The sequence below is a fragment of the Actinomadura sp. ATCC 39365 genome (assembly GCF_054392275.1).
In genome coordinates this window covers 4425849-4483184 of the sequence record NZ_CP184335.1, presented here as the reverse complement: position 1 = coordinate 4483184, position 57336 = coordinate 4425849, and the positions used below count along the sequence as shown (strand labels likewise).

The following is a 57336-nucleotide window of genomic DNA, read 5'->3' as shown; positions in this document are numbered from 1 at the left end:
GCCTGGCTCGACGTCGTAGGTGGCCGGGAACAGGAAACCCTCGATCCCGGGCGCGTACGAGGGCAGCCCGAGCAGGCTCTTGTCCACGCTCTGCAGCTCCTTCAGCGGCAGCGCGGCCAGCTGCGCGACGCGCCGCAGCACCTCGCCCGCGCGCAGCCCCTCCGGCACCGTCACCCGCCTGACCAGCCGGGAGGCGGGCGCGAGCAGCAGGTCGAGCGCCGCGCCCGCGGCCATGCCCTTGCGCAGCCGATAGTGGCCGGGACGCAGCCGGTTGGCCACGGCCCGCTCCTGGGCCGCGTTCACGAACGAACGTGAGCTGGCCACCACGCCGGCGTCGGCCAGCGCCGTGCCGATGTCCTCGGCGTTCGCCCCTGGCGGGATGCGGACGGTGACCGTCCCGCTGCCCACGCCCTCGAAGTCCTCGGGGCTCAGGTACGGCCTGACCACCATGAGCACGCCCGCGCCCGCCGCGACCAGGGCGGCGACCAGCGCGGCGGAGATCAGCCCCGCCTTGCCCAGGGCCCGGCCACGGCGCGACGACCGGCTGCTCCCGGCAGACTCCTCGGCCATCGGGTGCGATCTGCCATCGGCGGAACCCTCGCCCACCGGATGCGGCGTGCTCCCGGCAGGGTCCTCACCTGCCATCCGCGGGCCGCTCCCAGCGGGGTTCTCACCCACCGGCCATGGGCTGCTCCCAGCGGGGTTCTCACCCACCGGCCATGGGCTGCTTCCGGCAGGGTTCTCACCCACCGGCCGCGGGCTGCTCCCGGCAGGGTCCTCGCCCACCGGCCACTGGCTGCTCCCGGCGTGCTCCTCGGCCGCCGGTCGCGGCGGTGTCTCCTGCTCGGAGTCCGTCCGCCGGAACGGGATGACCTCGTCGCCGTCGTCGTCGGGGGTGGTGTTCACGCGGCCACCTCGCCGGTCGTACGCCCGGCGGGCGGCATCGGAGCCTGCGCACGGGCCATGCCCTTGTGGCGGGCCCCGTCGCGGGCCTCGCGGTGCCGCCCGGTCATGAGGCAGGTCCGTCGGCCGCCGCGGGGGGCGGTTCGACGGGCCTGCCTGGTGGTCTGTCTGTGGCGCGTTCGGAGTCGAGGGCGTCCTGGAGAAGGACGACGGCGGCCGCCTGGTCGACGACCCCGCGCTGCTTCTTGGCGCTGACGCCGCTGGCCCGCAGCCCGTGCTGGGCCGCGACCGTGGTGAGCCGTTCGTCGAACAGCCGCACGGGCGTGGGAGCCAGCCGGCCGGCCAGCTCGGCGGCGAACGCGCGGGCCAGCCCGGCCGCCTGCCCCTCACGCCCGGACAGCGACGTGGGCAACCCCACGATCACCTCGATCGCCTCGTGCTCGGCGACGATCTCGGCGAGGCGGTCGAGGTCGCCCTTGCCCCGGCGCACGGTCTCGACCGGCGTGGCCAGCGTCCCGCTGGGATCGCTGCGCGCCACGCCGATGCGTACGGAACCGACGTCGACGCCGATCCGCGAACCGAACCTCATGTCATCCGATCTGCTCGCCGATGGCCTGTTCGACCAGGCCGAGCGCGTCGCCGATCGCCTCGGGCCGCGTACCGCCGCCCTGCGCGACATCGTCCTTGCCGCCACCGCCACCCCCAAGAGCCTTGGCGGCGACGCCGACCAGCCTTCCGGCCTTGAGCCCCCGCTCGCGCCCCGCCTCGTTGACCGCGGCGACCACCACGGGCCGGTCGGAGGGGGCGCCGGCGATCACCACGACCGCCGGCCGGTCGGCCGGGAATCTGCCACGCACATCAAGCGCGAGCTTACGCAGGTCGTCGGCGCCGGTGCCATCAGGCGCGCGGTGTGTCACCACGGAGACTCCGTGCAGGTCACGGGCCTGGGACGCCAGCTCGCCGGCCACCTGGAGCACCTGCGCCGAGCGGACCTTCTCCAGCTCCTTCTCGGCGGTGCGCAGGCGGGTGACGATGCCCTCGATGCGCTCGGGCAGCTCCTCGCGGCGCGCCTTGAGCTGCTCGGACAGCTGGGCCACCAGCACGCTCTCGCGGGCCAGGAAGCGGAAGGCGTCGATGCCGACCAGCGCCTCGACGCGGCGCACGCCCGCGCCGACCGACTGCTCGCCCAGCACCTTGACCAGGCCGAGCTGCCCGGAGCTGTGGACGTGGGTGCCGCCGCACAGCTCGCGCGAGTAGTCGCCGATCTCGACCACGCGGACCTCGTCGCCGTACTTCTCGCCGAACATCGCCAGCGCGCCCATCGCCCTGGCCTCGGCCTGGGAGGTGTAGAACGCGTTGACCTTGAGGTCGTTGATCAGCACCGCGTTGACCTCGTCCTCGACGTCGCGCAGCACGCTGGCCGGGACGGCGCCCGCCGCGGTGAAGTCGAAGCGGAAGCGGCCCGGGGAGTTCTCCGAGCCCGCCTGCGCGGCCGTCTCGCCCAGCGCGTTCTTGAAGCCGCGGTGGACCAGGTGGGTGGCGCTGTGGCTGCGCGAGATCGCCCGGCGGCGCTCGACGTCGATCTCGGCCTGCGCCTCGTCGCCGGCCTTCAGCTCACCGCTGCGGACCTTGCCGCGGTGGACGATCAGGCCCTTGAGCGGCGACTGCACGTCGATGATCTCGACCTCGGCGCCCGCCGTGCGGATGACGCCCTGGTCGGCGAGCTGGCCGCCGCCCTCGGCGTAGAACGGGGTGCGGCCGAGCACGATCTCGACGGTCGTGCCCGCGCCGGCCGCCGGCACGCTGACGCCGTCGACCAGGATGCCGACGACGGAGGTCTCGGCCTCGGTCTCGTCGTAGCCCAGGAAGTCGATCTTGCCGGCCTTCTCCAGCAGGTGGCCGAAGACGGAGATGTCGGCGTTGCCGGTCTTCTTGGCCGCCGCGTCGGCCTTGGCGTTCTGCCGCTGCTCCTTCATGAGGCGGCGGAAGCCCTCTTCGTCGACCTTGAGCCCCTGCTCGGCCGCCATCTCCAGGGTCAGGTCGATCGGGAAGCCGTAGGTGTCGTGCAGCTTGAACGCCTGGTCGCCCGAGAGCGTCGTGCCCGACTTGCGCTTGGTCTCCTCGACGGCCACGTCGAAGATCGCGGTGCCGGTGCGGAGCGTGCCCAGGAAGGACGCCTCCTCCGCGTCGATGATCCCGTGGATCTGCGGCGCGTCGACCTTGAGCTCGGGGTACTGCTCGCCCATCACGTTGATCGCGACGTCGGTCAGCTCGTGCATGTAGCGCTCGTCGCCGGAGCCGAGCAGGCGCAGGTTGCGCACCGAGCGGCGCAGGATGCGGCGCAGCACGTAGCCGCGGCCCTCGTTGCCGGGCATGACGCCGTCGGCGACCAGCATGGTGCCGGTGCGCACGTGGTCGGCGATCACGCGCAGGCTCACGTCGGCGCGGTGGTCGCGGCCGTAGCGGGTCTTGGTGAGCTCGGCCGCCTTGTCGAGGATCTTGTAGGTGGTGTCGATCTCGTAGAGGTTGTCGACGCCCTGCAGGATCGTCGCCATGCGCTCGAGGCCCATGCCGGTGTCGATGTTCTTGGCCGGCAGCTCGCCGGAGATGTCGAAGTCGACCTTGGTGCGGACCTGGCTGAGCTGGTACTGCATGAAGACGAGGTTCCAGACCTCGAGGTAGCGGTCCTCGTCGGCGACGGGGCCGCCCTCCTTGCCGTACTCGGGGCCGCGGTCGTAGTAGATCTCCGAGCAGGGGCCGCCGGGGCCGGGCACGCCCATGTGCCAGTAGTTGTCCTCCAGGCCGCGGCGCTGGATGCGGCTCTCGGGCACGCCGACCTTGTTGCGCCAGATGTCGTAGGCCTCGTCGTCCTCGAGGTAGACGGTGGCCCACAGCCGCTCCTCGGGGAAGCCGAAGCCGCCGTCGGACTCGGACCTGGTGAGCAGCTCCCACGCGAACGGGATCACTTCGGACTTGAAGTAGTCGCCGAAGGAGAAGTTGCCGAGCATCTGGAAGAAGGTGGCGTGCCGGGTGGTCTTGCCGACCTCTTCGATGTCGGGCGTGCGCACACACTTCTGCGCGGTGGCCAGCCGTGACGCCGGAGGCTTGCGCTGCCCCAGGAAGTACGGCTTGAACGGCACCATACCGGCAGGAACCAGGAGTAGCGTGGGGTCCTCAGCGATCAGGCTGGCCGAGGGCACGACCTTGTGCCCACGCTCCTCGAAGAAGCGCAGGAAGCGGCGGGCTATCTCTGCCGACTCCATTGTGGCCATCCTTTGCTGGTAGTCAGTTGTCGATTTCAGCGTTGTCGAGCCCGAAGCGCGCCCGCAACTGGGTTTCGCGCTCGGCGGCCTCGCCGAGCGCGTCAGAGGTAAAGTCTCTCACCCGCGCGAGCATCCCCGCCGCGCCGTCGGCGGTGCGCCGCACGACGTGGGTCGGGTGCAGCGCCTGCAGCCTGCGCATCACCCAGAAGGCGAGGAACGCGCCGAGCGAGAGGTAGAACAGCCGTCTGATCACCGGGACCGCCTCACCCGGGCGGGCCTGCGGGCCTCGATGGCGCGCCGCACGCCGTAGCCGAGCGACGACACCTTGATCAACGGGCCCGTGAAGATGGTCTGCGTCACCGCGCTGAGCTTGGCGGCGTGCGCGCTGACCTGCTTGACGTCCTGGGCGATGGCCTCGACGGCGACGAGTTGCCTGTTGGTCTCGTTGACCGTGACGCTCACGTCGTCGAGCAGCGGCACCAGGCGGTTGTTCAGGTCGGAGACCGCCTTGGTGGTCTCGGTGAGCAGCCTGGCGAGCTTGACGAGCACCATGGCGAGAACGCAGACCAGGACAATCCAGCCCGTGGCCGCGATCAGGCCGGCGACCTCTCCAGCGGTAAGCATCCGCTCATCTCCCTCGTACGCTGGGCCGGAACGGCAAGAACCCTATCGCGTCCCGGCGACAACGTTAGTGAGGAAAACGGGCCGGATCCGGCGGCGAGGCCACCTGCGGACACTTCGTTGACCGATCACATGCCGCTCCGACCAGGCATTCCGCCGCCCGGCCCGCCTCCTGTCACGCCTCGGGGACGCGGGCGAAGGCGCGTACGGGAACCCGCCCGACGCCCTCCAGGAACGGCGGCGCGGCCGTGAACAGGGCGCCGGTGGGCGGCAGCCGGTCGAGCCCGGCCAGCCGCTCCACGACCGGCACGCCCCCCGCCAGCAGCACGTCGAGAGCCGCTGAACCACCGACCGCGTCGGCGTCGGTGCCGACCAGGGACGCGCCCTGTTCGGCCAGCCACGCGGCGCCCTTGGGGGTGAGACTCCGCCCGTCACGCGCGCCGGTGTGCAGCAGCACCGCCCTGCCGCGCACGTCGAAGGCGGCCAGCGCCCCCACGCCGACCTCCCGCGCCTCCGCTCCCGCCACGCGCACCACCACGGCGGGCAGCTCGGCGGTGCGGGCCAGGGGCAGGCCGGTCAGGTCGCCGCCGGGCGCCACCAGGTACGTGCCGCCGTCGGCGGGCGGGCGGGCCAGCTCGACCAGCGCTCCCCCGGCCGCCGGCGCGGCCTGCACGGCACGGTCGGAAGGCCCTCCCCTGGTGCCCTTGTGCGGCTCGGCGAAGATCTCGACGTTGTCGAGCTCGACGCCGTCGGTCATCAGCAGGCCGAGCGAGGCCACGAACAGCGCGGCGATCTCGTCCTCGGTGGCGTCGGGGCCGGGCAGGTCGACGCGGAAGCCGTGGACGGCGAGGTCGCCGCCGTTGCCGAAGGTGATGCGGGCGTCGAAGCTCGCGCGGTGGTCGGTCATGATGGCGATCAATCTAGCGTGCGGGCAGGGCTCAGGAACCGCGCAGGAAGTCGCGGATCCGGGCCCAGCGGTCGGCCACCGGAGCCTCGGCGCCGTGCCTGGTGGGCTCGTAGTAGCGGCGGTCGCGCACCTGCTCGGGCGCGTAGTCCTGGCGCACCAGGCCGTGGTCGAAGTCGTGGGGGTACTTGTAGCCGTCGCCGTGGCCGAGCTTGGCCGCGCCCGGGTAGTGGGCGTCGCGCAGGTGGCCGGGGACCTGGCCGATCAGCCCCTTGCGGACGTCGCCGACCGCCGCGCCGATGGCCTTGACGACCGCGTTGGACTTGGGCGCCATCGCACAGTGGATGACGGCGTGGGCCAGGTTGATCTGCCCCTCGGGCAGCCCGATGAGCTGCACGGCCTGGGCCACGGCCACCGCCGTCTGCAGGCAGGTGGGGTCGGCCATGCCGACGTCCTCGGAGGCGAAGATGACGATGCGGCGGGCGATGAAGCGCGGGTCCTCGCCGGCCTCGATCATGCGGGCGAGGTAGTGGAGCGCGGCGTCGGCGTCGGAGCCGCGCATCGACTTGATGAACGCGCTGATCACGTCGTAGTGCTGGTCGCCCTGGCGGTCGTAGCGCACGGCCGCCTTGTCGGCGGCCTTCTCCACCACCTCGGCGGTGATGTCGTCGGCCAGCAGGGCGGCGGCCTCCAGGTAGGTCAGCGACCTGCGCGCGTCGCCGCCGGCCAGGCGCACCAGGTGGTCGAGGGCCTCGGGCGCGAGCCGGGGCCGCCCGCCCAGGCCGCGCGGCTCGGCCACCGCGCGCTCCAGGACCGCGCGCACGTCGTCGTCGGACAGCGACTCCAGCGTGAGCAGCAGCGAGCGCGACAACAGCGGCGAGATGACCGAGAAGGACGGGTTTTCAGTGGTGGCGCCGATGAAGGTGACCCAGCGGTTCTCCACCGCCGGCAGCAGCGCGTCCTGCTGGGCCTTGTTGAAGCGGTGGACCTCGTCGACGAACAGCACGGTCTGCCGGCCGCTCATGCCCAGCTCGCGGCGGGCGTTGTCGATGGCGGCGCGGACGTCCTTGATGCCGGCCGAGACGGCGGAGATCTCGACGAAGCGGCGCTTGGTGACGTTGGAGACGACGTAGGCCAGGGTCGTCTTGCCGGTGCCGGGCGGGCCCCACAGGAACAGCGACATGGGGGCCTCGCTCTCGACCAGCCGCCGCAGCGGGGTGCCGGGGCCCAGCAGATGCCGCTGGCCGATCACCTCGTCGAGGGTGCGCGGGCGCATCCGCACCGCGAGGGGTTGCGGGGTGGCCTCCTCAGCCGCCGAATCGAACAGGCTATCCACAACGCGAGATTACACGCCGGTCAGAACCGCCGCGGCCCACACGGCCCTGGCCCCGGTGTCGCCCGCCCGGAAGCAGAAGTAGCCCGCCACGGCGGCCAGGACGACCGTCAGCGCCGACAGGACCAGCGTGACGGGCCTGCCGAACCGGTCGGAGGTGAGCGAGCCGCGGGCGGGGGTGGTGGCGTACACCAGCGCCAGGCAGGCGGCGGCGAGCCCGGCGGCCGACAGCAGCAGCGGGGTCGCGTAGCCCTCGTGGACGGCGACGCGCGCGCCGAGCGGGCCGTCCACGTCGGCGAAGCGGGCCCGTTTGAGGCTCTCCCCGCTCTCCTTGGCCGCGAGGACCGCCGCGGGGGCGGCCACGGCCAGCAGCACCACCGCCCAGGCCGTCACGGCCCGTACGCGAGGCGCCAGCGCGTACGCCCCGCCCACGAGGACGAGCAGCGGCGTCAGCACCACGGCGAGGTGCACGATCAGCGGATGGGCCGGCAGGCCGAGGATCTGGTCGAACACGGTCACTCCTTGGAGGGGCTCACCTGAACTACGTATCCGTCCGCGAGAAGGTTCTCTCCTCACTTGCCCCACTCTGCGGCTTCCGCCACTTACGCCCGGCACATATCGGAGGCCGGTAGCATTCGCGGAGTTGTTTGGTCATGTGTCGGCAAAGATGAAGGAGACAACCGGTGAGCGGCGACGACCGCCAGAGCGAGCTGGCCCGGGAGCACAAGGAGCGGCAGGCGAGGCGCGCGGCCGAGCAGACCGCCAAAGCCAGGCGGAACACCTTCATCGGCGCGGGCGTGGCCGTCGTCGTGGTGGCGGGCGGCATCTTCGCCGCGACCAACCTGATGGGCGACGACAAGAAGACGGTCGCGGCGGAGAGCACGCCCTCGCCCTCGGCCAGCACCAGCTCTCCCGCGCCGACCGCGCTGCCGAGCACCACGCCGCCGAGGAAGGCGGGCAAGGTGTCGTGCACGTACAAGCGTGACGAATCCGCGCCCAACAAGTTCGTCGGCCTGCCGGGCAAGCGGCCCAACCTCAAGCTCAAGACGATGACCGTGAGCACCAACCACGGCGACATCGTGATCGACGTCGACGCGAACGCGACCCCGTGCTCGGTCAACTCGATGGCGTTCCTGGCCAAGAAGGGCTTCTACGACAACACCAAGTGCCACCGGCTGGTGACGCCGGAGACGGCCGGCCTGTACCTGCTGCAGTGCGGCGACCCGCAGGCCAAGGCCGACGGCAGGAACCCGACCGACGGGCAGGGCACGGCCGGTTACGTGTTCGGCGACGAGGCCGTCGGCATGTCCTACACCAAGGGCGTGGTCTTCCTGACCCAGCCCGACGGCGCTGCGGGGCAGAACAGCAGCCAGTTCGCCATCTCGCTGTCGGACGAGAACGGCCAGCTGGAGCCGCAGTACTCGGTGCTCGGCATGGTGCGCTCGGGCCTGGAGATCATCGAGAAGGTCGCCAAGGACGGCGTCATCGTCAACGGCGACGACATCGTGGGCGACGGCGGCTCGACCGCGCCGAAGAACCCGATCATCATCAAGCGCGTCACCGTGCGGTAGCACCCGCGACGACGACGGCGGGCGCCCCCTTCGAAGGGGGCGCCCGCCGTCGTCGTGTCAGGCCTCGGACTTGGGCTGGGCGTCGACGCCCGCCTCCTTGCGCTGGTCGGCCGTGATCGGCGTCGGCGCGCCGGTCAGCGGGTCGAAGCCGGAGGCCGTCTTCGGGAACGCGATCACGTCGCGGATCGAGTCCCCGCCGGACAGCAGCATGCAGATCCGGTCCCAGCCGTAGGCGATGCCGCCGTGCGGGGGCGGGCCGTACTTGAACGCCTCCAGCAGGAAGCCGAACTTGCTCTCGGCCTCCTCCTTGGAGATGCCGAGCACGTCGAAGACCCGCTGCTGCATCTCGGCCCGGTGGATACGGATCGAGCCGCCGCCGATCTCCATGCCGTTGCAGACCATGTCGTAGGCGTAGGCCAGGGCCTCGGCCGGGTGGTCCTGGAAGTTGTCGGCCCACTCGGGCTTGGGGCCGGTGAACGGGTGGTGGACGGCCGTCCAGCCGCCCTCGCCGTCCTCCTCGAACATGGGGGCGTCGACCACCCACAGGAACGACCACTGCGACTCGTCGATCAGGCCGCAGCGGCGGCCGATCTCCAGGCGGGCCGCGCCCAGCAGGTCGCGGGAGGCCGAGCGGGCGCCGGCGGCGAAGAAGATCGCGTCGCCGGGGACGGCGCCGACCTTGGCGGCCAGGCCGGACAGCTCCTGCTCCGACAGGTTCTTGGCGACCGGGCCGCCGAGCGTGCCGTCCTCCTGGACCAGCACGTAGGCCAGGCCCTTGGCGCCGCGGCTGCGCGCCCACTCCTGCCAGCCGTCGAGCTCCTTGCGGGTCTGCGAGGCGCCGCCCGGCATGACGACCGCGCCGACGTAGTCGGCCTGGAAGACGCGGAAGGAGGTGGCCGAGAAGTAGTCGGTCATCTCGACGAGCTCCTGGCCGAAGCGCAGGTCGGGCTTGTCGGAGCCGTAGCGGGCCATGGCGTCGGCGTAGGTCATGCGCGGCAGCGGCATGGGGATCTCGTAGCCGAGGATCTCCCGCCACAGGCGGCCGACCAGCTTCTCGCCGACCTCGATGACGTCCTCCTGGTCGACGAAGGACATCTCGACGTCGATCTGGGTGAACTCGGGCTGGCGGTCGGCCCGCAGGTCTTCGTCGCGGTAGCACTTGGCGAGCTGGTAGTAGCGCTCCAGGCCGGCGACCTGCAGCAGCTGCTTGAACAGCTGGGGCGACTGCGGCAGGGCGTACCAGTTGCCGGGCTGCAGGCGGACCGGCACCAGGAAGTCGCGCGCGCCCTCGGGGGTCGAGCGGGTCAGCGTCGGGGTCTCGACGTAGACGAAGCCGAGCTCGTGCATCACCTCGTTGGCCAGGTAGGTGGCCTTGGAGCGGGTGCGCATGGCGTTGGCGACCTGGTGGCGGCGGATGTCGAGGTAGCGGTACTTGAGCCGGGCCTCCTCCGACACGCCGACGTTGCCCTCGATCGGGAACGGCAGCGGCGCGGACTCGCTCAGCACCTCGACCCGCTCGGCCACGACCTCGATCGCGCCGGTGGGCAGCTCGGGGTTCTCGTTGCCCTCCGGGCGCACCCTGACCTGGCCGACCACCTGCACGCAGTATTCGGCGCGCAGGTCGTGGGCGTGGTCCTCCTCGCGGAAGACCACCTGCGCCGAGCCGGAGGCGTCGCGCAGGTCGATGAAGACCACGCCGCCGTGGTCACGGCGGCGGGCCACCCATCCTGCGAGCGTCACCTGCTGCCCGGCATGCTCCTCACGGAGCGACCCGGCCGTATGCGTGCGGATCACTGCACTTTCCCTTTCAAAACGTCGGCGACCTGGGCCAGCGGCACCTGGGTCTGTTCAGCGGTGGTCAGGTCCTTCAGTTGCACGGCCTCGGCCGCGAGGTCTCGCTCGCCCAGGATCAGCGCGAAGCGGGCGCCGGATCTGTCGGCGCCCTTCATCGCTCCCTTGAGCCCCTTGCCGCCGAAGGCCATGTCGGCGCTGACGCCCGCCTCGCGCAGCTCGGAGACGAGCAGGAACATGCGGCGGCGCGCGTCGTCGCCCAGCGGGACACCGTACACCTGGACGCGGCCCGGCGCGGCCTCGCCGAGCAGACCCTCGGACTCCATGGCCAGGTAGGTGCGGTCGGCGCCGAGCGCCCAGCCGACACTGGGCAACGGCGGCCCGCCCAGCATCTCGCTGAGCCCGTCGTAGCGGCCGCCGCCGCCGACGGCCGACTGGGAGCCGAGCCCGCCGTGCACGAACTCGAACGTGGTACGGGTGTAGTAGTCGAGCCCGCGCACCAGCCTGGGGTCGTCCTCGAAGGCCACGCCCGAGGCGGTCAGCAGCGAGCGGACCTCCTCGTGGTAGGCCTTGCAGGCGGCGCACAGGTGGTCGACGACCAGCGGCGCGCCGGTGAGCTGGGCCTGCACCTCGGGCCGCTTGTCGTCGAGCACCCGCAGCGGGTTGATGTCGATGCGGGCCCTGGTCTCCTCGTCGAGGTCGAGCCCGCGCAGGAAGTCCTGCAGCGCGGCCCGGTAGGCGGGCCGGCAGTTCTTGTCGCCGAGCGAGTTGACCAGCAGCCTGACCTGGCGCAGGCCGAGCGAGGCGAAGCCGCGCGCGCCGAGCACGATCAGCTCGGCGTCGAGCGCCGGGTCCTCCGAGCCGAGGGCCTCGGCCCCGACCTGCCAGAAGTGACGGTAGCGGCCCTTCTGGGCACGCTCGTAGCGGAACTGGCTGCCGGAGTACCACAGCTTGACCGGGAGCTGGCCGGTGTGCAGGTTGTGCTGGAGCACGGCGCGCACGACCGAGGCGGTGCCCTCGGGGCGCAGGGTCAGCGACCTGCCCGCCTTGTCGGGGAAGGTGTACATCTCCTTCGACACCACGTCGGTGGACTCGCCCACGCCCCGCTTGAACAGCTCGGTGTCCTCGAAGACCGGGGTCTCGACGTAGCCGTAGCCCGCCCGCCTCAGGGGCTCGGCCAGCGCCTCGCGCACGGCCAGGATGGCCTCGGAGCTGGGCGGCAGCCAGTCGAAGGTGCCTTTGGGTGCTTGGAAGCTCATTAGATCCCTCGTGTGGGACCGGCCTGCGGCGCCGCTTCCTTCAGGTAAGGGTTGGTGGCGCGCTCGCGGCCGATCGTGGTCTGTGGTCCGTGGCCCGGCAGGACGACCGTATCGTCAGGCAGCGGCAGGCACTTGGTGGCCAGGCTGCTCAGGATGGTCGCGTAGTCGCCGCCGGGAAGATCGGTGCGGCCGATGGAGCCGGCGAACAACAGGTCGCCCGAGAACATGATCTCGTCGCCGGGCAGCCGGAAGCTCACCGACCCCCTGGTATGGCCGGGGGTGTGGTCGACCACGAGATCGAGGCCCGCCAGGCTGAGCTCCGCGCCGTCGGACAGCTCGCGCACGTCGTCGGGCTCGCTCAGCCTGATGTCGCCGAACAGCGAGACGCCGCCGCCCCAGCCGGCCGAGGGGTCGCTCAGCAGGTGGCGGTCGTCGGGGTGGATCCACGCGGGGACGTCGCGCGCGCCGCAGACCGGGGCGACCGACCACACGTGGTCGAGGTGGCCGTGCGTGAGCAGCACCGCGACCGGCTTGAGCCGGTGCTCGCGCAGCAGCTCGTCGACGCCTTCGGCCGCGTCCTGGCCCGGATCGACGATCACGCACTCCTCGCCGGCCGCGGGCGCGACGACGTAACAATTGGTCTGGAGGGCCCCTGCGGGGAAGCCTGCGATGAGCATCTGCCTCAGGTGATCTCGTCGAAAAGCCAATGGGAATGTAACCGAAGGGTACCGGTGCGGGTCGCCGGGCTGCGAATCATTACCCATTGGCCGATACGATTCGCCCACCTCAGTTGATTGACTATGGGAGGCAAAGCGGTGGCCACGGGCAAGGACCGGCAGAAGCAGCTGGCACGTGAGCACTACGAGCGGCAGATGCAGCGCCGCATCGAGCGCGAGCAGAAGGCCAAGCGCACCGCGATCATCGGCTCCACGGTCGGCGTGGTGGTCGTGGTGGGCGGCATCGTGGCCGCGGTCGCGCTGCTCGGCGGCGGCGACTCGACGACCGAGGCGTCCGCCTCACCCTCGGCCTCGGCCCCGCAGGACACCGCGTCCGCCGCGGCCAGCACGGGGCCGAAGCCGTACAACGCGGCGACCGGCACCTGCGACTACGTCAAGGAGGCCGCCGGCGGCCAGGTCAAGGACGTCGGCATGCCGCCGGCCAAGGTCAAGACCGAGCCGGCCAAGAAGACGATGACGCTCGACACGAACCTGGGCGACATCGTGGTCGAACTCGACAACGCCAAGGCGCCGTGCACGACCAACTCGCTGGCCTTCCTGGCCGGCAAGAAGTTCTACGACGGCAGCAAGTGCCACCGGCTCGGCAGCGACAAGTTCCCCATGCTGCAGTGCGGCGACCCGACGGCCAAGGCCGACGGCAAGAGCCAGGACGGCGCGGGCGGCCCCGGCTACGTGATGGCCGAGGAGAACCTCCAGGGGGCCACGTACAAGCGCGGCACGGTGGCGATGGCGAAGACCTCGGCGCCGGGCAGCACGGGAAGCCAGTTCTTCCTCGTTTACGGCGATCTCGGACTCACCCCGGATTACACGCCGGTGGGTACGATCACCAAGGGGCTCGACATCCTGGACAAGGTGAACAAAGCGGGCGTCATCGCTGACATGGGAGATGGGACCGGAGCACCGAAGCAAACCCTCGAAATCAAAGACGTGACAATCGCCGGCAAGAGCTGACGTAATACAAACTAGGGACGAAGTAGTCCCGAAGGGTCTGATGGATAGTGCGGGAGGACACGGTGAGCACCGACCCGTGGGGCCGGGTAGACGACGACGGCACCGTCTACGTGCGTACGGCTGAGGGAGAGCGGGCCGTCGGCTCCTGGCAGGCCGGTGAACCCGAAGAGGCACTGGCCTACTTCCATCGCAAGTACGACGAGCTGTCCGGCCAGGTGCAGCTCCTCGAACAGCGGGTCAAGGGCACCGACCTGGCGCCCGCGCAGGCCGAGGCGAGCATCGCCAAGCTGCGCGAGGCCGTCGCCGACGCCCACGCCGTGGGCGACCTGGCGGCGCTGACGGCCCGCCTCGACGGCCTGACCGAGCTGGTCGGCCATCGCCGCGAGGAGGTCAAGGCCGCCCGCGACCAGGCGCGTGCCGAGGCCAGGGCGGTCAAGGAGCGCATCGTCGCCGAGGCCGAGCGCATCGCCGACGAGACCACCCACTGGAAGACGGGCGGCGAACGGCTGCGCCAGCTCGTGGAGGAGTGGAAGGCCGCCGACCGGATCGACCGGGTCACCGAGGCCGCGTTGTGGAAGCGGCTGTCGGCCGCCCGGACGGCCTTCGCCAAGCGCCGCAAGCAGTACTTCGCGGGCCTGGACGAGCAGCGCGAGGGCGTCCGCTCGGCCAAGGAGCGCATCGTCGCCGAGGCCGAGGCCATCGCCGGCTCCACCGACTGGGGCACGACCGCGGCGATCTACCGCGAGCTGATGCAGCAGTGGAAGACCGCCGGGCGCGCCTCGCGCGAGGCCGAGGACGAGCTGTGGGGCCGCTTCAAGGCCGCCCAGGACCAGTTCTTCCAGGCCCGTTCGGCGGTCTTCGCCGAGCGCGACGCCTCGCTGGCGGCCAACGCCGAGGTCAAGGAGGAGCTGCTGGCCGAGGCCGAGAAGATCCTCCCCGTCACCGACGCGCGCACGGCCAGGGCGGCGCTGCGGCACGTCCTGGAGCGCTGGGAGGCCGCCGGACCGGTGCCGCGCGAGCAGCGCGACCGGCTCGAAGGCGGGCTGCGCAAGATCGACGAGGCCGTGCGCAAGGCCGAGGACGCCGAGTGGAAGCGGTCCAACCCCGAGGCCAGGGCCCGCGCCCAGAGCACGGTCGACCAGCTGCGCGCCTCCATCGAGCAGCTGGAGAAGCGGCTGTCCAAGGCGCAGGCCGCCGGCCGGGCGAAGGACGTCAAGGAGGCCGAGGAGGCGCTGGTCGCCCGCCGTTCGTGGCTGGAGGAGGCCGAGCGCACGCTGACCGAGTTCAGCTGAACCGATCTTCGGAAGGCGGCCGGGGTCCTACGCTGACGGCATGGACCCCGTCAGCGTCGCGCGCGCCCTCGTCGACGAGCTGTTCCCCGGCGCCCTGTACGCCTTCGTCGGCGGCAGCGTGCTCACCGAGCGCCGCACCAGCACCTCCGACCTCGACGTCGTGGTGGTGCTCGACGGGCTGGCCGTGCCCTACCGCGAATCCCTGCGCTGGCACGGCTGGCCCGTCGAGCTGTACGTCCACAGCGAGACCAGCCTCGACGCCTACGTCGATCGCGACCTGGCCGAGCGCAAGCCGGGCGTGGCCCGCATGTGCGCCGACGGCGCGGTGCTGGTCGACCGCACCGGCGGCCGGGCCAGCGACCTGCAGACGGCGCTCGGCGACCGGCTGGCCGCCGGGCCCGGCGGCCTGGCCGCGGCCCGCGCCGAGCAGGCCCGGTACGGCCTGTCCGACCTGCTCGACGACCTGGCCGGCGCGACCGATCCCGGCGAGCAGCTCTTCATCCGCTGGCAGGTGGTCCAGGAGACCGCCAGGCTGGCCCTCGACGTGGGCGGCAGGTGGCGGGGCAACGGCAAGTGGCTGCTGCGCGAGCTGCGCGAGCACGACCCGGCGCTGGCCGACGAGCTGCTGGCGGCCCACTCCGACCCGGCACTGCTGACCTCGGTGGCCTCAGGCGTGCTTGAACGGGCCGGAGGGCGCCTGTGGGAGGGCTACCGGGCCGAGGGCGACCCCTTCCACCTCCCGCTGCGTCACATCGCCTCAGACGCGCTGTCGGGCGACACGGCGCAGAGCGCCGGGATGCGCAGGCTGGCCGCCGTCAGCGGGGCCACGGCCGGCTCGTCGGCCCTGTGGATGGGCCAGACGCACGTCGCGCCCGCCACCCGCTCCTCCGACCACCATCACGGCGCCTCCGAGACCGCCATCTACGTCGTCAGCGGCGCCCCGCGCTTCGTCTTCCTCCAGGACGGCCGCGAGCGGCGCATCGAGGCGGCCCCCGGCGACTACGTCTACGTGCCGCCCTACACCCCGCACCGCGAGGAGAACCCCGACCCCGAGCGGGAGGCCGTCGTGGTGATCGCGCGCAGCACGCAGGAGGCGATCGTGGTCGACCTGCCGGACCTGAAGGGCTGAACCGCGAACGGCCGGCCGCTCAGCTGCCGGCGCCGCTCACCCGGTAGACGTCGAAGACGCCCTGGATGCTGCGCACGGCCTTGAGCACGTGGCCCAGGTGTTTCGGGTCGCCCATCTCGAAGGTGAACTTGCTGATCGCCACCCGGTCGCGCGAGGTCGTCACGGACGCGCTGAGGATGTTGACGTGCTGGTCGGACAGCGTGCGCGTGACGTCGGACAGCAGGCGCGGCCGGTCGAGCGCCTCGACCTGGATGGCCACCAGGAACACGCTGTCGTCGCCGGGCGACCAGCTCACCTCGACCAGCCGGTCGGGCTGCTCCCTGAGCTGCTGGACGTTGGTGCAGTCGGCGCGGTGCACGGACACGCCGTGGCCGCGGGTGACGAAGCCGACGATCTCGTCGCCGGGCACCGGCGTGCAGCACTTGGACAGGCGCACCCACACGTCGGCGTCGCCCGCCACGACCACGCCCGCGCCGCCGCCGCGCGGACGGCCGCGCAGCCGGGTCGGCAGGGACGTCTCGGCGATGTCCTCCTCGGCGCTCTCCACGCCGCCGATCGAGGCCACGAGCTTCTGCACGACCGCCTGCGCGGCGATGTGCCCCTCCCCCACGGCCGCGTAGAGCGCCGAGACGTCGGGGTAGCGCAGGTCGCGGGCGAGCGCCAGCAGCGCCTCGCCGGACATCAGGCGCTGCAGCGGCAGGCCCTGCTTGCGCATGGCGCGGCCGATGGCCTCCTTGCCCGCCTCGATCGCGGTCTCGCGGCGCTCCTTGGAGAACCACTGCCGGATCTTGTTGCGGGCCCGGCCGGACTTGACGAACTTCAGCCAGTCGCGCGACGGCCCGGCGTCGGGCGACTTGGAGGTGAAGATCTCGACCGTGTCGCCGTTGCCGAGCCGCGACTCCAGCGGCACCAGCCGCCCGTTGACGCGCGCGCCGATGCAGCGATGCCCGACCTCGGTGTGGACGGCGTAGGCGAAGTCGACCGGCGTGCCGCCCTCGGGCAGGGCGATGACCTGGCCCTTCGGGGTGAACACGTAGACCTCGGAGACCGACAGGTCGAAGCGCAGCGACTCCAGGAACTCGCCCGGGTCGGAGGTCTCCTTCTGCCAGTCGAGCAGCTGGCGCAGCCAGGCCATGTCGCTGCCCGGCTTGACCTTGCCGGTCGGCCCCGGCGCGCCGACCTCCTCCTTGTACTTCCAGTGGGCGGCCACGCCGTACTCGGCCCTGTGGTGCATCGCGTGGGTGCGGATCTGCAGCTCGACCGGCTTGCCCTCAGGACCGATCACCGTGGTGTGCAGCGACTGGTACATGTTGAACTTGGGCATCGCGATGTAGTCCTTGAACCGGCCGGGGACCGGGTTCCAGCGCGCGTGGATCGTGCCCAGCGCCGCGTAGCAGTCGCGCACGCTGTCGACCAGGACCCGGATGCCCACCAGGTCGTAGATGTCGTCGAAGGCGACGTCGCGGGCGATCATCTTCTGGTAGACGGAGTAGTAGTGCTTGGGCCGGCCCTTGACCACCGCGCGGATCTTGGCCTCGCGCAGGTCGCCGGAGACCTTCTCGATGACCTCCTGCAGGAACAGGTCGCGCCGCGGCGCGCGCTCGGACACCATGCGCGCGATCTCGTCGTAGCGCTTGGGGTAGAGCATGGCGAACGCGAGGTCCTCCAGCTCCCACTTGATCGTGTTCATGCCGAGCCGGTGGGCCAGCGGCGCGAAGATCTCCAGCGTCTCGCGGGACTTCTGGTGGCGCTTGTGCTCGGGCAGGTAGCGCATGGTGCGCATGTTGTGGAGCCGGTCGGCGAGCTTGATGATGAGCACGCGGATGTCGCGCGACATCGCCACGACCATCTTGCGCACGGTCTCGGCCTGCGCCGCGTCGCCGAACTTGACCTTGTCCAGCTTGGTGACGCCGTCGACCAGCGAGCCGATCGTGTCGCCGAAGTCGCCGCGCAGCTCGTCGAGGCTGTAGGCGGTGTCCTCGACGGTGTCGTGCAGCAGCGCGGCGCACAACGTCTCGTCGTCGGTGCCCAGCTCGGCCAGGATCGTCGCCACGGCGAGCGGGTGGGTGATGTACGGGTCGCCCGACTTCCGCTTCTGGTCGCGGTGGTGGTAGGCGGCCATGTCGTAGGCGCGTTCGATCAGGCGCAGATCGGCCTTGGGATGGGTGGCCCGGACCGTGCGGAACAGCGGCTCCAGCACCGGATTCATGGCCCCACCCCCAAACCGCCGTCGACGCACCGCAGGAACGCCGGGCGCGTCGGCATTACCAGCGTCGGTTACGTCGGGCGCGACCACATCACGGGGCACTCAGACTCCTCACGATCGAGTCCAGATCCCCCCAGTGTATCCAGGCTGTGAACCCCGACTCGCTCGGGCCGTCTCAGACGATCACCAGGGAGTGCAGGTCGACGGCCGGCAGGCGCTCGCGCCCCTTGAGAAACGCCAGCTCCATCAGCACCGCGATGCCGACGACGTGCGCGCCGGCCCGCTCGACGAGCTCGATGGTGGCCTTGGCCGTGCCTCCGGTCGCCAGCACGTCGTCGACGATGAGCACCCGGTCGCCGGGCGCGAAGGCGTCGCGGTGCACCTCGATGGTGGCCGAGCCGTACTCCAGGTCGTAGGACTCCTCCAGCGTCGCGGCCGGCAGCTTGCCCTTCTTGCGCACCGGGACGAACCCGGCCGCCGCCCGGTAGGCCACCGGCGCCGCCAGGATGAAGCCCCTGGCCTCGATGCCGACGATCTTGTCCACCTCGGCGAGGCCGGCCAGCTCGTCCACCACGGCCGCCATCGCGATCGGGTCGCCGAGCAGCGGGGTGATGTCCTTGAACAGCACGCCGGGCTTGGGATAGTCGGGGACGTCCCTGATCCGGTCCAGGATCAACTGGCTGAGCTCGCTCATCGTGCTTCCATCGCCTTCCTCGTGGGTGCCGCGCTCCATGATGGCCTACTCCGGACCCTCCTCGGACCGTCCACCGTCCCGGACGGCCTGTGACGGCCTCAGGCGCCCGCCGGGGCCAGGTCCTGCCCCGGGTGCCCCACGACCCCCTCCGGCGCCGCACGGCCCCCTGAACGCGACGACGCCCCCGCCCTGACGGACGGGGGCGCCGGGACGAACCCGAAGCGGGCTCAGCCCTTCGCTACGGCTGCGCTTTTGGAACCCTTCGCCCCCTTGCCGGAGGTGGAGGCGAGCCGGCGCGCGATGGCCTGGTACTTCGGCTCCCGCTCCTTGAGCGTCACCAGCATCGGCGTGGCCACGCACAGGGACGAGTAGGTGCCGACGAGCATGCCGACGAACAGGGCCAGCGACAGGTCCTTCAGCGTGCCCGCGCCGAGCAGCGTGGTGCCGATGAACAGGATGGCCGCCACCGGCAGGATCGCGACCAGCGAGGTGTTCAGCGACCGGATCAGCGTGTGGTTGAGCGCGTTGTTGGCCGCCATGGAGTACGTCATCTTGGAGGTCGTGCCCAGCTTGGCCGTGACCTCCTTGATCATGTCGAACACCACGACCGCGTCGTAGAGCGAGTAACCGAGGATGGTCAGGAAGCCCAGCAGCGTCGCCGGCGTGACCTCGAAGCCCGACCAGGCGTAGACGCCGGCGGTGATGACGAGGTCGTGGATGAGCGCGACGATCGCCGACAACGCCATCTTCGGCTCGAACGCCATCGACAGGTACAGGATGATCGCGAGCATGAAGACGCCCAGGCCGATCCAGGCCTTCTGGGAGACCTCACCGCCCCAGGAGGCGCCGATCGACTGGACGCTGACGTCCTTGACCGGGACCTTGTAGTCCTTGGCGATCGTGGTCTGCATCTGGTTGAGCGTCGACTCCGACAGGGTCTCGGTGGTGACCCGCCAGTTGTCGCGGGCCCGCTGCACGATCACCTGGTGGGCGCCCTGCGCGCGGAAGTCCTCGCGGACCTCCTCGACGGTGCCGCTGCTGGCCGGGAACGTGAAGACCGTTCCGCCCTTGAACTCGACGCCCAGATTGAGCCCGTTGAACAGGATGCCGGCCAGGGAGACGACCAGCAGCAGGCCGGACAGGCTGTACCAGAGCTTCCACTGGCCGACGAAGTCGACATCGATCTCGCCGCGGTAGAGGCGACGCCCCAGTCCCATCTCAGGCCTCCTGCGGAGTGGTCGTGGCGGCCGGCTCGGTGCTCATGCGCTCTGCGTCGAGGCCGGACAGCGGGTGCCCCTTGGCGAAGAACTTCAGCCTCGCCAGCAGGGCGATGAACGGCTTGGTGAACATGAACACCACCACGATGTCGATCAGCGTGGTCAGGCCCATCGCGAAGGCGAACCCGGCCACACCGCCCACCGCCAGGAAGTACAGCACGATGGCGGCGATGAACATGACGGCGTCGGCGATCAGGATCGTGCGCCGGGCACGGACCCAGGCCACCTCGACGGCCGCGCGAAGCGTCCGCCGACCTTCCTTCATCTCATCACGTATGCGTTCGAAATACACGATGAAGGAGTCGGCGGTGATGCCGATCGAGACCACCAGGCCGATGATGTGCGGCAGCGAGAGCCGGAAACCGGCGTTGTGGCCGAGCACGACCACCGCCGTGTACGTCAGGATCGAGGCCACGACGAGGCTCAGCACGGCCACGATGCCGAGGCCGCGGTAGTACAGCAGCGAGTAGACGACGACCAGGGCGAGGCCGATGATGCCGGCGATCAGGCCGCCTTCGAGCTGGTCGGCGCCGAGCGTCGAGGACACGGTGTCGATCGAGCTGCGCTGGAACTTCAGCGGGAGGGCGCCGTACTTGAGCTGGTCGGCCAGGTTGGTGGCGCTGACCTGGTCGAAGCCGCCGGTGATCTCGGCGCGGCCGCCGGGGATCGGGCTGATGATGTTCGGGGCCGTGATGACCACGCCGTCGAGGACGACCGCCACCTTGTTGCGCGGCTCCTGGGCGTTGTAGGCGGTGGTGGTGAGCTTGCTCCACTCGCCCGCGCCCTTGCTCTTGAAGTCGAGCTGGACGATCCACTCCACGGTGCCCTGGCGCACGCCCGCCGAGGCGGTGTCGATGTCGGTGCCGACGACCTTGGCGACGTCGAGGACGTACTTGAAGCTGCCGTCGGTCTCGCAGGCCGCGTACTGCTTGTTCGGGTCGTCCTGGACGCCCTGGCCGCGGTTCTTGGGGTCGGCGCAGTCGAGCTTGTGGAACTGCTGCAGCACCGCCGGGTCGATGCCCTGGGTGTTGATGCCCGCGTTGGGGTCCTGGTTCGGCTGCGTGGGCGGCGTGCTCGGCGACGGCGTCGGCGTGGCGTTCCGGCCCTTGGTGTTCTGCTTCTGGCCCGTCTGGTCCTGGGCCGTCCGGTCGCGCCCGGTCTGCGTGGCCTCGGGCGTGGCGCCCGGCGTCGGCGCGGTCAGCGCGGACGACAGCGCCTTGCCGGTCGGGGACGCGCTCGGCGTGGTCGCCGACTGCGTGCCGGACGGCTTGCCCGACGGCCTGGCGGTCGAGGACGGCTTGGCAGAGGGCGAGGCGCCCGGCGTGGGCGCCTCGGTGGTCAGGTTCTGCGGGACCTGCGTGGCCTCCATGGCGAGCACCTGGCGGAAGCGCAGCTCCGCCGTGGTGGCGACCAGCTTGATGGCCTCGCTCTGTCCGACGCCCGGGATGGAGATGATGATGTTGTCGCCGGACTTGGCGACCTCCGCGTCGGAGATGCCGGTGCCGTTGACCCGGTCGCGGATGATGTTGACCGCGCGGTCGAGGATCTCTTCAGGCGGAGACTGACCGGACTGGGTCACGGGTGACAACGTCACCGTCGTTCCGCCGGCGAGGTCGAGTCCCAGCTTCGGCGTGAACGCCTTCTGCAGGAACATCGTCCCGCCCAGGGCGAGGATGAGCGCCAGCAGCACCAAGAGCGTGCGCCCTGGTCGGCTGTGGCGGCTGGTCGGTCGGGCCACTGGTCGTCGATTCTCTCAGATAGGGGTTTGTCGCAGAGCTTAGTCAGGACTGCTTGCTGCTGGAGCCCTGATCGCCGTTGGGCTCGACGGTCGCGTCGGACTCCTTGGCCTCACCGTCGGCGAGGTCGGTCGCGACCGGCTCGTCGGCCACCACCGGAGCGTCACCGGGCTGGACCACACGGCCGATGGCCGCCTTGACCCAGCGCGTCTCGATGCCGGGCGCGACCTCCAGCACGACGTCCTCGTTGTCCACCGCGACGACCGTGGCGAACAGGCCGGTCGTGGTCATGACGCGGGCGCCCGGGGTCAAGGAGTTCTGCATCTGCTGCGCTTCCTGCTGGCGCTTGCGCTGCGGACGGATCAGCAGGAAGTAGAACACCACCACCAGAAGGATCAGCGGCAGGATACTTCCGAGTTGTCCCATGTCCATAGGGGCGACCTTCCATAGTCGTTCAAGAATTTGACACCGGCCTCGCGCCGGAAATTCCGTTGCGTAGCTCTCGGGCCGCGCCGCTCAGCCCGTCAGCCTACACAGCCAGCCAAGCCACGGAGTGTAGGCGCTTGTTATGAAACGCGGCAACGAGGCAGCGATTCGGCGCGCGGGGAAGTTCCCGATTTGAAATGGTTGCAACCGTTTCGTGATCACGGTGAAACGGCGGCCCCGAACGCGTCCGGCGGTGGTGTCATACCCATGTGTGTCCAGGCGGAAGCGGTCGCGACCCGGCCTCGCGGGGTCCTGGCCAGCAGCCCCTGCCGGACGAGGAACGGCTCGGCCACCACTTCGACGGTCTCGGGCTCCTCCCCCACGGCCACGGCGAGCGTGGACAGGCCGACGGGACCGCCGCCGAACTTGCGCAGCAGCACCCCGAGCACCGCCCGGTCGAGCCGGTCGAGCCCTTCGGCGTCGACTTCGTAAAGGTTGAGCGCCGCCGAGGCGATGTCCCGATCGATCACGCCGTCGGCGCGCACGTCGGCGAAGTCGCGGACGCGGCGCAGCAGCCGGTTGGCGATGCGGGGCGTGCCGCGCGACCGCCGGGCGATCTCGTGGGCGGCCTCCTCGGGCAGGACGACGCCGAGCAGCCGCGCCGACCGGTGGAGCACCTGCTCCAGCTCGCCGACCTCGTAGAAGTCCATGTGGGCGGTGAACCCGAACCGGTCGCGCAGCGGCGCCGGCAGCAGCCCGGCCCGCGTGGTGGCGCCGACCAGCGTGAACGGTGCGATGTCGAGCGGGATCGCGGTCGCGCCCGGCCCCTTGCCCACGACGATGTCGACCCGGAAGTCCTCCATGGCCAGGTAGAGCATCTCCTCGGCGGGCCTGGCCATGCGATGGATCTCGTCGATGAACAGCACCTCGCCCTCCGTCAGCGTGGACAGGATGGCGGCGAGGTCGCCGGCCCGCTCGAGGGCGGGGCCGGAGGTGATGCGGAGCGGCATGTTGAGCTCGGCCGCGATGATCATGGCCAGCGTGGTCTTGCCCAGGCCCGGCGACCCGCTCATCAGCACGTGGTCGGGCGGACGCTGCCGGCGCATGGCGCTCTCCAGCACCAGGGACAACTGCTCGCGCACCCGGCCCTGGCCGATGAACTCGCCCAGCCGCTTGGGCCGCAGCGCCGCCTCGATCTGCAGCTCGTCGCCGCCGGCGTCGGCGGAGACCAGCTCGCGCTCATAGTCCATGGCCACCGCTCCTTCCCGCGCGCCGGGACGTCGTCTCGGACTTCATGATCATCTTACGCTGAGGGACCGGAGCGCGGCCTTCAGCAGCGCGGCCACCTGCGGCTGACGCCCGGCGGCGAGGTCGGCCTCGGCCTCGGGCGCGACCCCGGCCACGGCCTCGTCGGCGTCTTTGCCCGAATAGCCCAGGCCCACCAGGCCGGAGTGCACCTGCTCGCGCCACAGGGCGGCGCGCCGCTCACCGCCGATCGCCGCGTTGACGGCCTCCTCGGGGGTGCCGAGCCGGTCCTTCAGCTCCAGCACGATGCGCTGGGCGCCCTTCTGCCCGATGCCCGGCACCCGCGTGAGCGCCTTGAGGTCGGCGGCGGCCACGGCCACCCGCAGCGCGTTGGGCGTGTGGACGGCGAGCATCGCCAGCGCCAGCTTGGGGCCGACGCCGCTGGCCGTCTGCAGCATCTCGAAGACGGCCCGCTCGTCGTCACCGGCGAAGCCGTAGAGGGTCAGCGACTCCTCGCGCACCACCAGCGAGGTGGCCAGCCTGGCCTGCTCGCCCACGCGCAGCGTGGCCAGCGTGCCGGGGGTGCAGTGGGCGAGGATGCCGACGCCCCCGACCTCGATCACGGCTCCGTCGGGCGCGACCGACGCCACCCTGCCCGCCACCGACGCGATCACGACTCGATCTCCTTCTCCACGAAACGGTCAGCCCGCGATCTCCGCACGGGTCAGCGCCCCTTGCCGGCGCGGGCCATGGCCTCGGCCAGCCGGTGCTGGGCGCCGCCGCGCCAGATGTGGCAGATGGCCAGGGCCAGCGCGTCGGCGGCGTCGGCCGGCTTGGGCATCTCGGCCAGCCGCAGCAGCCGGGTGATCATCGTGCCGACCTGCTTCTTGTCGGCCGTGCCACTGCCGGTGACGGCGGCCTTGACCTCCGAGGGCGTGTGCAGGGCGACGGGCAGCCCGCGCCGGGCCGCGCACAGCACGGCGATCCCGGCGGCCTGCGCGGTGCCCATGACCGTGCGGACGTTGTGCTGGGCGAAGACGCGCTCCACGGCCACGGCGTCGGGACGGACCTCGTCGAGCCAACGCTCGATGCCGGCCTCGATGCCGACCAGCCGGGCGCCGAGCTCCTCGTCGGCGCCCGTGCGCACCACACCGACGGCCACCAGCGACAGCGGCGCGCCCGGCCGCCCCTCGACCGCGCCCAGGCCGCACCGGGTCAGCCCCGGATCGACGCCCATCACCCGCACCGGCTTGCCTCCCGCGCCGCCGAACATCTGTTCGGCACGAGACTCTACCCCGGCTGAGCTGGCCGCGCATCGTGAATCGCCCGCCGCGAACGGCGGGCGGGCCCGTCAGAAGTAGTCGAGCATGTACGGCTTGGCGGCGAAGGCCGTGTCGAGCAGCTCGTCGTGACGGTCGTCGCCGGACATCAGGCCGGTCCTGCGCAGCGTCGCGGTGGGCACGCCCGCGTACAGGGCGGAGAAGCCGCCCACGCTCAGCGCCGCGCCCCCGCCGGCGGCCGGGGCGTCCGGGACGGCCGTGCCGGCGCCGCCGGAGAACTCCAGCCGGAAGGAGCCGCCGCCGCGCAGCGGGTCGTCCACGGAGACCACGGCCCCGCCCGTCACGGCGGCGGGAAAGCCCCTGCGTTCGACGGCCGCGGCCACGTCGAGCACCCGGAACATCCAGCGCACCTGCGTGACGTGGTCGGTGGAGCGCTCACCGAGCAGCCACAGCACCGGGTCGTCGGGGGCGACCGGCGCGGTGACCTTCCTGGCGATGGACGACGAGCTGCCGACCATCGACCAGAACGCCCTGGCCGTCTCCCCGGACCCGGCGACCAGGTTCTCGACGTGCATGTCGTCGCCGTTCCAGCGGTAGACGAGGTAGCCGTCGGGGGCCAGGTAGAGGAAGTCGTCCTCGTTGGACAGCCAGACGCGCCAGGCGTTCTCGTCCCAGGCGACGGGGCCGCTGGAACGTGCCGCCTCGTGCGTCCGGTGGAGCAGGGAGACGACCTCGGCGGCGTCGCCGGGGCCCATCCGGCGCAGCTTCACCTCGCCCGACGGCCTGATGCGGCGCAGCGACTCGGCGGGCAGCGTGATCATGTGCCTGGCTCCGGCGTGCTCGTAGCCGAGCGAGCGGTACAGGGGCGTGGTGGCCGGGTAGAGCGCCGAGACGGCGTCGCCGTGGGCGGCGGCGCGGTCGATGACGGCGCGCATGATCGCGGTGCCGACGCCGTGGCCGCGGTCCTCCGGGTTGACGGTGACCCCCGCGACGCCGGCCATGGGCTGCGGACGTCCGTACCACCATTGGGTGAAGCCACGCAGCCGGGCCGAGGCGGCGAGCCTGCCGCCCTCGAACGCGCCCAGGTAGCGGCCCTCGCCGAGCGTGGGCGTCACGGTGTGGCGCCACCGCTCGGCCTCCGCGCCGGAGATCGGGCCGAAGGAACGTTTACGCAGGTCGAGAACGTCGTCGAGGTCGTCGGGGGTGAGATCGCGAATTTCCACAACCCCTCAACCTACGGGCTGGTACGGGCGGGTCGCGAACCGTTTACGCTGATGGCGAGCCTGTCGAGGTACAGCAGCTGGGCGGCCACGACGGCGGCCAGCGCGACCGCGACGACGAGCAGCGGGGTGCTCGCGCCGACGTCGGGGACGCCGTGGTAGCCGCCGAGCAGGCCCATCTGCGTGACGGGCACGGTGAACAGCTCCGGGTTCTGGGCCACGAGCAGCGGCCAGAGCACGTCCTGGGCGTTGACCAGCGTGACGGCGCCGGCCAGCACGCCCGCCATGGGCAGGGACGGCAGCAGGACGCCGCCGAAGAAGTCCCTGTCGTTCCGCTCGGCCAGCCCCTTGCACAGCAGCGTCAGCACCAGCAGCGCCGGGACGCTGACCAGCAGCGGCGGGAAGAGGGCGAAGAAGGTGTCCACGAGGCGCAGATTGCGCATGTTCTGCCAGTCGGCCACGCCGAGGGGGCCGGTGCCGACGAACAGCCAGGGCGCGAACGGCAGCAGCAGCCACTCGCTGCGCGCGCCGAGGGGGCGCAGGCCACCGATGCCGAGGGCGGCCAGGTAGGCGACGCCGACCGACACCAGCGCGCCCACCACGGCGGGGACCCAGGTGTTGACCTGCGCGCGCAACCCGCCGGATGCGGCGCCGTCGCCGCCCGCGAGCACGCCGGAGATCCACGGCCAGGCGCAGACCAGCCCGACGGCCACCACCAGCACCAGCGCCACGGCCCCGGCGACGACGCCCCCTCCGGCCCGCACCTGCCCGGAATCCAAGACCCGCCCGGAATCCGCGGCGGGGAACGCTCCACGCCGATTCCGCTTCGGGAGCACGGTGACACGGAGGCGGGCGGCCACGGCGACGACCACGGCGACGATGCCGAGCACGCCGAGAAGTACGCCTGTCAGAGCCGCGACGGCCGCGCCAGGGCCGAACTGGGCCATTCTGAAGGCGAAGTCGTACTGGAGGCCCGCGAGGGTCTGTGTGGCGCGCTCAGGGCCTCCCCGGGTGAGCGCCATGCCGATCGAGAACGCCTGCGCCCCCACGGCGACGGTGGCCAGCGCCACCAGCACCGCCACCACGACCGTGGCGCGCCCGGCGGTGCCGCCGCGCAGCGCGGGCAGGAACGCCGTCAGCGCCAGCGCGCACACCACCCCGAAGGTGGCGGCCACGACGACGAGCCGCAACGTCCCCGGGGCCGTGGCGGGGTCGCGCAGGCCCTCGGCCAGCGTGGCGATGCCCGGACCGTCGGGCATCGTCCCCCGCAGCCAGGCCGCCGCCACGCCGATCGGCGAGAACGTGACGATCGCCAGCGACAACACGACCAGGCCCGCGCGCCGCAGCAGGGGGCCGCCCAGGTCGAGCGCCAGCGCCAGCAGCGGCCCCACGACGACGGCCACCAGCAGCGGCCCGGCGGTCAGCGAGAGCGTGAAGCCGAGCGCCCGCCAGAACTCCTCCCCGCCCAGCACCTTGCCGTAGTTGTCCAGGCCCACGAACCTGCTCGGCTGCAGCACGCCGCCGCTGTGCAGGCTGAGCACGAGCGTCTGGACCGTCGGCAGGACCAGCGTGATCAGGGTGCCGAGCAGCGCGGGCACGGCCAGCAGCCAGCCCAGCGCGCGGTAGGACGCCGGGGGCCGGGCGGCCGGGGGCACGGGGACGGGGGTCGGTGGGATGGGGGAATTCACGTCGCCCGACCCTAGCCGCGTCAGGGCGCGGGCGCACGCGTAACGGCCGGGTGGGCATTTGGTGTCGAACGCCCCCGAGCCCGGCAAGCGCCAGGTCAAGGACGGAAACCGGCCCCGGGAAAGGGTGAGGGCCCGGGGTCGCCCCCGGGCCCTCGGTGGCGCGGGGTCAGTCCAGGGCGGCCAGGACGTCGTCGGAGACGTCGAAGTTGGCCCAGACGTTCTGGACGTCGTCGCTGTCCTCGAGCGCGTCGATCAGGCGGAACACCTTCTTGGCGCCCTCCTCGTCGAGCGGCACGCTCATCGTCGGCAGGAAGCTCGACTCGGCGGAGTCGTAGTCGATGCCCGCCTCCTGGAGCGCCTTGCGGACCGGCACGAGGTCGCCGGCCTCGGAGACGACCTCGAAGGAGTCGCCCATGTCGTTGACCTCTTCGGCGCCCGCGTCGAGCACGGCCATCAGGACGGTGTCCTCGTCGAGGCCGTTCTTGGGCACGATCACGACGCCCTTGCGGTTGAACATGTAGGACACCGAGCCCGGGTCGGCCAGCGAGCCGCCGTTGCGGGTCAGGGCGACGCGGACCTCGGAGGCGGCGCGGTTGCGGTTGTCGGTGAGGCACTCGATGAGCACCGCGACGCCGCCGGGCGCGTAGCCCTCGTACGTGATGGTCTGCCAGTCGGCGCCGCCGGCCTCCAGGCCGCCGCCGCGCTTGCGCGCCCGCTCGATGTTGTCGTTGGGCACGGAGTTCTTCTTGGCCTTGAAGATGGCGTCGAAGAGTGTGGGGTTGGCGTCCGGGTCAGGGCCACCGGTCCGTGCCGCCACCTCGATGTTCTTGATGAGCTTCGCGAACAGCTTGCCGCGCTTGGCGTCGAGCGCGGCCTTCTTGTGCTTCGTCGTCGCCCATTTGGAGTGGCCGGACATTACCTAGAGCTCCCTCACCATGTCTACGAAGTAACGGTGCACGCGCGTGTCCCCGGTCAGCTCGGGGTGGAACGACGTCGCGAGCAACGGCCCTTGACGGACCGCGACGATCCTATCCCCAGGCTCGGCCGTGCCCAGCACCTGAACGTCGGTGCCGACCGATTCCACCCACGGAGCACGGATGAACACAGCGTGTACGCGTTCGCCGGCGAAGTCCAGGTCCGACTCGAACGAGTCCACCTGGCGGCCGAAGGCGTTGCGCCTGACCACCATGTCGATGCCGCCCAGGGTCTGCTGGCCCTCGATGCCGTCCTCGATGCGGTCGGCCAGCATGATCATGCCGGCGCACGAGCCGTAGGCGGGCAGGCCCTCCTTGATCCGCATCCGCAGCGGTTCCAGCATGTCGAAGGTGTCGGCGAGCTTCCACATGGTGGTCGACTCGCCGCCGGGGATCACCAGGCCGTCGACCGCGTCGAGCTCGGCCGGGCGGCGCACGGCGACGGCCGACGCGCCGGCCTCCTGGAGCATGCGCGCATGCTCGCGCACGTCTCCCTGGAGAGCGAGTACACCGATCGTGGGCACAGCGATCCTTCCGTTAAGGTCCGGTTTCCGACAATTCAACACCATGATGGCCCGGCATCTTCCTACCAGAGCACTCTGGCGTAAAAGCGGGGTCAGGCGGCGGCCTGCACGGCGTCCACGCGGGCCAGGGCGCTCAGGTGGTGGCGACGGGCGTACAGGAAGGTCATGCCGATCGCGCAACAGGCGGCGCCGACGACGTAGGGGACGGCGATGCCGATCTCCTCGCCGAGCTTGGTCGCGATGAACGGCGCCAGCGCGCCGCCCATCCAGCGCACGAAGTTGTACCCGGCCGAGGCGACGGGCCTCGGGGCGTCGGAGACCTCCATGGCCGACTCGGTGAAGACGGTGTTGTTCAGTCCGATCGGGATGCCGGACAGGACGGTGAACACGACGATCCCGGCGTGCGCCCCGGCCGTCCCCGACACGGCGATGCCGACCTGGAAGAGCGCGAGCAGGCCCAGGGCCAGGTGCAGCACGTTCACCGAGCCGATCCTGCGCTGCAGCGGCGGCGCGCCGAACACCGAGGCCAGCGCCACGCAGACGCCCCAGCCGAAGAACACCGCGCCGATGCCGTACGGCGACATGTGCAGGATGAACGGGGTGAAGGCGAGGATCGTGAAGAACGCGAAGTTGTAGAACAGGGCGGTGAAGGCGGTCGTGGACAGCCCGCCGTGGGCCAGGGCCCGGATGGGGGCGCTGAGCCTGGTCTTCACCGCGGGCCTCGGCCCCGTCCTGAGCAGGGTGGCGATCAGCACGAATCCGGCGGCCATCAGCGTGGCGGTGCCGAAGAACGGGGCTCGCCAGTTCCAGTCGCCGAGCAGCGCGCCGACCAGGGGGCCGGCGGAGATGCCGAGACCGAGCGCGGCCTCGTACAGGATGATGGCCGACTCCGCGCCGCCGCCGGCCGCGCCGACGATGACGGCCAGCGCGGTGGCCACGAACAAGGCGTTGCCGAGGCCCCAGCCGGCGCGGAAGCCGACGAGCTCGGCGACGCTGCCGGAGGTGCCGGCCAGCGCGGCGAACAGCACGACCAGCGCCAGCCCGGCCAGCAGCGTGCGCTTGCCGCCGATGCGGCTGGAGACCCAGCCGGTGATCAGCATGGCCACGGCGGTGACCAGGAAGTAGCTGGTGAACAGCAGGGACACCTGGCTGGGCGTGGCGTGCAGCCCTTGGGCGATGGAGGGCAGGATGGGGTCGACGAGGCCGATGCCCATGAAGGCCACGACCGCGGCGAACGCGGTGGCCCAGACGGACATCGGCTGGCGCAGGATTCCGCCGCCGGTTTGCATGGTGTCCCCTTACTGGGTGGTTCTGTCGATGCCGAGCTTGGCCAGGACGGGCAGGGCCGCCGCGAGCACGTCGCGCTCGTCGTCGGTGAGCGCGGCCAGGTCCTGGGCGAGGCGGGCGATCCTGGCCCGGCGCACGGCGTACAGCCGGTCGCGGCCCTCTCCGGTGAGCTCGACCGTCCTGACGCGGGCGTCGGCCGGGTCGGAGCCGCGCGCCACCAGGCCCGCGTACTCCAGCCGGTTGATCTGCACGGTCATGGTCGGCAGCTGGACGGCGTGCTCCTCGGCCAGCTCGGTCATCCGGCGCGGGCCGTGTTCGAGCGAGCCGAGCACGGCGTACTGCTGGGTGGTGACGGGCTGGCCGGCGCTGGAGCGCCGCAGCAGCAGGACCAGGTGGCGCAGCACCTTGGAGACCTGCTCGGCCATCTGGTTGGGATCGTCCCTCATGCTTAGCCCAACTAACTTAGCCTGGCTAATATTCCGGGCGAAGAAAAGGCGGCGTCCCATCCCCCGTGGACGCCGCCTGCCTCAGGGCTACGGGCGTTCGGTCTCCAGCCGGACGGTGTCCTCCACCGTCACCTGCTTCCTGGCGCCGATCGCCGGGTCCAGCGGCCGCAGGTACGTCTGCCGCACCCCCGGCACCCGGTCCTCCACCACGAACGTCGCCCGCGTGTACGCCTGCGCCCCAGGCTCGCGCACCTGCGGCACGACCTTGAAGTCGGCCGTGAGCAGGTCGCGCTCGATCTTCGTCAGCACGTAGCCGCGCTGGTTGTTGTAGAACTTCAGGTGCGGGTTGATCGTCAGGTACGGATGCGTCGCCGGATCGGAGTCCGCGCCGTCGCCGCCCGTGGTGATGGAGGTGGCCACGAGTTCGGAGCCCACGGTGGGCCCGGTCGGGTCGTCGTAGTCGAGCTTGAGGTCGCTGGCCCAGTGGGCGTGCACGTCGCCGGTCAGCACCACCGGGTTGCGGACCTCGGCGTCCACCCAGCCCTGGGTGATGCGCCGTCGGGAGGCGACGTAGCCGTCCCAGGCGTCCATCGAGGTGATCTTGGCGGGGCCGGCGTTGTTGTCGCGCTGGGCGAAGAACACCTGCTGGCCCAGGATGTCCCACTGGGCGCGCGAGCGGTGGAAGCCCTCGATCAGCCACTGCTCCTGCGCGGCGCCGGTGATCGAGCGCGCCGGGTCGATCGCGGCCGGGCAGTCGCGGTAGCCGTCGCCGCAGCCCTGGTCGTCGCGGTACTGGCGGGTGTCCATCATGTGGAAGGTGGCCATCCGGCCCCACTGGATCCGCCGGTAGAGCTGCATGTCGATGCCGCGCGGGATCGAGGTGCGGCGCAGCGGCATGTTCTCGTAGTAGGCGCGGAAGGCGGCGGCGCGGCGGGCCAGGAAGTCCGGCTGGGGCACCTCCGGCTTCTCCGGCACCTCGTCGGCCCAGTTGTTGTCCAGCTCGTGGTCGTCCCAGACGACCAGCCAGGGCGCGGCGGCGTGCGCGGCCTGCAGGTCGGGGTCGGCCTTGTACTGGGCGTGCCGCTGGCGGTAGCCGGCCAGGGTCTCGGTCTCGGGGCCCTCGTGGTCGCGGACGTTGCCGCCCGGGATGGTGTAGGTGTCCTTGGTGTACTCGTACTGGTAGTCGCCCAGGTGCAGGACCAGGTCCGGGTGCTCCTCGGCCAGCCTGCGGTAGGAGGTGAACCAGCCGTGCTCGTACTGGGCGCAGGAGACGAAGGCCATCGACAGCGCGCCGCCGTAGGACAGCGGGTGCGGGGCCGTGCGCGCCCGTCCCATGGGCGAGACGTACGGGCCGACGCGGAAGCGGTACCAGTAGTCCCGGTCCGAGCTCAGCCGGTCGACCTCGACGTGCACGCTGTGCCCCCACTCCGGCACGGCGACGGCCACCCCCGACCGGACGACGCGGCGCCCGCGCTCGTCGGCGTAGACCTGCCACTGCACCGGGAACGGGCGCTGCGGCATGCCGCCGAAACCGTCCTCGGCCAGCGGCCGCTGGGCCAGCCTGGTCCACAGCACGAATCCCTCATGATCGGGGTCGCCGCAGGCCACGCCGAGCGTGAACGGGTCGGTCGACAGCCCGCGCGAGGCCAGTGCCTGCGCGGTCTCTGCGGCGGGGTCGGGCTCGGCGCTCGCCGACGTGGCGGGGATCGCCGCGGCGGCGCCGGCCGCCAGGCCGGTGACCAGGAAATGCCGGCGGTTCAGCTTGGACACAGTGCGCTCCTCGGGACGATCAAGGGTGAGGGACGCCCGTAGCCTGACCGAGTCGCATGACAGGCCGGTGAACCGCGGACAACACGAAAGAGGCGACATCCTTCGCGAATGCCGCCTCTTACGAAGCTTTTCATCGTCACACGACGATCATGGACCTACGGCGGGCCGCCGACCTGCGGCGACGCGCCGGTTCACCAGCCGCGCTCGGCCAGCCGGTGCGGCTGCGGGATCTCGTCGACGTTGATGCCGACCATGGCCTCGCCGAGACCGCGCGAGACCTTGGCGACGACGTCGGCGTCGTCGTAGAACGTGGTGGCCTTGACGATGGCCGCGGCGCGCTTGGCCGGGTCGCCCGACTTGAAGATGCCCGAGCCGACGAACACGCCCTCGGCGCCGAGCTGCATCATCATGGCGGCGTCGGCCGGGGTGGCGATGCCGCCCGCGGTGAACAGCACGACCGGCAGCTTGCCGCTCCTGGCGACCTCGGCGACCAGCTCGTAGGGGGCCTGCAGCTCCTTGGCGGCCACGTAGAGCTCGTCCTCGGGCAGCGAGGTGAGGCGCTTGATCTCACCGCGGATCGTGCGCATGTGGGTGACGGCGTTGGAGACGTCGCCGGTGCCGGCCTCGCCCTTGGAGCGGATCATGGCCGCGCCCTCGGTGATGCGGCGCAGGGCCTCGCCCAGGTTGGTGGCGCCACAGACGAAGGGCACGGTGAACTGCCACTTGTCGATGTGGTTGGCGTAGTCGGCCGGGGTGAGCACCTCGGACTCGTCGACGTAGTCGACGCCGAGCGACTGCAGGACCTTGGCCTCGGCGAAGTGGCCGATGCGGGCCTTGGCCATGACGGGGATCGACACGGCGGCGATGATGCCGTCGATCATGTCGGGGTCGCTCATCCTGGACACGCCGCCCTGGGCGCGGATGTCGGCGGGCACACGCTCAAGGGCCATGACGGCGACGGCGCCGGCATCCTCAGCGATCTTGGCCTGCTCCGGGGTGACGACGTCCATGATGACGCCACCCTTGAGCATCTCGGCCATGCCGCGCTTGACGCGGGCCGTTCCGGTGACGGGGGTGCTTTCAGGCGTGCTGGACACGGTCTTCCTCACGGGCTCTCAGGGCGGACGGTAAGTTATCAAACCCATCGTAGGTCCTGATGGACCCCTCCCCCGACATGCCACGATGTCAGGATTTGCCGCTCAAGTTATACAGAACGGTCATCAAGGGGTGACGGGCTTGCGGCTGGCGAGCGCGACCCAGACCTGGCCGGGGGCGAAGTTCATCGGCTCGCCGCTCTCAGTGGTGAACGTCGTACCGGTCTCCTCCGATTCCCGTTCCCAGTTGGCCGCGTAGGCTTTGCCGTCGCGCAGCACGACGGCCTTGCCCTTGCCCGTGGTGTGCACGAGCGGGGTGTAGCTCTGGTGGAAGTCGTGGAACTGCGAGCGCTCGGTCTTGGTGTACTGCACGACGATCGTGGGCGCGCCGAGCTGGCCGCCCTCGGCCGCCATGTCCTTCTTGCCGTCCTGCCAGATCAGCCATTGCTTCTTGGCCTCCGACCAGGCGAAGGTGAAGCGCGCCGCGGGCCACCTGACGGTGTACGACTTCTTGTCCACGCCGCCCTCGGCGGGCGCGTCGCCGAAGGTGAAGCCGATGTCCTTGGCCTCGGTGGCCTTGGGGGCGCCAGACAGCAGCTTCTTGGTGTTGGCGAACAGGTTGTAGGGGGCGTAGCGGCCCGGCTGGCGGAAGTAGGCGCCGGGGTTGCGGGTGTCGCCCACGTCGTACAGCGGGGCCTTGGCGATGAACGGCAACATCTTGGTCTGCGCGCCGGAGTAGGCGAACGCCGGCTTGCCGAACTGCGGGACGATGTGCAGGTCGGAGATGCGGGCGCTGCGCACCGGGCCCACCTTGGCCGGGATCTTCGAGGAGAAGATCGCCATGAGCCGGGTCAGGCCGGCCTCGACCTGCTCGACGTAGACGACGTCCGCGCTCTTGAGCCCCATCTGGGGCTTGCCCGCGGCGGTGTTCTCGATCTTCACCGCGAGCACCGGCTTGAGCTCCTCGTAGGGCTGCCCGGTGAACGGGTGCCCCTCGGCCTGCTCGGTGGGCTCCTCGGAGGGGGCGGCGGTGGCCGCCTGCGGCGCCTTGCCGGACGCGGGGGGCTCGTCGGACGAGCAGGCCGCGACGGGCCCGAGCACGGCCGCCCCTGCCAGAGTCACCGAGATCATCCGGGATAGCCGCACCTTGCAACAACTCCTCGCCTTTGCCCAGAAATCGGGAGAAGCTTACCGGCCTCCCCACATTTGGTCATTCAGGCGACATAGTTGCGGGCGGATTGTCATCGATCTCGAAGAATTCCGGGAACTCGGTGTGCCCGGCCAGCCGCAGCATCCGGGCCAGCCAGCGCCGCTGCGCCGTACGGGTGACCCCGACCGCGTTGTTGTAGAAGCGGCGCGAGTAGACGACCTTGGCCACCGCCGCGTCGAGCTCCTCCAGCAGGTCGCCGCCGCCGGGCGCCTCGGACAGCTTCTCCCTGAAGCGCTCCTGGTCGGCCGCGGCCCGCAGGGCCCGCGACAGGTCGCTCTCGGCGTGCTCGCGCTCCTCGGGCCCGGCGATCCTGGCCTCGTGGGCGGCGGCGGCCAGCACCAGCGAGGTCGCGGGGTCGAGCAGCCGCGAGCCGGCCAGTTCGAGCACCACGGCCCGGCGCCGCATGAGCGCGGCGTCCAGTGCCTCGCGGGCCAGTTCGAGCCGGATGTGCAGGCGGTCGAGCCGGCCCGCACGCCAGGAGATGTAGACGGCCGTGAGCACGACGACGATGCCCACGATCAGCACGATCATGGTGGATGTCACAGCGGATCCCTACAGGAGCTCTCGGCAGACGGTCACAGGTCCTCCTCCACCCGGCCGGCGCCGCTGGTGGTCACCGTCTCGTAGACGCGCACCACGTCGCGGGCGACCGTGGACCAGTCGTACTTCCTGACCGCCACCAGCGCCTCGGCGGCCAGCTTGGCGCGCCGCTCGGGGGCGTCGAGCAGCGCGGCGGCCTCGCGGGCGAGGGAGGCGGCGTCGCCGTTGGCGAACAGCGCGCCGGCCTGCCCCTCGCCCAGCACCTTGCGGAAGGCCGGGATGTCACTGGCCAGCACCGTCGCCCCCGAGGCCATGGCCTCGGCCAGCACGATGCCGAAGCTCTCGCCCCGGGTGTTGGGGGCGCAGAACACGTCGACCGAGTGGTAGGCGCGGATCTTGTCGGCCTCGCTCACCATGCCGAGCACGGTCACCCGCTCGTGGAAGGGCTTGGGCACCTTGTCGTAGACGTCTTTGGCGTCGCCGGGCCCGGCGATGAGCAGCTTGAGGCCGGGACGCTCGGCGGCCAGCGCGTTGAAGGCGTCGAGCAGGATCGGCAGGCCCTTGCGCTCTTCGTCCATGCGGCCGAGGAAGCCGATCGTGGCGCCGTCGGGGCCCCAGCCGGGCAGCGGCTCGGCCTCGGTGTAGCGGGCCACGGTCACCCCGTTGGGGATCAGCACGGTGTCGCCGCCGAACTGCTCGACCAGGCTCTTGCGCGCCGCGTCGGAGACCGCGATGCGGCCGCTCAGCTTCTCCAACGCGCTGCGCAGCAGCGGCTCGGCCACCGCGATGGCGCGCGAGCGGGTGAAGGAGGCGTGGAAGGTGGCCACGATCGGCCCCTTGGCCGCCCAGCAGGCCAGCACGCCGAGGCTCGGGATCAGCGGCTCGTGGATGTGCAGCACGTCGAAGTCGCCCGTACGCACCCAGCGCCGCACCCGCGCGGCCGACAGGAACCCGAACGACATCCGGGCCACCGACCCGTTGTAGGGCACCGGCACCGCCCGGCCGGCGCCCGTCACGTACGGGGGCAGCTCGTCGTCGTCGGCGGCGGGCGCGATGACCGAGACCTCGTGCCCCTGCGCCATCAGCGCCTGGGCCAGGTCGTCGATGTGCTGTTTGACCCCGCCGGGCATGTCCCAGGAGTAGGGGCAGACGATGCCGACCTTCATCTCGGCAGGTCCTCCAGCCAGAGCCGCTGCAACATGTGCCAGTCCTCCGGGTGCTCGGCGATGCCCTTCTCGAAGACGTCCGTCATGGCCTGGGCGACGGCCGCCACCTTCTCCTGCCGGGTGCCCTCGGCGGGCACCGGGATCTCCTCGTGGATGTGGATGCCCCAGTCGTCGCCCACGAAGTAGACGGTGGCCGGCAGCAGCGCGGCACCGGTCTGGACGGCCAGCAGCGGCGGCCCGGCCGGCACCTTGGTGGTGGCGCCGAAGAAGCGCACCTCGATGCCGCTCTTGGTCAGGTCGCGCTCGGCGGGCAGGCAGACCACGCCGCCCTTGCGCACGCGGCCGGCCAGGGTGCCGAAGTTGTGGCCGTCGCCGCCGGTGAGCGGCAGCACCTCCATGCCGAGCCCCTCGCGGAAGGCGACGTAGCGGCGGAACAGCGACTCGGGCCGCAGCCGCTCGGCGACCGTGGTGAACGGGTGGCCGACGCCGACCAGCCAGGCGCCCGCCGCGTCCCAGTTGCCCATGTGCGGCAGGGCCAGCACCACGCCCCGGCCCGTGGCCAGGGTGTCGTGGATGTGCTCGGCCCCGATGACGTGGGTGCGCCGGACGATCTCCGGTCGCGGGATCGAGGGCAGGCGGAAGACCTCGTGGAAGTAGCGGAAGTAGGAGCGCATGCCGGCCCTGCTCAGCTCGCGCAGCTCCGCGCTGCCGGCGTCGATGCCGGTGACCCTGGCCAGGTTGGACTCCAGGCGGCGCACGGACTTGCCGCGCTTGCGCCACACCCGGTCGGCCAGGAGGCGGAAGACGGCCGCCGTGGGCCGCTCGGGCAGCAGCGGGACCAGCTTCCAGCCCGCCGCGAAGCCCGCCGCCACGATGCGGTCGCCGATGGAGGTCTTCTCGCTCATCGCTCCCTCGTCTGCCGGTGGACGTGCACGACCCGCTGCACGACGGTGATGGTGGAGGCCGCCGCCAGCAGCCACATCCCGAGCGGCAGCACGTACGGCACCCCGATCCCCGAGAAGAAGGTCGCGACCAGGGCCACGACCAGCCGCTCAGGACGCTCGGCCAGCCCTACGTCCGCCGTGAGCCCGAGGCCCTCGGCCCTGGCCTTGGCGTAGGAGACCAGGGACCCGGCGACGAGGCAGGCCAGCGTCACGCCGGCCATCAGCGTGTCGCCCGCGGCGACGAAGTAGAGGATCAGGCCGGCGAAGATGGCGGCGTCGGCCACCCGGTCGAGCGTGGAGTCGAGGAAGGCGCCCCAGACGGTGCCCCCCTTGCCGCCGAGCCGGGCCACGACGCCGTCGAGCAGGTCGAACAGCACGAAGACGGTGATGAGCAGCGCCCCCCAGGCCAGCTGGCCCAGCGGGAACAGGAGCAGGGCGGAGATCACCGTGCCGAGGGTGCCGATCGCCGTGACGGCGTTCGGGCCGATCCCGCGGCCGACGAGAGCCCTGCCCAGCGGGGTGAGTATCCGGGTCATGGCCGGTCGCAGGAGTTTGAGCATCGCGGTCCGATCGTAGGCCATCGCGTGAGCGGCCACTTTCTTTGCCCCGCACCCCTTGTGATATTCGCCACAGGGGTATTTGGTGAACACACCGCGTCCATGCGGTTCCTGACACCCTCCGCGCGGGCGCGGCGTTGGATGCACCGACGACGTGGGAGGCGAAGTGGCGGATAGGAACTCCGGCGGAGCCATGGGAGCCGCGGGCAGGGCACCCACGGCCGACAGGGCGGATGCGATACGCAATGTCGTGCTGGTCGGCCACTCGGGAGCGGGCAAGACCACCCTGGTCGAGCAGCTGCTCGCGGCGACGGGCATCGTCCAGCGGCCGGGCCGGGTGGAGGACGGCAACACGGTCAGCGACTTCGACGAGGTCGAGGTGCGCCAGCAGCGGTCGGTCAACCTGGCTCTGGCGCCGCTCGTGCACAACGGCATCAAGATCAACCTGCTCGACACCCCGGGTTACGCCGACTTCGTCGGCGACCTGCGCGCCGGGCTGCGCGCCGCAGACGCCGCCCTGTTCGTCGTGTCGGCCTCCGAGGGGATCGACGGGCTCACGCAGATGCTCTGGGAGGAGTGCGCCCAGGTCGCCATGCCCAGGGCGGTGGTGATCACCAAGATCGACCACCAGCGCGCCGACTTCGACGACGTGCTGGTCACCTGCCAGGACGTCTTCGGCGACGGCGTCGCGCCGCTCTACCTGCCGGTGATCACCAACGGGCACGTCAACGGCCTGATCGGGCTGCTGTCGCAGAAGTTCTACAACTACGCGACCGGCGCCCGCACCGAGAAGGAGCCGGGCGCCGAGTACGAGGCGCAGATCGAGGAGCGGCGCGGCGAGCTGATCGAGGGCATCATCCAGGAGAGCGAGGACGAGTCGCTCATGGAGCGCTACCTGGAGGGCGAGCCCATCGACACCAAGGTCCTGGTGGGCGACCTGGAGAAGGCGGTCGCGCGCGGCAGCTTCTTCCCGGTGTTGTGCAGCGGGCTGGGCAACGGCCACGCGGTGGGCATGACGGAGCTGCTGGAGCTGGTGACCCAGGGCTTCCCCTCGCCGCTGGAACACCCGATGCCCGAGATCACCGACCTGTCCGGCAAGCCGGTCGGCGGCATCGCGTGCGACCCCGACGGCCCGCTCGTGGCCGAGGTCGTCAAGACCACCAGCGACCCGTACGTGGGCCGCATCAGCCTCGTCCGGGTCTTCTCCGGCACGCTGCGCCCGGACATGACCGTGCACGTCTCCGGCCACGGTCTGGCCGACCGCGGGCACGAGGACCACGACGTCGACGAGCGCATCGGCACGCTGACCAGCCCGCTCGGCAAGACCCAGCGCCCGGCGGCCAAGGGCTCGGCCGGGGACATCGTGGCCGTGGCCAAGCTGTCGCGGGCCGAGACCGGCGACACGTTGTCGGAGGTCGACCGTCCGCTGCTGATGACGTCCTGGCAGATGCCCGATCCGCTGCTGCCGGTGGCGATCAGGGCGAAGTCGAAGGCCGACGAGGACAAACTGGCCCAGGCGCTCGGCCGGCTGGTGGCCGAGGACCCGACGCTGCGCCTGGAGAACAACGCCGAGACCAGGCAGCTCGTGCTGTGGTGCATGGGCGAGGCGCACACCGACGTGCTGCTCGACCGCCTGGCCAACCGGCACGGCGTCGAGGTCGAGCGGATCGAGCTGCGGGTGCCGCTGCGCGAGACGTTCGGCGGCAGGTGCCAGGCGATGGGCCGCAACGTCAAGCAGACCGGCGGCCACGGCCAGTACGCGATCTGCCACCTGGAGGTCGAGCCCCTGCCCTCGGGCGGCGGGTTCGAGTTCGTGGACAAGATCGTGGGCGGGGTGGTGCCCCGGCAGTTCATCCCGTCGGTGGAGAAGGGCGTGCGGGCCCAGATGGAGCGCGGCGTGGTGGCCGGCTACCCCATGGTGGACGTGCGCGTGACGCTCTACGACGGCAAGGCCCACTCGGTCGACTCCTCCGACATGGCCTTCCAGATCGCGGGGCAGCTCGCGCTGAAGGAGGCGGCCTCGAAGGTCCCGACCCTGCTGCTGGAGCCGGTGGACGAGCTGTCGGTGCTGGTGGCCGACGACTACGTGGGCTCGGTGATGTCCGACCTGTCCTCGCGGCGCGGGCGCGTGCTCGGCACCGAGCCGGTGGGCACCGGGCGCACGCTGGTCAAGGCCGAGGTGCCCGAGCTGGAGATCACCCGCTACGCCATCGACCTGCGCTCGATGTCGCACGGCACCGGCACGTTCACGCGCACGTTCCTGCGCTACGAGCCGCTGCCGCCGAACCTGGCGAGCAAGGTGGCGGCCACGGAGTGAGCGGCGCAGAGCCGGGAGGGCACCATGTCCCTCCCGGCCCGCACGTTTCATCACCACACCTACCGTTTCGTAACAGAAGCATCACGACTGCATTTCTTTTTTCAGGTCCGATCACGCGGGAGCAGCTGCCAGACTGGGTTGCACTATGCGAACTGGACGCCCACTCCTAGCCGCTGCAGCCCTCGCGGTCGTGACCACCAGCGCCGCCTACGTGTTCGGCCCCGGTGCGACCGAGAGCCCCGCAGCGACCAAGAAGACGACGACCACCGCCCCCGCCACCGCCGAGGCGACGGCGGCCTGCAAGCCCGACCCCCGCTACCCCAAGCGCCAGCTGCGCGGGGTGTGGATCGCGACGGTCAAGAACATCGACTGGCCCTCGCGCGCGGGCCTCGGCCAGGCCCGCCAGAAGGCCGAGTACGTCAAGATCCTCGACAGCGCGGTCAAGCGCAATCTCAACGCCGTCTTCGTCCAGGTCCGGCCCGCCTCCGACGCGCTCTACCGCTCCTCGCTGGAGCCCTGGTCGCAGTACCTGACGGGCACCGCGGGCAAGGACCCGGGCTGGGACCCGCTCCCGTTCCTCATCGAGGAGGCGCACAAGCGCAACCTGGAGTTCCACGCCTGGTTCAACCCCTACCGCGCGGCCGAGAGCGCCGACCTGTCCAAGCTCCCGGCCAACCACCCGGCCCGGCAGCACCGCGACTGGACGGTCAAGTACGGCGGCGGCCTCTACTACAACCCCGGCCTGCCGCAGGTGCGCGAGCACGTCACCAAGGTCATCACCGACGTGGTCAGCCGCTACGACGTCGACGGCGTGCACTTCGACGACTACTTCTACCCCTATCCGGGGGGCGGCGGCACGTTCGACGACAAGGCGGCCTTCGCCAAGTACGGCAAGGACCAGAAACTGGCCGACTGGCGCCGCCACAACGTGAACAAGCTGGTGGCCAAGGTCGACGCGGCCGTCCACGACACGAAGAACCACGTGAAGTTCGGCATCAGCCCGTTCGGCATCTGGCGCAACAAGTCCAACGACCCCGACGGGTCGGCCACGGCCGGCATGTCCGCCTACGACTCGATCTACGCCGACGCCCGCTCCTGGATCGAGGACGGCACGGTCGACTACGTCGCGCCGCAGCTCTACTGGCCGCGCGGCTTCAAGGCGGCCGACTACAAGACGCTGACGGCCTGGTGGGCGGGCGCGGTCGAGGGCACCGACGTCCAGCTCTACATCGGCCAGGCGCTCTACCAGGTCGGCACCAGGACCAACGCCGCCTGGGCCAACCCGGGCGAGCTGTCGGCGCACCTGACGGTGAACCGGCGCTACGAGCAGGTCGACGGCGACATCTACTTCAGCGCCAAGCAGCTCCTGACCAACCCGCTCGGCGCGATCGACCGGGTGGCCAAGGAGCACTACAGCCGTCCGGCGCTGCTGCCGATCATGGAGGACCGCGGCGGCGAGGCCCCGGCAAGCCGGCCGACGTCAAGGTGAGCGGCTCCACCGTCTCCTGGACGCCGTCCGCGGGGGCGCGGGCCTACGCGGTGTACCGGGTGCCGGAGTCGGGCAAGGACTGCCACACCAGCGACGCCCGCAACCTGGCGGCCGTGGTGACGGCGGCGTCGTACCCGGCCAAGCCGGGCACGTACCTGATCACCTCGCTCGACCGGCAGCACCACGAGAGCAAGCCGGTGAAGGTGAAGGTGGGCAAGGGCTGAGGCCCGTCCCGCCACGCTCCTCCGTCGACGCCACGCCCGGGATCCGGGCGTGGCGTCGCCGTGTTCGCGGCGGGCAGCTCAGCGGCCGGTCCGCTCCCACGCGCGGGCCAGGGCGGCGACCGCCTGGTCGAGGAGGGCGGGCGGCAGGGCGAAGCTGAGGCGCAGGCGGTCGCGGTGGCGGCCGTCCGGGGAGAACAGTGAGCCAGGGGCGACGGCCACGCCCTGCTCGCGGGCGGTGGCGGCGAACCTGTCGGTGTCGGCGCCCGGCAGGCGGGCCCACACCGACAGGCCGCCCTGGGGGCGTGACCAGGTCCACGACGGCAGGCGCGCGGACAGCGCGGCGGTGAAGTGGTCGCGGCGGCGGGCCAGCTCGGCCAGCCAGACCGGCACGGGGTCGCCGTCGAGGAGGTCGGCGGCCAGCCGCTGGGAGACGGCGCTGGTGGCCAGGTCGGCGTCGAGCTTGGCCTCCAGCAGCCGGGCCAGCAGCGGCTCGGGGGCGGTGAGCCAGCCCACCCGCAGGCCGCCCCACAACACCTTCGACAACGAGCCCACCGTCACCGTGCCGTGCGGATGGGCCAGGGCCAGCGGCCCGGGCGGCGTCCGGCCGTCGAACACCACGGGCGCGAGGGTCCGGTCCTCCACCAGCGGGACGTCCGCCGCGGCGGCCAGCTCGGCCACGTGCCGCAGATCGGCCACGCGGCCGGTCGGGTTGTCCACGGGCAGCGCGTACACGGCGGCCGGACGGTGGCGGGCCAGCGCGTCGCGCACGGCGTCGGGGTCGGTGAGGTCCACGGGCACGGCGTGGGCCCCGGCGCGCCGGAACACGCTGAGCGCGCCACCGTAGGCCGGGTCGCCGACCAGCACGCGGTCGCCGGGCCGCAGCAGCACCCGGGCCGCCAGGTCGATGCCCTGCTGGGCGCCCGAGGTCACCAGGATCTCGCGGTGCGGCCCGGCGTCCAGGGCGGCCAGCACGGCGCGCAGCCGCGAGTCGCCCATGGCGTCGTAGCCGTGGCCGCTCGGCGCGCGCATCAGGGCCGCGGCGTCCAGCGGGGGCACCGCCAGGTGCGAGGGGTCGGGGACGACCGAGGTCGACAGGTCGGCCAGCACCGCGCCGCCCTGGAGCAGGCCGCCGAACGTCGGGACGCCCAGCACGTACGTGCCGCTGCCGTGCCGGCGTTCGCACAGGCCCTCCTCGCACAGGGTGTTGAAGGCGGCGGCGACCGTCCCGCGGCTGAGCCCGACCGCCTGGGCCAGGTCGCGCTCGGAGGGCAGGCGGGTGCCCGGGGCGATGGCGCCGGTCTGGGCCAGGTCGGTCAGCGCGCCCGCGAGCCGCCGGCTGGCCGTGCCCTCGTGGAGCCGGAGCCGGTCGCGGACCAGGGTGACAAGGTTTTCTTCTCTTCCCACGCCACTATTATCCGGTTACTGTGCCACTTATCAATGAATTGGCCTACATCTTGCGATTGTTGGCGGCCATTTACGGAGAGGAGCGGCACGATGCGCGAAGCCGAGCACATCTGGATGGACGGCGAGCTGGTGCCCTGGGGCGAGGCCCGCGTGCACGTCCTGACGCACGCCCTGCACTACGGCACCGCCGTGCTGGAGGGCACCAGGGCCTTCGACACGCCCGAGGGCCCGGCGGTGTTCCGGCTGGACGAGCATCTGCGGCGGCTGGCGCGCAGCGCGCGGATCATCGGGATGCCGCTGCCGTACACGCTGGACGAGCTGCGCGCGGCCACGCTGGCCACGGTCGCGGCCAACGGCCAGTCCTCGTGCTACATCCGCCACCTGGCCCACCGCGGCTACGGAGAGATGGGCGTGGCGGCGCGCGGCTGCCCGACGGTGGTCTCGATCGCGTCGTGGGAGTGGGGCGCGCTGCTGGAGGCGGGCGTGCGGCTGATGACCAGCTCGTGGCAGCGCAACGACCACCGCGTGACGCCGACCGCGGCCAAGGCCACCGGCCCCTACCTGAACTCGGTGATGGCCAAGTCCGAGGCCATGCAGGCGGGCTTCGACGAGGCGGTGCTGCTGAACGCGGCCGGCAACGTCAGCGAGTGCACCGGCGCCAACGTCTTCGTCGTGCGCGACGGCGTCCTGACCACGCCTCCGCCGCACGCCGGCGCGCTGGAGGGCATCACGCAGGACACCGTCGCGCGGCTGGCCGTCGACCTCGGGCTGACGGTCACCAGGGAGGATCTGCTGCGCACCGACCTGTACACGGCCGACGAGATCTTCGTCTGCGGCACGGCGGCCGGGATCGTGCACGTCAGCGCGGTCGACCACTGCGAGTTCGGCGGCCCCGGGCCGGTCACCGGCAAGCTGGCCGACGCCTACGAGGCGGCCGTGCACGGGCGCGACGACCGTTACCGCCACTGGCTGACCCCCGTGCGCGGCTGACGGACCGCGCCCGCCGCCGCCCGTGAGAAGGTAGGGGAACCGGTGGCGCCGGATCGCGACGTGCTCTAGCGTGCCACGGACGTCATCGAACGCGGGAGGTCGTCGGGGTGAGGCGCGCGCTCGTGGTGCTGGCCGTTCTGGCCGGTTCCGTACTGCTCGGCCTGCAGGGCACGGCCACGGCCGGCGGCTCGGCTCCCGGCGCGGGCAGGGTGGCGCTCATCGGCGTCTCCGGTCTCGCCTGGGACGACGTCAACCAGGCCGACGCGCCCAACCTGTGGGAGCTGACGCGCGGCAGCGCGATCGGCTCGCTGTCGGTGCGCACGGTCAGCAACGTCACCTGCCCCTACGACGGCTGGCTCACGGTGTCGGCTGGCACCAGATCAGCCGCCGGATACGCCTGCGGCGCCCCTCCCGCCCCCGAGACCCGGGGCGCGGGCGCGGCCATCCCCGACTACCGCTACCTCATCGACGTGGCCGGGCAGCGCAACGCCGGCACGCTGGGCGAGGCGCTGAAGGCGGCGGGCCGGTGCTCGATCGCGATCGGCCCCGGCGCCGCCCTCGGGCTGGCCGACCGGCAGGGCGCGGTGCAGCGCTACCACGCCTCCCCCTCCAGGTCCGCACGGCCGACCTGGAGCAGTGCCCGCTGATCGCCATGGACGTCGACGACCTCGTCCACCCCTACCTGGCCAGCGGCAAGCTGCCCAAGGTGCCCGAGCAGCTCGGCCCCAAGGAGCGCCGCGACGCGCTGCGCCTGGCCGACGCCAAGGCCGGCGCGCTGCTGTCGATCCTGCCGCCCGGCACCACCGTGCTGCTCGCGGGCCTGTCCGACCATGGTTCCGTGCCCCACCTGCGGGTGGCCGCGCTGCGTGAGCCGGGGGCGCAGGGGCGCTTGCTGGGCGCGGCCTCCACCCGCCGTGCCGACATCTCGATCCTGCCCGACCTGACCGCGACCGTGCTCTCCCGGCTCGGCGTGCCGGCGCCGGCCACGGTCGTCGGGGTGCCGCTGCAGGTGGGCGAGGCCGGCGCGACGATCGACCGGCTGCGCCGGGCCGACTCGACCGCGCAGGCCATCCGGTCGGTCAAGGGCGTCTACTTCACCGTCGTGGCGGTGTTGCAGGTGCTGTTCTACGTGGTCGCGTTCCTGCTGCTGCGGCGGCGCAGGGGCCTGTCGCCGGTACGCCTGGCCGCGGTCGCGCTGGCCGCCCTGCCGGTGTCCAGCTACCTGGTCAACCTGCTGCCCTGGTCGACCCTGCCGCAACTGGTCGCCGGGGTGCTGGGCTGGGTCGCCGCGGTCACCGCGCTGGCCTTCGGCGGGCCCTGGCGGCGCCGTCCGCTCGGCCCGCTCGCCGTGGTGGCCGGTATCACCGCGCTCACGCTCGCCGGCGACCTGCTGACGGGCACGACGTTGCAGCTCAACAGCGTCATGGGCTACAGCGCCGAGGTCGGGGCCCGCTACTACGGCCTGGGCAACATCCCGTTCGCGCTGCTGGCCACCGGCACGCTGCTGGCCACCACCGTGATCGCCCACCGCTGGCCGGGGCGGCTCGGGGTGGCCGCGATCGTGGTGCTCGGGGCGTTCGCGATGGTGCTGGGCGGCTCGGGCATGGGCAGCGACTTCGGCGGCGTGATCGCGTTCGTGCCGGGCATCGCGGTGACCGCGCTGCTGGTGGCCGGCAAGCGGGTCTCGATCGTGAAGCTGGGGGCGTTCTGCGTGGCCGGGGCGGTGATCGTGATGACGTTCGCCGTGCTCAACTACCTGCGTCCGCCCGACGAGCAGACGCACCTGGGCAGGTTCGTGGGCCAGGTGCTCAGCGGCGAGGCGTTCGAGGTGATCTTCCGCAAGCTCCAGGCCATGCTGGCCACGCTGCTCAGCCCCAACCTCATGCCCATCGTGATCGCGGCCGTGGCCTTCCTCGTCTACGCGATCCTGCGGCCCGAGCAGGCCAGCGCGGGCGTGGTGCCCGCGGCGTTCCGCCACTCCCCCGCCCTGCGGGCCGGCCTGATCGGCACGATGGTCAGCGGGGTGATCGGGATGCTGGTCAACGACTCGGGCGCCGCGGTGTTGTCGATGGCTCTGGCGCTGGCCGTGCCGCTGCTGCTCGCGGCGGGCATCGGCGCGCTCGGCCGCGAACAGCCGGCCGAGGCCCCCGCCACCGCCCACCTGGCCCGTACGGCCGACTAGCGCGCTGATCGCATACGTTCGCCGGATCGGTGGCCGCTCCGTTCGTCCCAGGAGCGACCTGTGTGCCTGGGGGCGGTGTCACGCAAAAACGTTTGCCTGAGGGCCGAAGCTCATGTTGGCTGACCCGCATGGCTGAACTGCGTACCGATCGTCTCGTCCTGCGCCGATGGCGTGACTCCGACCTTGAACCGTGGGCGGCCATGAACGCCGATCCCGAGGTCCGGGAGCACTTGGGCGGCCTGCTCACCCGCGAACAGAGCGATGCCTCCGTGTCGCGCTTTCAGAGCGAGTTCGACCAGCGAGGCTACGGGTGGTGGGCGGTCGAGGTGGAGGCCACGGGCGAGTTCATCGGCTTCGCAGGCTTGGACGAAGTGGACGACCACATGCCGTTCACGGGAGTGGAGATCGGCTGGCGGCTCGCCCGCTCGGCCTGGGGCCATGGCTACGCCACCGAGGCTGCGCTGACAGTCCTGGCCCACGGCTTCGACGCTCTTGAGCTTCCCGAGATCCTCGCTGTCACGACCGCCACCAACCTTCGTTCCCAGGCGGTGATGCGCCGGATCGGCATGACCCGGGACCCGGCCGACGACTTCGACGACCCCACCGAGCCCGAAGGGCCACTGCGTCCGAACGTGCTGTACCGCATCGCCCGAAGTGCGAGCATCTGACGTTCTCCACCAGGGTCGTCCGATCAGGCTGCGGCGGAGAGGGGGCGTCGCCTTGTCAGCCCGCACCAGCTGGGCGATCACCGGAACATGGTTCCGGCCGGCCGAGGCCGGCAGCGTCATCGCGCGCCGAACCCGTGTTGCCCCGCCGCACGATCCGCGGCAGCTTCATGCGGTCAGAGCACCGCGGCGGGCGCCGGGTCAGCGTCCGGCCTGCGGGTGACGCCGCAGCACCATGAGAACGACCAGCGCAGCGGGCACGGCCAGCGCGAAGCCGGTGACCATGCCGACGCTGAGCCCGACGGCCTCCTGGAGCCAGCCCAGAGCCGCGTACAGCGCTCCCGCCGCAGCGGCGGACACCCCGAGAACCATCCCCGCGGCGCTCGCCGGCTCGCCAGGCGCCAGGTCCTGCGCGATGACGACGGTGACCGGGCTGCCGACGTACAGCAGGGCGCCGGCCAGCGCGGCGGCGAGGAAGTAGGGGACGCCGCCCGGTTCGAGCGTCACGATCGCGATCAGCGGCACCGGCGCGGCGGCGAGCGAGCCGATCAGCGCGCGCCGGCGGCCGACCCGCGGCGCGAGCACGCCACCGAGCAGCGCGCCAAGCCCCGCGGCCAGCGAGAACAAGGCGAGCGTCCAGCCGAGCAGCCCGGCGTCTGCCGCCACACCGTGCTCACGGACCAGCCAGAGGGGCATCGAGCTGGTGAAGGTCACGAAGGCCAGGCTCGCCAGGGTCGTGGCCAGGGTGAGCCCCCCGATGGGACCGCGCAGCAGCCCGAACCGGAAGAGCGTCCGCAGGGGACGGCGGCCGTGCGGCTCCCAGTCAGGCAGCAGCAGGAAGGCCAGTACGGCGAACAGGATGCCGGGAACCATCAGCCACGGCGTGACCCCGATCCCGAACGCCGAGACCACGGAGAGGATCAGCACCGGCCCGAGCGCGAACCCGGCCATCCCGCCGGCGGTGAACAATCCCACGCCCAGCGTTCGATTCGGCACGGTGGGGCCACCGGCGACCGCCGTGCCCACGGGATGCAACGCCGCCGCCCCCATGCCGCCGATGATCAGCAGGGCGAAGACCGCCGCCGGCGCGGGCGCGACGCCGATCAGGCTGAGGAACAGCGAGGCCATGAGCACTCCCGTCGCCCCGACCACGCGCAGGCTGCGGTCCTCGGCCATCGCGCCGAAGAACGGCTGGGTGACCGACGACGAGATCGAGTAGACCGCGACGAGCACGGCCAGCAGGGCCGGCCCGAGCCCGAACCGCGCCTGCAGCGTCGGCAACAGTGCGCCGAGCATCGCGGTGATGGCGTCGTTGACGAAATGCACGCCGGCGAGGAAGACGGCGAGCGAGGTCCCGCCGAGGACGCCGGCCTTACGGATCACGTGTGGCATGTCGGGCTCCTTCAGTAGTGCCTTAATACCATAGGGGGGTATGGTGTTATTCCGCACATCGGACCGAAGGGGCGCGGACATGGCCGGAGAACGAGGCCCATGATCGCCGACGGTGTCAGCAAACGGGGTGATAGATGGCGCGGACCAGCCCAGACGCGGCGGCCTCGGAGGCGCCACCGCCGGGATGCCGCAAGCGGGAGCCTCACGAACGAAAGGCGCTCACAGACGCGCGGCCGGCCCCTGACACACGGCCACGCTCGGGGCCACGCTTCAAGCCCAGCGCGCTCGGGGCACGCCTCAAGCCGGACGCGCTCGGAGCCGGGCACGCTCGGAGCCCGTCGAGGTCAGCGCTCGTCGGGGCGGTGCCGGGTGGTGGCTGCGCCTAGAACACGACCTAGTCCGTCCAGGCGTCGGCCAGGAGTTGCCGGGTGTCGTGCAGGAGCTGGGGCAGTACCTTCGTCTGCGCCACGACCGGCATGAAGTTCGTGTCGCCGCCCCACCTCGGCACCACGTGCTGGTGCAGGTGGGCGGCGATGCCGGCGCCCGCGACCTGGCCCAGGTTCATGCCCACGTTGAAGCCCTGCGCGCCGCTGGCCTTGCGCAGCGCGCGCAGCGACCGCTGGGTGAAGTCGCCCAGCTCGGCGACCTCGGCCGGGGTCAGCTCGTCGTAGCCGGACACGTGCCGGAAGGGCACGACCATCAGGTGGCCGGAGTTGTACGGGTAGAGGTTGAGGACGGCGTAGACGACCTCTCCCCTGGCCACGATCAGGCCATCCTCGTCGCTCATCCGGGGGATCTCGTCGAACGGGCAGCCGTCGCCCGGCCCGGTGCCCGTCGGCTTGTTCTCGCCCTTGATGTAGGCCATGCGATGCGGGGTCCACAGTCGCTGGAAGTTGTCGGGCGCCCCGGCCCCTGCCTGATCGTGCATACCAAGCAGCATAGGACCCCGCGCGGAGGGCCCGCTCTTCCGGCGTGATCCCCGGCCCTCGACGGCGGGCCTAAGGTGTGGGCATGGCACAGCGACTCGAACCCATGCCCGCCGACTGGCAGCGCGCCCTGGCCGTCGTGGCCCACCCCGACGACCTGGAGTACGGCTGCGCCGCCGCCGTCGCCACCTGGACCGACGCCGGGCGCGAGGTCTCCTACCTGATCGCCACCCGCGGCGAGGCGGGCATCGACACCCTCGACCCCGCCGCGTGCGGGCCGGTGCGCGAGCGCGAGGAGCAGGCCAGCGCCGCCGTGGTGGGGGTGACCACCGTGGAGTTCCTCGACCACGCCGACGGGGTCGTCGAGTACGGGACCGCGCTCAGGAGGGACATCGCCGCCGCCATCCGCAGGCACCGCCCGGAGCTGGTGATCACCCTCAATCCCGACGACACGTGGGGCGGCACGTACTGGAACACGCCCGACCACCGGGCCGTGGGCCGGGCGGTGCTGGACGCCGCAGGAGACGCCGGAAATCGCTGGATATTTCCTGACACCGACGCCGCGCCCTGGAACGGCGTGCGCTGGGTCGCCGTCGCCGGCTCCAACTCCCCCACCCACGCCGTGGACGTCACCGACGGGCTGGAGCGGGGCGTGCGGTCGCTGCTGGAGCACCGCGCCTACATCGAGGCCCTCACCGACCAGGCCCCGGAGGTCTACGCCCGCGAGCTGATCGAGGGCTCCGCGCGGGAGGCCGGCGAACGCTTCGGCGGCCGTCCGGCAGTAGCCTTCCGCCTGTTCCCCCGCTGACCTCCGGCCGGGGCCCGAGCCGCCCGGAGAACAGCTCAGGCCGGGAAGGCTTCCGGCCCGGCCGGAGACGGCGGGTCAGGGAACACCGGTCCCGGCCGGGCCGGGACCGGCGGGTCACACCTGGACGCGGCGCTCCACGGCGTTGACGATCTCGGCGATGGCCTCCTCGACGGGCACGCCGTTCTTCTGCTCGCCGTTGCGGTAACGGAAGGACACCGCGCCGTTGGCGATGTCGTCGTCACCGGCCAGCAGCATGTACGGGACCTTCGCCTTCTGCGCGTTGCGGATCTTCTTCTGCATGCGGTCGTCGGCCGCGTCGACCTCGACCCTGATGCCCCGCTCGCGCAGCCGCTTGGCGACGTCCTGGAGGTAGGGCACGTGGGCGTCGGCGATCGGGATGCCGACCACCTGCACCGGCGCCAGCCACGCGGGGAACGCCCCGGCGTAGTGCTCGACCAGGACGCCGAAGAAGCGCTCGACCGAGCCGAACAGCGCCCGGTGGATCATGACCGGCTGCTGCCGGGAGCCGTCGGCCGCCTGGTACTGCAGGTCGAACAGCTCGGGCAGGTTGAAGTCGAGCTGGATGGTGGACATCTGCCAGGTGCGGCCGATGGCGTCGCGCACCTGGACGGAGATCTTCGGCCCGTAGAAGGCCGCGCCGCCCGGGTCCATCACCAGGTGGAGGTTCTCGGCCTCGGCCACCTCGCGCAGCGTCGTGGTGGCCTCCTCCCACACCTCGTCGGAGCCGACGAACTTCTCCGGGTCCTTGGTGGACAGCTCGAGGTAGAAGTCCTCCAGGCCGTAGTCGCGCAGCAGGTCGAGGACGAAGCGCAGCAGCGAGGTCAGCTCGTCGCGCATCTGCTCGCGGCTGCAGTAGATGTGGGCGTCGTCCTGGGTCAGGCCGCGCACCCGGGTCAGGCCGTGGACCACGCCGGACTTCTCGTAGCGGTAGACCGTGCCGAACTCGAACAGCCGCAGCGGCAGCTCACGGTAGGACCGCCCGCGCGCCCTGAAGATCAGGTTGTGCATCGGGCAGTTCATCGGCTTGAGGTAGTAGCGGGCGCCCTCCAGCTCCATGGGCGGGAACATCCCGTCCTTGTACCAGTCGAGGTGGCCCGAGACCTGGTAGAGGCTCTCCTTGGTGATGTGCGGGGTGTTGACGAACTCGTAGCCGGCCTCCTCGTGCCTGCGCCGCGAGTAGTCCTCCATCACCTTGCGGATCACGCCGCCCTTGGGGTGGAAGACCGCCAGGCCAGAGCCCAGCTCGTCGGGGAAGGAGAACAGGTCGAGCTCGGCGCCGAGCCTGCGGTGGTCGCGCCGCTCGGCCTCCTCCAGCCTCTTCAGGTATTCGTCCTGCTTGTCGCGGGACTCCCAGGCGGTGCCGTAGATGCGCTGGAGCTGCGGGTTCTTCTCGCTGCCGCGCCAGTAGGCGCCGCCGGAGCGCATGAGCTTGAACGCCGGGATCGACCGGGTGGAGGGCACGTGCGGCCCCCGGCACAGGTCCTTCCAGCACAGCTCGCCGCTCTTGGGGTCGAGGTTGTCGTAGATCGTCAGCTGCCCGGCCCCGACCTCGACGCTCTCCTCGTCGGCCGCGCCGCCCTTGAGCCCGATCAGCTCCAGCTTGTACGGCTCGCCGGCCAGCTCCTCGCGCGCCTGCTCGTCGCTGACGGCCCGGCGGGAGAACAGCTGCCCCTGCTTGACGATCTCCCGCATGCGCTTCTCGACGCGCTTGAGGTCGTCGGGGTTGAACGCCTGCTTGACGTCGAAGTCGTAGTAGAAGCCGTTCTCCACGGGCGGGCCGATACCCAGCTTGGCCTCGGGGAACAGCTCCTGCACCGCCTGGGCCATGACGTGCGCGGTGGAGTGGCGGACGATGGCCCGGCCGTCCTCGCTGGAGACCTCGATCGGCTCGACCACGTCGTCCTGGGCCAGCGGGTGGGCGAGGTCGCGCGGCTCGCCGTTGACCCGGGCCGCGATGACGGTGCGGCCGTCGGCCTCCAGGGCCTCACCGGCCGTCGTGCCGGCCGCGACCACACGCTCGGCTCCGGCGAGGGTGATGCGTAGCTCGGCTGACACGGTGTCTCCCTTGGATCGCGCTCGATGCCCGGCACCGAGGCTGGTTCGATGGTGAACACCGATGCTATCGCGGGTGAAACCCCAGCCTTGTCAGGTCCTGGCGGGTGCCGTGGAAGAGGTTCCGGTCGAGCGGACTGCTGGCATATTGGTGAATTGTCCAGTCGCGCCACGGCGGCGGCACGAGGGGTTCGCCGCGCGGCCTCTCCGGGGAGGCGATCCACAGCGGGTAGTCGGCCAGGCCGGCGCAGTTCCCCGAGCGGGCGAACCAGTGGAAGGTGTAGATGAAGGGCCGCAGGCCGGCGTGCCGCTCGACGTGGTGGCACCAGCGGCGCGCGTACCTGGCGACCTGCTCCGGGCGCTGCCCGTCGCCGGTCTCCAGGTCGAGCGCCACCAGGTCGCCCCTGCGCAGGCCGCCCGCCGACCTGAGCACCGCCAGGAAGTGCCGGGCGTGCTCGATCGGGTCGCCCTTGGGCCTGGCGAAGTGGTACGCGCCGCACACCAGCCAGCTCTCCCGCATTCCCGACCAGTTGCGGGCGAACCACCGGTCGGTCCAGTCGCCGCCCTCGGTGGCCTTGGCGAAGGCGAAGGAGACCCCGGCCTCGGCGTGACCGGCCCAGTCGACGGAGCCCTGCCAGTTCGACACGTCTATGCCATGCAGCAAGCGCTTCATCTTGCGGGAGTTTATTGAGATGTCCCCCTATGAACCCTTCGACGCGCCGATGAGCAGCTCACGGGTGCGTTCCCGCTCGGCGAAGGTCGCGCCGACGAAGTCGGTCACCCCGGCCTGGCGCAGCCGTTCGAGCTGGGCGAGCACGGACTCCTCGTCGCCGACGAGCGCGACGTTCCCGGGCCCGGCGGCGCCCTCGCGGTCGAGCATGGCGCGGTAGGAGGGCAGCGTGCCGTAGACGGCGAAGATCTCGTTGGCGCGCTCGACCGCGGCGGCGGGGTCGTCGGTGACGCAGACGGGCAGCGCGCAGACGATCCGCGGCGCCGGGCGGCCCGCCTCCGCGGCGGCGGCGGTGATGGTCGGGGCGACGTGCTCGGCCACCGTCTTCGGGCCGGTCATCCACAACACCGTGCCGTCGGCCACCGTGCCGGCCAGCTTCAGCATGCGCGGGCCGAGGGCGGCGATGAGCACCGGGAAGCCCGCGCCCGGCGTGGTGAGCCGCACGTCGGCCCTGATCGTCTCGCCCGCCGCCTTGACCTGCTCGCCCCGGCTGGCCGGGAGCAGCACGTCGAGGTACTCCTTCATGTGGCGGTAGGGACGCTCGAAGCTGAGGCCGAACATGTGCTCGATGACGACCTGGTGCGACAGACCGATGCCGAGCGCCAGGCGGCCGCCGAGCGCGGCGTTGGCCGTCATCGCCTGCTGGGCCAGGGCCGCCGGGTGCCGCGGGTAGGTGGGCACGACGGAGGTGCCGAGCTCGATGCCGGGCACCTGGGCGCCGGCCACGGCCAGCGCGGTGAGGGCGTCGAGGCCGAAGATGTGGGACAGCCAGGCAGAGGCGAAGCCGTCCTCGGCCGCCTGGGCGATCTCGTCGCGCAGCGCGCCGAGCGGGTCGGGCCCTTGCCGTTCATTCAGGAAATATCCGAAACGCATGGAAACAGAACTCCATTCTGGAGGCAGACGCGCCTGTATCTTCCCACGCTCCCGGGCGCGCTCACCCGTACGAAGGGGGCGGATTTGTAAAGTGGCCTCATGACGCACGATCGCGCAGGACAGCCCGCCCAGCCCGCCGACCTGGTCGACGTCGCCCGGCTGGTGACCTCCTACTACGCCCTGCACCCCGACCCCGCCGAGGTGGCGCAGCGGGTGGCGTTCGGCACGTCGGGCCACCGCGGGTCCTCGCTGCGGACGGCCTTCAACAAGGACCACATCCTGGCCACCAGCCAGGCCATCTGCGAATACCGCGCCTCCCAGGGCACCGACGGGCCGCTGTTCCTGGGCATCGACACGCACGCGCTGTCCGAGCCCGCCCGCGTGTCGGCGCTGGAGGTGTTCGCGGCCAACGGGGTCGAGGTGCTGATCGACTCCCGCGACGGCTACACGCCGACCCCCGCCGTCTCGCACGCCGTCCTGCGGCACAACCGGGGCCGCGCGTCCGGGCTCGCCGACGGCGTGGTGGTGACACCCTCGCACAACCCGCCCTCCGACGGCGGCTTCAAGTACAACCCGCCGCACGGCGGCCCCGCCGACACCGACGCCACCTCCTGGATCCAGGACCGCGCCAACCAGCTGCTGGCCGACGGCATGAAGGGGGTGTCCCGGATCTCCTACGCCAAGGCCCTCGACGCGGCCGGCCGCTACGACTTCCTCGGCACGTACGTCGACGACCTGCCGTCCGTGGTCGACCTCGACGCGATCAGGTCGGCCGGGGTGCGCATCGGGGCCGACCCGCTGGGCGGGGCGAGCGTGGCCTACTGGGGCGAGATCGCCGAGCGCCACCGCCTCGACCTGACCGTGGTCAACCCGCTGGTCGACCCCACCTGGCGGTTCATGACGCTCGACTGGGACGGCAAGATCCGCATGGACTGCTCGTCGCCGTACGCGATGGCGTCGCTGATCGCGCAGCGCGACAAGTACGACATCGCCACCGGCAACGACGCCGACGCCGACCGCCACGGCGTCGTCACCCCCGACGGCCTGATGAACCCCAACCACTACCTGGCCGTCGCCATCTCCTACCTGTACGCCCACCGCGAAGGCTGGCCCGCCGCGGCGGGGGTCGGCAAGACGATGGTGAGCAGCGGCGTCATCGACCGGGTCGCCGCCTCGCTCGGGCGCCGCCTCTACGAGGTGCCGGTCGGTTTCAAGTGGTTCGTCCCCGGGCTGCTCGACGGCTCGCTCGGGTTCGGCGGCGAGGAGAGCGCGGGGGCCTCGTTCCTGCGGCGCGACGGCTCCCCCTGGTCCACCGACAAGGACGGCCTCATCCTCGCCCTGCTGGCCTCGGAGATCCTGGCGGTCACCGGCGAGTCGCCGAGCGCGCACTACCGCCGCCTGACCGAGCGGTTCGGCGAGCCCGCCTACGCCCGGGTCGACGCGCCCGCCACCCGCGAGGAGAAGGCGGTGCTGGCCAAGCTGTCGGCCGACCAGGTGACGGCGTCGTCACTGGCCGGCGAGCCGATCACGGCGGTGCAGACCGCGGCCCCCGGCAACGGCGCGGCGCTCGGCGGTGTGAAGGTCTCGACGGACAACGCCTGGTTCGCCGCCCGCCCGTCGGGCACCGAGGATGTCTACAAGATCTACGCCGAGTCCTTCAAGGGCCCCGACCACCTGGCCAAGGTGCAGGAGGAGGCCCGCTCGCTGGTCTCGGCCGCGCTGGGCTGAGCGGCCGGGCGCCTCAGCGGGGCAGCTCGCGGGCGGTGGCGGCGGACATGCCGGTGCGTCCGAGGTCGGCGTGCCGGCCTGCCAGCACGCCCGCGCGGTAGCCCGTGCCGCTGGTCGTCGGGACCGACATGCGGATGCGCGGATAGTGGGCGGCCACCGCCAGGTCGACCTCGGCCCGGCGGTCGGCCAGCACCAGCGCGGTGCCGGCCCCGGCCGCCTCGGCCTCGGTCGCGGCGCGCGACTCGGCCTCGCGCAGCAGCCGGTACACCTCGTCGGTGAAGCCCAGCAGCCACGAGCGCCGGTAGGCCCGCGCGATGGCGAGCTCGCCCGGCGGCCGTACGCGGGCCAGGCCGGAGGCCATCTGCAGCAGCAGCGACGTGGCCAGCACGTCGGCGCGTTCGAGGTCGGCGGCGAAGCCGAACACGTGCACCCGCTGGCCGCCGTCGCCGCGGCCGATCAGCAGCGGACGGCAGCGGACGGCCTGGGCGACCAGGCTGACCAGGCGGGCCTTCTCCCTGGCCCACGGGGCGGGCAGGGTGACGATCCGGTCGCCGGGGGTCTGGCGGGTGCCGGGCGGCGGGAGGGTGTCGATGCCGTACTTGGCCATCAGGGCGGAGGCGGCCGCCAGGAAGGTGGCCCGCTCGTGCTCGTTGTCCGTGCGTTCGGCCTTGGCCAGGAGTTTCCTGACGCGTTCGAGCGTGCGCTCCCGCAACCGAGCTCCCCCTACTTGGCCAGCACCCGCCCGTCGTCGGCGATGGCCGGGAAGGCGCCGGTGTCGACGATGCCGTGCTGCTGGTACAGAGCCTCGATCAGGGCGTGCGCCTGCGGCTCCAGCTTCCACAGGGCACGATACTCGCGCGCGGTGGCCAGCGAGATGCCGATCTCCTGGGCGATGTCCACCGAGCGCGGCACGATGCGCTTGGCGATCTGCCGGTCCCAGAACTCGCGGGCGGCCCTGATCTGGGCGGCGCGCTGGGCGGTGTCGACGACCTGGGGGGTGGCGTCGAACACCTCGACGTCCTCGTCCTCGTCCTCGACGAGCTGGGCCAGCGCGGGCGGCAGCGCCGGGCGGGCGGGCACGGGACGGTGGTCGGCTTCGGGCTCCCACGGCACGCGCGGGTCGGCGTCGATGAGCGCGGTGGTGTTGTACAGGGCGGCGATCTGGGCCAGCAGCGCCTCCTGGCGCGACTGGTCGACGGCCAGCCCGGTGTGCTCGACGGCCTGGTCCATGGCCTTGTCGAGCTTGGCCAGCGCGCCGCGCATCTTGCGCTCGGAGGCGCCGCTGTCGCGCAGCGCCTTGGCGCGCTTGGCGGCCAGGGCGACGCGGGTGAGCCGGCGGTGGGCGTCGACCTCGGAGGCGGTGCGGTCGCTGACCTCGGCCAGGCCCATGCGGACGAGCAGGCGTTCGGGGGTCAGGCGCCAGTTGATGCGGCCGGTGCCGCGGATGCGGTGGCGTTCGATGGCCATGCCGCGTTCCCAGAGCCAGGCGGCGACCAG

Annotated in this window: 53 protein-coding genes (2 of these 53 running past the window's edge); 13 read left to right on the top strand and 40 right to left on the bottom strand. The window is 71.6% G+C overall.

All coding sequences use genetic code 11. The features are described 5' to 3' along the window. The 8 genes from mltG to ACNF49_RS22215 all read right to left on the bottom strand — a co-directional run. On the bottom strand, nt 1-570 hold the 5' portion of the coding sequence (gene mltG, locus ACNF49_RS22250) for an endolytic transglycosylase MltG (RefSeq protein ID WP_498702846.1). It extends 504 nt beyond the left edge of the window; the window shows 570 of its 1074 coding nt (coding positions 1-570); the start codon lies at nt 568-570; its stop codon lies off the left edge, out of view. A 439-nt stretch (nt 571-1009) separates the two neighbouring features. Next, complete coding sequence (ruvX, locus tag ACNF49_RS22245; RefSeq protein WP_357986168.1) at nt 1010-1492, bottom strand: Holliday junction resolvase RuvX; 483 nt, start codon at nt 1490-1492, stop codon at nt 1010-1012. 1 nt (nt 1493) lies between these two features. After that, nucleotides 1494-4166, bottom strand: coding sequence for an alanine--tRNA ligase (alaS, locus tag ACNF49_RS22240; protein WP_357986170.1), 2673 nt, complete (start codon nt 4164-4166; stop codon nt 1494-1496). Nucleotides 4167-4188: 22 nt separating this feature from the next. Further along, the gene (locus tag ACNF49_RS22235) at nt 4189-4419 is read right to left on the bottom strand and encodes a hypothetical protein (RefSeq protein ID WP_352327836.1); all 231 of its coding nucleotides are present in this window, start codon (nt 4417-4419) and stop codon (nt 4189-4191) included. Further along, complete coding sequence (locus ACNF49_RS22230) at nt 4416-4790, bottom strand: DUF948 domain-containing protein (RefSeq protein WP_352327837.1); 375 nt, start codon at nt 4788-4790, stop codon at nt 4416-4418. The genes ACNF49_RS22235 and ACNF49_RS22230 overlap by 4 nt, the downstream gene beginning before the upstream one ends. A gap of 172 nt (nt 4791-4962) precedes the next feature. Next, a complete protein-coding gene (locus ACNF49_RS22225; protein ID WP_482944872.1) occupies nt 4963-5694 on the bottom strand; it encodes a cyclase family protein in 732 nt (243 codons plus the stop codon). 31 nt (nt 5695-5725) lie between these two features. Beyond that, nucleotides 5726-6967 carry a replication-associated recombination protein A gene (locus tag ACNF49_RS22220; protein WP_482945566.1) on the bottom strand — a complete coding sequence of 414 codons (1242 nt, stop codon included), beginning with the start codon at nt 6965-6967 and terminating at the stop codon, nt 5726-5728. Nucleotides 6968-7036: 69 nt separating this feature from the next. Beyond that, complete coding sequence (locus tag ACNF49_RS22215) at nt 7037-7537, bottom strand: hypothetical protein (protein WP_357986179.1); 501 nt, start codon at nt 7535-7537, stop codon at nt 7037-7039. Between the two features lie 170 nt (nt 7538-7707). On the opposite strand from ACNF49_RS22215, the gene ACNF49_RS22210 reads away from it, so the two are divergent. Then, nucleotides 7708-8595, top strand: coding sequence for a peptidylprolyl isomerase (locus ACNF49_RS22210; protein WP_357986182.1), 888 nt, complete (start codon nt 7708-7710; stop codon nt 8593-8595). A gap of 57 nt (nt 8596-8652) precedes the next feature. On the opposite strand, the gene aspS is transcribed toward ACNF49_RS22210, so the two are convergent. Genes aspS through ACNF49_RS22195 form a run of 3 tightly spaced genes read right to left on the bottom strand, consistent with a single transcriptional unit; the run spans nt 8653 to nt 12322 of the window. After that, nucleotides 8653-10389: an aspartate--tRNA ligase gene (gene aspS / locus ACNF49_RS22205; protein ID WP_482944871.1), complete on the bottom strand. Its 1737-nt coding sequence runs from the start codon at nt 10387-10389 to the stop codon at nt 8653-8655. Continuing rightward, the gene (gene hisS, locus ACNF49_RS22200) at nt 10386-11645 is read right to left on the bottom strand and encodes a histidine--tRNA ligase (protein WP_482944870.1); all 1260 of its coding nucleotides are present in this window, start codon (nt 11643-11645) and stop codon (nt 10386-10388) included. The genes aspS and hisS overlap by 4 nt, the downstream gene beginning before the upstream one ends. Further along, entirely contained in the window at nt 11645-12322 is a 678-nt protein-coding gene (locus ACNF49_RS22195) for an MBL fold metallo-hydrolase (protein WP_357964075.1), read from the bottom strand. Before ACNF49_RS22195 ends, hisS begins: the two co-directional genes overlap by 1 nt. A 123-nt stretch (nt 12323-12445) precedes the next feature. On the opposite strand from ACNF49_RS22195, the gene ACNF49_RS22190 reads away from it, so the two are divergent. The 3 genes from ACNF49_RS22190 to ACNF49_RS22180 all read left to right on the top strand — a co-directional run bounded on the left by ACNF49_RS22190 (nt 12446) and on the right by ACNF49_RS22180 (nt 15754). After that, nucleotides 12446-13333 carry a peptidylprolyl isomerase gene (locus tag ACNF49_RS22190; RefSeq protein WP_357964076.1) on the top strand — a complete coding sequence of 296 codons (888 nt, stop codon included), beginning with the start codon at nt 12446-12448 and terminating at the stop codon, nt 13331-13333. A 62-nt stretch (nt 13334-13395) separates the two neighbouring features. Continuing rightward, a complete protein-coding gene (locus ACNF49_RS22185; RefSeq protein WP_357964077.1) occupies nt 13396-14625 on the top strand; it encodes a DUF349 domain-containing protein in 1230 nt (409 codons plus the stop codon). A 40-nt stretch (nt 14626-14665) separates the two neighbouring features. Further along, nucleotides 14666-15754, top strand: a complete 1089-nt coding sequence (locus tag ACNF49_RS22180; RefSeq protein WP_357964078.1) for a cupin domain-containing protein — start codon at nt 14666-14668, stop codon at nt 15752-15754. A 19-nt stretch (nt 15755-15773) separates the two neighbouring features. Here the strand turns inward: ACNF49_RS22180 and ACNF49_RS22175 are convergent, their stop codons facing one another. From ACNF49_RS22175 to pgsA, 21 genes are all read right to left on the bottom strand, one after another. Next, a complete protein-coding gene (locus ACNF49_RS22175; RefSeq protein WP_357703285.1) occupies nt 15774-17963 on the bottom strand; it encodes a RelA/SpoT family protein in 2190 nt (729 codons plus the stop codon). 172 nt (nt 17964-18135) lie between these two features. Continuing rightward, nucleotides 18136-18654, bottom strand: coding sequence for an adenine phosphoribosyltransferase (locus ACNF49_RS22170; RefSeq protein WP_357964079.1), 519 nt, complete (start codon nt 18652-18654; stop codon nt 18136-18138). 227 nt (nt 18655-18881) lie between these two features. Further along, a complete protein-coding gene (secF, locus tag ACNF49_RS22165) occupies nt 18882-19871 on the bottom strand; it encodes a protein translocase subunit SecF (protein WP_357964080.1) in 990 nt (329 codons plus the stop codon). Nucleotide 19872: 1 nt separating this feature from the next. After that, the gene (secD, locus tag ACNF49_RS22160; RefSeq protein WP_357964081.1) at nt 19873-21669 is read right to left on the bottom strand and encodes a protein translocase subunit SecD; all 1797 of its coding nucleotides are present in this window, start codon (nt 21667-21669) and stop codon (nt 19873-19875) included. A 43-nt stretch (nt 21670-21712) separates the two neighbouring features. After that, nucleotides 21713-22099: a preprotein translocase subunit YajC gene (yajC, locus tag ACNF49_RS22155; RefSeq protein WP_357964082.1), complete on the bottom strand. Its 387-nt coding sequence runs from the start codon at nt 22097-22099 to the stop codon at nt 21713-21715. A 212-nt stretch (nt 22100-22311) separates the two neighbouring features. Next, on the bottom strand, nt 22312-23343 hold the full coding sequence (ruvB, locus tag ACNF49_RS22150; protein ID WP_482944867.1) for a Holliday junction branch migration DNA helicase RuvB: 1032 nt from the start codon (nt 23341-23343) through the stop codon (nt 22312-22314). A gap of 48 nt (nt 23344-23391) precedes the next feature. Next, nucleotides 23392-24012, bottom strand: a complete 621-nt coding sequence (gene ruvA / locus ACNF49_RS22145; protein WP_357964084.1) for a Holliday junction branch migration protein RuvA — start codon at nt 24010-24012, stop codon at nt 23392-23394. A 50-nt stretch (nt 24013-24062) separates the two neighbouring features. Continuing rightward, on the bottom strand, nt 24063-24584 hold the full coding sequence (ruvC, locus tag ACNF49_RS22140) for a crossover junction endodeoxyribonuclease RuvC (RefSeq protein WP_357965829.1): 522 nt from the start codon (nt 24582-24584) through the stop codon (nt 24063-24065). Nucleotides 24585-24689: 105 nt separating this feature from the next. Further along, nucleotides 24690-25841 carry a GNAT family N-acetyltransferase gene (locus ACNF49_RS22135; RefSeq protein WP_482944866.1) on the bottom strand — a complete coding sequence of 384 codons (1152 nt, stop codon included), beginning with the start codon at nt 25839-25841 and terminating at the stop codon, nt 24690-24692. Between the two features lie 11 nt (nt 25842-25852). Next, the gene (locus ACNF49_RS22130; protein WP_482944865.1) at nt 25853-27526 is read right to left on the bottom strand and encodes a carbohydrate ABC transporter permease; all 1674 of its coding nucleotides are present in this window, start codon (nt 27524-27526) and stop codon (nt 25853-25855) included. 166 nt (nt 27527-27692) lie between these two features. Beyond that, nucleotides 27693-28442, bottom strand: coding sequence for a YebC/PmpR family DNA-binding transcriptional regulator (locus ACNF49_RS22125; RefSeq protein WP_357964087.1), 750 nt, complete (start codon nt 28440-28442; stop codon nt 27693-27695). Between the two features lie 3 nt (nt 28443-28445). Then, the gene (gene pdxT / locus ACNF49_RS22120) at nt 28446-29069 is read right to left on the bottom strand and encodes a pyridoxal 5'-phosphate synthase glutaminase subunit PdxT (RefSeq protein ID WP_357964088.1); all 624 of its coding nucleotides are present in this window, start codon (nt 29067-29069) and stop codon (nt 28446-28448) included. A gap of 47 nt (nt 29070-29116) precedes the next feature. Beyond that, nucleotides 29117-30313, bottom strand: a complete 1197-nt coding sequence (locus tag ACNF49_RS22115) for an MFS transporter (protein ID WP_482944864.1) — start codon at nt 30311-30313, stop codon at nt 29117-29119. 9 nt (nt 30314-30322) lie between these two features. Beyond that, nucleotides 30323-30757: a MarR family winged helix-turn-helix transcriptional regulator gene (locus tag ACNF49_RS22110; protein ID WP_482944863.1), complete on the bottom strand. Its 435-nt coding sequence runs from the start codon at nt 30755-30757 to the stop codon at nt 30323-30325. Nucleotides 30758-30844: 87 nt separating this feature from the next. After that, nucleotides 30845-32527, bottom strand: coding sequence for an alkaline phosphatase D family protein (locus ACNF49_RS22105; RefSeq protein WP_482944862.1), 1683 nt, complete (start codon nt 32525-32527; stop codon nt 30845-30847). A 191-nt stretch (nt 32528-32718) separates the two neighbouring features. Next, nucleotides 32719-33624: a pyridoxal 5'-phosphate synthase lyase subunit PdxS gene (gene pdxS, locus ACNF49_RS22100; RefSeq protein ID WP_357964093.1), complete on the bottom strand. Its 906-nt coding sequence runs from the start codon at nt 33622-33624 to the stop codon at nt 32719-32721. A 123-nt stretch (nt 33625-33747) separates the two neighbouring features. Further along, on the bottom strand, nt 33748-34752 hold the full coding sequence (locus ACNF49_RS22095) for a DUF3048 domain-containing protein (RefSeq protein WP_357964095.1): 1005 nt from the start codon (nt 34750-34752) through the stop codon (nt 33748-33750). A 79-nt stretch (nt 34753-34831) separates the two neighbouring features. Then, nucleotides 34832-35374: a LemA family protein gene (locus tag ACNF49_RS22090; protein WP_482944861.1), complete on the bottom strand. Its 543-nt coding sequence runs from the start codon at nt 35372-35374 to the stop codon at nt 34832-34834. A 32-nt stretch (nt 35375-35406) separates the two neighbouring features. Next, on the bottom strand, nt 35407-36537 hold the full coding sequence (locus ACNF49_RS22085) for a glycosyltransferase family 4 protein (protein ID WP_352361402.1): 1131 nt from the start codon (nt 36535-36537) through the stop codon (nt 35407-35409). Next, nucleotides 36534-37442 (bottom strand): phosphatidylinositol mannoside acyltransferase, encoded by a 909-nt coding sequence (locus ACNF49_RS22080; protein WP_357964099.1) that lies wholly within the window; start codon nt 37440-37442, stop codon nt 36534-36536. Before ACNF49_RS22080 ends, ACNF49_RS22085 begins: the two co-directional genes overlap by 4 nt. Further along, nucleotides 37439-38041, bottom strand: a complete 603-nt coding sequence (pgsA, locus tag ACNF49_RS22075) for a phosphatidylinositol phosphate synthase (protein WP_482944860.1) — start codon at nt 38039-38041, stop codon at nt 37439-37441. The genes ACNF49_RS22080 and pgsA overlap by 4 nt, the downstream gene beginning before the upstream one ends. Before the next feature lie 190 nt (nt 38042-38231). Between pgsA and ACNF49_RS22070 the strand changes: the two genes are divergently transcribed. The 3 genes from ACNF49_RS22070 to ACNF49_RS22060 all read left to right on the top strand — a co-directional run bounded on the left by ACNF49_RS22070 (nt 38232) and on the right by ACNF49_RS22060 (nt 42068). Continuing rightward, a complete protein-coding gene (locus ACNF49_RS22070; protein ID WP_482945564.1) occupies nt 38232-40355 on the top strand; it encodes an elongation factor G-like protein EF-G2 in 2124 nt (707 codons plus the stop codon). Between the two features lie 190 nt (nt 40356-40545). After that, a complete protein-coding gene (locus tag ACNF49_RS22065; protein WP_482944859.1) occupies nt 40546-41844 on the top strand; it encodes a glycoside hydrolase family 10-like protein in 1299 nt (432 codons plus the stop codon). Next, a complete protein-coding gene (locus ACNF49_RS22060) occupies nt 41841-42068 on the top strand; it encodes a hypothetical protein (protein WP_482944858.1) in 228 nt (75 codons plus the stop codon). Before ACNF49_RS22065 ends, ACNF49_RS22060 begins: the two co-directional genes overlap by 4 nt. Nucleotides 42069-42146: 78 nt before the next feature. Here ACNF49_RS22060 and ACNF49_RS22055 read toward each other — a convergent pair whose 3' ends face one another. Beyond that, nucleotides 42147-43472: an aminotransferase-like domain-containing protein gene (locus ACNF49_RS22055; protein WP_482944857.1), complete on the bottom strand. Its 1326-nt coding sequence runs from the start codon at nt 43470-43472 to the stop codon at nt 42147-42149. A 90-nt stretch (nt 43473-43562) separates the two neighbouring features. Between ACNF49_RS22055 and ACNF49_RS22050 the strand changes: the two genes are divergently transcribed. From ACNF49_RS22050 to ACNF49_RS22035, 4 genes are all read left to right on the top strand, one after another. After that, nucleotides 43563-44462, top strand: coding sequence for a branched-chain amino acid transaminase (locus ACNF49_RS22050; protein WP_357964108.1), 900 nt, complete (start codon nt 43563-43565; stop codon nt 44460-44462). Nucleotides 44463-44569: 107 nt separating this feature from the next. Beyond that, nucleotides 44570-45109 carry a hypothetical protein gene (locus ACNF49_RS22045; RefSeq protein WP_482944856.1) on the top strand — a complete coding sequence of 180 codons (540 nt, stop codon included), beginning with the start codon at nt 44570-44572 and terminating at the stop codon, nt 45107-45109. 5 nt (nt 45110-45114) lie between these two features. After that, complete coding sequence (locus ACNF49_RS22040) at nt 45115-46644, top strand: hypothetical protein (RefSeq protein ID WP_482944855.1); 1530 nt, start codon at nt 45115-45117, stop codon at nt 46642-46644. Between the two features lie 128 nt (nt 46645-46772). Beyond that, nucleotides 46773-47312 (top strand): GNAT family N-acetyltransferase, encoded by a 540-nt coding sequence (locus ACNF49_RS22035; RefSeq protein WP_482944854.1) that lies wholly within the window; start codon nt 46773-46775, stop codon nt 47310-47312. Between the two features lie 198 nt (nt 47313-47510). On the opposite strand, the gene ACNF49_RS22030 is transcribed toward ACNF49_RS22035, so the two are convergent. Both ACNF49_RS22030 and ACNF49_RS22025 read right to left on the bottom strand, forming a co-directional pair. Then, nucleotides 47511-48701 (bottom strand): MFS transporter, encoded by a 1191-nt coding sequence (locus tag ACNF49_RS22030; protein WP_482944853.1) that lies wholly within the window; start codon nt 48699-48701, stop codon nt 47511-47513. 394 nt (nt 48702-49095) lie between these two features. Continuing rightward, nucleotides 49096-49629 (bottom strand): HIT family protein, encoded by a 534-nt coding sequence (locus ACNF49_RS22025; RefSeq protein WP_357964114.1) that lies wholly within the window; start codon nt 49627-49629, stop codon nt 49096-49098. 83 nt (nt 49630-49712) lie between these two features. On the opposite strand from ACNF49_RS22025, the gene ACNF49_RS22020 reads away from it, so the two are divergent. Then, a complete protein-coding gene (locus ACNF49_RS22020) occupies nt 49713-50435 on the top strand; it encodes a PIG-L deacetylase family protein (protein WP_482944852.1) in 723 nt (240 codons plus the stop codon). Nucleotides 50436-50549: 114 nt separating this feature from the next. Here ACNF49_RS22020 and thrS read toward each other — a convergent pair whose 3' ends face one another. The 3 genes from thrS to ACNF49_RS22005 form a co-directional block, all read right to left on the bottom strand. Next, entirely contained in the window at nt 50550-52511 is a 1962-nt protein-coding gene (thrS, locus tag ACNF49_RS22015) for a threonine--tRNA ligase (RefSeq protein WP_357964118.1), read from the bottom strand. 64 nt (nt 52512-52575) lie between these two features. Next, on the bottom strand, nt 52576-53181 hold the full coding sequence (locus tag ACNF49_RS22010) for a glycoside hydrolase family 25 protein (RefSeq protein ID WP_357964120.1): 606 nt from the start codon (nt 53179-53181) through the stop codon (nt 52576-52578). A gap of 27 nt (nt 53182-53208) precedes the next feature. Continuing rightward, a complete protein-coding gene (locus ACNF49_RS22005; RefSeq protein ID WP_482944851.1) occupies nt 53209-54111 on the bottom strand; it encodes an LLM class F420-dependent oxidoreductase in 903 nt (300 codons plus the stop codon). Between the two features lie 99 nt (nt 54112-54210). Between ACNF49_RS22005 and pgm the strand changes: the two genes are divergently transcribed. Continuing rightward, nucleotides 54211-55839, top strand: coding sequence for a phosphoglucomutase (alpha-D-glucose-1,6-bisphosphate-dependent) (pgm, locus tag ACNF49_RS22000; protein ID WP_482944850.1), 1629 nt, complete (start codon nt 54211-54213; stop codon nt 55837-55839). A 13-nt stretch (nt 55840-55852) separates the two neighbouring features. Here pgm and ACNF49_RS21995 read toward each other — a convergent pair whose 3' ends face one another. Together ACNF49_RS21995 and ACNF49_RS21990 are read right to left on the bottom strand one after the other, a co-directional pair. Next, the gene (locus ACNF49_RS21995) at nt 55853-56551 is read right to left on the bottom strand and encodes a DUF2786 domain-containing protein (RefSeq protein WP_482944849.1); all 699 of its coding nucleotides are present in this window, start codon (nt 56549-56551) and stop codon (nt 55853-55855) included. An 11-nt stretch (nt 56552-56562) separates the two neighbouring features. Further along, a protein-coding gene (locus ACNF49_RS21990; protein ID WP_482944848.1) for a hypothetical protein crosses the window boundary here: on the bottom strand, nt 56563-57336 show its 3' portion. 462 nt of this gene lie beyond the right edge of the window; only the last 774 of its 1236 coding nucleotides appear in the window; its start codon lies off the right edge, out of view; its stop codon occupies nt 56563-56565.

Bases quoted from the DNA above. Each gene is read 5' to 3' on its own strand.
- ACNF49_RS22085 (WP_352361402.1), bottom strand. From the start codon at position 36,537: ATGAAGGTCGGCATCGTCTGCCCCTACTCCTGGGACATGCCCGGCGGG.
- pgsA (WP_482944860.1), bottom strand. From the start codon at position 38,041: ATGCTCAAACTCCTGCGACCGGCCATGACCCGGATACTCACCCCGCTG.
- ACNF49_RS22170 (WP_357964079.1), bottom strand. From the start codon at position 18,654: ATGAGCGAGCTCAGCCAGTTGATCCTGGACCGGATCAGGGACGTCCCC.
- pgm (WP_482944850.1), top strand. From the start codon at position 54,211: ATGACGCACGATCGCGCAGGACAGCCCGCCCAGCCCGCCGACCTGGTC.
- hisS (WP_482944870.1), bottom strand. From the start codon at position 11,645: ATGAGCTTCCAAGCACCCAAAGGCACCTTCGACTGGCTGCCGCCCAGC.
- ACNF49_RS22195 (WP_357964075.1), bottom strand. From the start codon at position 12,322: ATGCTCATCGCAGGCTTCCCCGCAGGGGCCCTCCAGACCAATTGTTAC.
- ACNF49_RS22180 (WP_357964078.1), top strand. From the start codon at position 14,666: ATGGACCCCGTCAGCGTCGCGCGCGCCCTCGTCGACGAGCTGTTCCCC.
- alaS (WP_357986170.1), bottom strand. From the start codon at position 4,166: ATGGAGTCGGCAGAGATAGCCCGCCGCTTCCTGCGCTTCTTCGAGGAG.
- ACNF49_RS22005 (WP_482944851.1), bottom strand. From the start codon at position 54,111: ATGCGTTTCGGATATTTCCTGAATGAACGGCAAGGGCCCGACCCGCTC.
- pdxT (WP_357964088.1), bottom strand. From the start codon at position 29,069: ATGGTGTTGAATTGTCGGAAACCGGACCTTAACGGAAGGATCGCTGTG.
- ACNF49_RS22225 (WP_482944872.1), bottom strand. From the start codon at position 5,694: ATGACCGACCACCGCGCGAGCTTCGACGCCCGCATCACCTTCGGCAAC.
- ACNF49_RS22025 (WP_357964114.1), bottom strand. From the start codon at position 49,629: ATGCACGATCAGGCAGGGGCCGGGGCGCCCGACAACTTCCAGCGACTG.
- ACNF49_RS22110 (WP_482944863.1), bottom strand. From the start codon at position 30,757: ATGAGGGACGATCCCAACCAGATGGCCGAGCAGGTCTCCAAGGTGCTG.
- ACNF49_RS22095 (WP_357964095.1), bottom strand. From the start codon at position 34,752: ATGATCTCGGTGACTCTGGCAGGGGCGGCCGTGCTCGGGCCCGTCGCG.
- ACNF49_RS22115 (WP_482944864.1), bottom strand. From the start codon at position 30,313: ATGCAAACCGGCGGCGGAATCCTGCGCCAGCCGATGTCCGTCTGGGCC.
- ACNF49_RS22080 (WP_357964099.1), bottom strand. From the start codon at position 37,442: ATGAGCGAGAAGACCTCCATCGGCGACCGCATCGTGGCGGCGGGCTTC.
- yajC (WP_357964082.1), bottom strand. From the start codon at position 22,099: ATGGACATGGGACAACTCGGAAGTATCCTGCCGCTGATCCTTCTGGTG.
- ACNF49_RS22190 (WP_357964076.1), top strand. From the start codon at position 12,446: ATGGGAGGCAAAGCGGTGGCCACGGGCAAGGACCGGCAGAAGCAGCTG.
- ACNF49_RS22125 (WP_357964087.1), bottom strand. From the start codon at position 28,442: ATGTCCGGCCACTCCAAATGGGCGACGACGAAGCACAAGAAGGCCGCG.
- ACNF49_RS22010 (WP_357964120.1), bottom strand. From the start codon at position 53,181: ATGAAGCGCTTGCTGCATGGCATAGACGTGTCGAACTGGCAGGGCTCC.
- ACNF49_RS22040 (WP_482944855.1), top strand. From the start codon at position 45,115: ATGGACGTCGACGACCTCGTCCACCCCTACCTGGCCAGCGGCAAGCTG.
- ACNF49_RS22035 (WP_482944854.1), top strand. From the start codon at position 46,773: ATGGCTGAACTGCGTACCGATCGTCTCGTCCTGCGCCGATGGCGTGAC.
- ACNF49_RS22050 (WP_357964108.1), top strand. From the start codon at position 43,563: ATGCGCGAAGCCGAGCACATCTGGATGGACGGCGAGCTGGTGCCCTGG.
- ruvX (WP_357986168.1), bottom strand. From the start codon at position 1,492: ATGAGGTTCGGTTCGCGGATCGGCGTCGACGTCGGTTCCGTACGCATC.
- ACNF49_RS22070 (WP_482945564.1), top strand. From the start codon at position 38,232: ATGGGAGCCGCGGGCAGGGCACCCACGGCCGACAGGGCGGATGCGATA.
- ACNF49_RS22030 (WP_482944853.1), bottom strand. From the start codon at position 48,701: ATGCCACACGTGATCCGTAAGGCCGGCGTCCTCGGCGGGACCTCGCTC.
- ACNF49_RS22175 (WP_357703285.1), bottom strand. From the start codon at position 17,963: ATGAATCCGGTGCTGGAGCCGCTGTTCCGCACGGTCCGGGCCACCCAT.
- ACNF49_RS22020 (WP_482944852.1), top strand. From the start codon at position 49,713: ATGGCACAGCGACTCGAACCCATGCCCGCCGACTGGCAGCGCGCCCTG.
- ACNF49_RS22220 (WP_482945566.1), bottom strand. From the start codon at position 6,967: ATGCGCCCGCGCACCCTCGACGAGGTGATCGGCCAGCGGCATCTGCTG.
- ACNF49_RS22230 (WP_352327837.1), bottom strand. From the start codon at position 4,790: ATGCTTACCGCTGGAGAGGTCGCCGGCCTGATCGCGGCCACGGGCTGG.
- ruvB (WP_482944867.1), bottom strand. From the start codon at position 23,343: ATGGACTATGAGCGCGAGCTGGTCTCCGCCGACGCCGGCGGCGACGAG.
- secF (WP_357964080.1), bottom strand. From the start codon at position 19,871: ATGGGACTGGGGCGTCGCCTCTACCGCGGCGAGATCGATGTCGACTTC.